The sequence below is a fragment of the Natronobacterium haloterrestre genome (genome assembly GCF_900112205.1).
In the GTDB taxonomy this organism is placed as follows: Archaea; Halobacteriota; Halobacteria; order Halobacteriales; family Natrialbaceae; genus Natronobacterium; species Natronobacterium haloterrestre.
The window spans coordinates 55,560-110,811 of the sequence record NZ_FOKW01000007.1 but is presented as its reverse complement, the minus strand read 5'-3'; the positions used below and the strand labels follow the sequence as shown (position 1 = coordinate 110,811).

Genomic DNA, 55,252 nt, shown 5'->3' with positions numbered 1-55,252 from the left:
CTTCCTCGATATCCTCGAACTCGGCGTCAGCGTCCGCCGGGATCATCGATTCGCCGCTCGGTGCCGGAAGCCGCGTCATCTCCTGTTCGGGGTACTCGCCCGTCAGGCTCGTGAGGAAGGCGGTAATGTCTTCGACCTCCTCGTCGGACGGCTCCTCGTCGAGCTGGCAGGTTGCCATCACGCGGACGGCCTCTTCGAGGGTCGGTACTTCGCCCGTGTGCATGTACGGTGCGGTGTGTTCGACGTTTCGCAACGTCGGCACCTTGTACATGTACTCGTCGGCCTCGTCGTCAGTGACGCCCGCACGACCCGGATTCTCCATCAGGTCGTACTCCTCGACGTACTCCTCACATTGCGGGTTGTCCTCGAAGGTCGGGTGGCGCTGGTAGACGCCCTCACCGGACTCGGGGTCGTCCCACTGACCGCTGAACATTGGCCCGGAGTGACAGCTCTGACAGCCGAGTTCCTGGAACGACTCCATGCCGTCGAGTTGTTGTTCGGTCAGCGCGTCCGCGTCACCCTCGACGTACTGGTCGTAGGAACTGTTCGGCGTCACGAGCGTTCGCTCGTAGGCCGCGATCGCGTCGACGGTGTGCTCGAGCGTGACGAGATCCTCGGGATCGTCGCTCTCGACTTCGTCACCGTACACTTCCTCGTACTGTTCGACGTACCCGTCGACGGCACGAACGCGGTCGAGTGCGGCCTCGTGGTCGGGCATGCCCATCTCGACGTCGGCGACGATCGGACCTTCGGCCTGGTCGGCCAGGGTGTCGGCGCGACCGTCCCAGAACTGGGTGTGGTGGAACCCGGAGTTCCAGACCGTCGGCGAGTTCACCGGACCGGTCTGTCCGTGAACTCCCATCGCCGTCGGCCGACTGTCGTCCCCGCCTTCCATCACATTGTGGCAGGTGTTACACGAGATCGTCCCCGTTTCGGAGATCCGCGGATCGAAGTACAACTGTTCGCCGAGCTCGATCTTCGCTTCGGTGTCACCCTCCTGCTGGATGTATTCGTAGCCCGGGTGTGATTCTTCCGTCGGAGGCTCTACCGGCAACTCCTCCGTTTCATCGTCTTCTTCGTCGTCGTCTTCCTGAACCTGTGGGGCGACATCGCCCTCGACCACCGGTTCAGCGCTATGCGCCTCAGTAGCGTCCGCCCCAGCCACAGCTCCCGCACCAGCGACGGTCAGGAGACTGATGGCTACGAGCAGTAGCAGCTGTCGACTATACCCCATGCGGGTTCGAGTTTCGCCGGGCATCGTATAAATATTCGGGGGGTTCCCACCGGCGTAGAACCCCGTCTCGTTGAGTTTTGAAGCTCATTTCGACGGTTTCGGACATATGGCGGGTTTTTAAATGAGAGTGTGGGTCGTCGGTGAACGAGTCGAGGCCACAAGCGGAAGGGCTGTCGGACCGTCCGGACTGCAGGGGCGACTCGCCAGAGCCCGGGGAAAGAAAGGTTTAGGAATCGGTCACCCGAATCGTGGGCCACTGTGGCGTCAGCGATTCGTCCCATCGGAGCGGTGCTCGTCGTCTGTAGTCTCCTCCTCGTCGCCGGCTGTACGGGGAGCATCGGCTTTCTCGAGGACGACCCTCAGGAGAGCGATGTCGACGTCGACGCCGGCGCGCTCGAGACCAACGTCGAGGCTACCGAGAGCTATCACGTCGAAGTAGAGCGGACGCTCCGGGCGGCGATGGTCAACGAGACGACGACTATCGACGGGGCCATCGACGTGACTAGCCGACGGGCCCACCTGACGATGACGACCGAAACACACGTCGGGACCGATCCACGGACGACCGAAACCGAACAATACGTCCTCGAAGACACCCGGTACACGAACGACGACGGCGAGTGGGTGCGAACGGAGAACGGTAACTGGACGGAGACCCATCGGCTCGAGTCGGCGACCGGGAGTTTCGAGAACGCGACGTTCGAACCGATCCGGACCGAGACCGTCGACGGCGTCGAGACGACGATGTACGAACTCAACGTCTCCGAGGAACGCGAGACGGAACTCGCGGGGATCGACGGTTCGGGCCACGTTACAACCAGTCTCGAGGAGTTCGCCTACTACGTCCTGATCGATACGGAGACGGACACCCTCTACGGAACCGACATGCGAATGCAGGTGAGCCAGGGCGGCGAGCCCGCGATCGTCACCGTCGAGACGACGTTTACCGACCACGACGAGGTCGACGTTACGGTTCCCGATGAGATACCGGCTGAAGCCACCGCCGGTGAGACCGACGACGAAGAAAGCGCGGACTGACTCGAGAGAGACGGGGGATACTCGGTTGCGGCAGTACGACGCTATCCTTCGTCTTCGTCTCCGTGTTTCTTCTCGGCCTCCGTCGTCGCCTTCCTCACCGTTCTAGTCGTCGCTACTCTGGGATTCGGATTCGGACACCGACTCGTTCGTCGCTGGGTCGTCCGGCTCGATCCCGTCGGTCGGACGTTCACCAGCCTCTTCCCGACGCTGTGCCCGTTCGAACCGGCTTTCCGACAGGATCGCAGAGATCGACGGCGTCTCCAGCAAATCGACCATCGCGAGCGGTTCACCCTCGACGAGCAGCGTGCCCTCGCGCTCGACCGTATCGAGTACCGTCGCACCGACTTCGTCGATGCGGCTACTCGCGTCCTCGATCGCCGCTTCGATCAGCTCCTGTTCCCGCTGTGCGAGTTCTCGTTCCGCCTCCTCTCGATCCAGTTCGCCGTCCTCGAGAGCGCTCGAGATCTCTCGCTGAGCTTCCCAGAGCCCGTCGGGATCCGGTTGCACGATTATCGTCACGGTTCGGGTTTCGCCGCTCGAGGTGGCCGCTTGCGGATCGCCATCCAGCGAGTCGGGACCCGCGCCGTCGTCGGTCTCGCCGCCGAGGTCCATACAGCCTGCAAGTCCCGAAGCGCCGAGGCTGCTCAACGCGAGAAAGCGACGGCGGTTCGGGGTCGCACCGGAGCCGCCAGTCGACGCTCCGTCGAAGTCGCTATCCGAGGTCATCGGCTCGCAGTTCGGGCGTCACGGAAAAAACGTTCGTGGTTCTTCTACCGCCGCGGTAATCCCGTCCGACGCACATCCCTGTCACTCGTTCCGCTGCGACTCGACGGTCGTCACGGCCGCCGCTGCGCGGTCACAACCGTGCAGAATCGCGCCCGCGACGCCCCCGATCCCAGCCCCGGCTGCAGTCCCTCCTCCGACGACCCGTCCGACAGCGACCGAACCCGGATCGATCGATCCCGGCCCCGGCGCGACGAACCCGACGATGAACACGACGGTCAAATACACCAGTGCGATGCCGGCCCCTGTACCAGCGGTCCAGCCGACGGCCCGCAACGGGCCGCGAGACGAGCCATCGGCCGGCTCGTGCCGCGTAATCTCGAGATCAGCGGCCGCCACCAGCGTCAACAGCCACAGGTAGCCGAACAGGATGCCCGCCGTCGGAGTGTCGATCTCGAGCAAGACGTCCGTCAGTCCGCCATTGACGTGACCGGCGAGGACAGCAGAGACGACGACCATCGCGAGCGCCGCCGTGGCGGTCGCGACGACCTCGAGTGCGCGCCACCTAGAGACCACGCGCGAGCACCCCCGCGAGGACGATGATCGCAGCGAGGCCCCAGCCGGTGGCGGCGTATAGCTGCCGGAGCCAGTCGTCGTCCTCGTTGACGGCCTGGACGTCCGCACGACCGTAGCGAGCGACGGCGAACGTCCGGACGAGCGAGCCGACGACGAGAGCGAATATCACGCCGAGTTTGATCGACAGGGCCGCCCCTCGAGTGGTTCCCGGGCCCGGAACGCCGAACGCGACGAGATTCCCCAATCCGGTGAACACGATCAGCCCCGCCCCAGCCCAGAAGAATCCTTCGAACCACGTCAGGAGCGCTACTGCGACGTCGTCGACGCGAAATGCGAGCCACAGGAGGGCTGTGCCACCGGTCAACAGGGACGCGGTGAGAACGTGAAGCGTCCGCACCAGGAGATACTCCGAGACGGCCATTCGACCGTGACGTTCGTGGTCCGGCGACAAGTACGTGCGGTTCCCGGATTCCCGCTCCAGAGCACACTCGAGAACGACACGAAGTGCCGCCCTCGAGTGACGGCTGACGCGGGCCGACCGTGCCGGCGGGAATCGTAAAACGATTCGGCTGGTTACACACCTGATGACCGATCGTGTACTCCTATATGGGTTCAAGCGACCCCAAGAACATGATATCCGTTCCGTTATAAAGTCAAAATACATTTGTCTGTAACCCATCCAAATAAATTGCTGTTTTATATTCGCATTGCAAACTGTATCGGACTACGTTCGACAAATACTACATCATCCAACTAGAAGAGGGATAAGAGACCGAGTATCGAATTACAGGGTAATCGGCTCTCGGGTCGTCAGGACGTGTGCTGGTCGAACGAGAAGACGAGATGAGGCGAGGCGAGACGAGACGAGACGAAATCGACTCGAGAGTGCTGAAGACCTCAGTAAAATTCGCGGACGAGGTCCATCGCGTCTTCGGGTGCGCCGTCCGGAATCTCGGACATGTCCTCGGTGACGCCGTGTTTCTCGTGGTACGGGACGGAGTTCTCGTCCTGGTACATCACGCCCTGATATTCCTTGTCGCTGTCGAGGATGACTTCCTTGGCGGCCTCGTAGTCGGTCGGGTCGTGGCCCTCTTCCTCGAGGTCGACGAGGTTGTCCCGGAAGTAGTCGTAGGTGTCGACGTCGTTGAACGTGACACAGGGGCTGAAGACGTTGACGAAGCCGAAGCCGTCGTGCTCGATCGCTTTCTGGACGATCTCCTGGTGGCGCAGGGCGTCGGAGGCGAACGACTGGGCGATGAAGGAGGCACCCGAAGCGAGCGCCAGCGCGAGCGGGTTGACCGGCGGCTGTTTCGGTCCTTCGGGGGTCGTCGAGGTCTCGAAGTCCGACCGCGAGGTCGGCGAGGCCTGGCCCTTCGTCAGCCCGTAGATGCGGTTGTCCATGACGACGTAGGACATGTCGACGTTGCGTCGGACGGCGTGGACGAAGTGACCGGCACCGATCGAGTAGCCGTCACCGTCGCCGCCGGCGACCATGACCTCGATGTCGGGGCGGGCCATCTTGACGCCGGTCCCGACCGGCAGGGCGCGACCGTGGACCCCGTGCAGCGCGTAGCTGTGCATGTAGGTCCCGATCTTGCCCGAACAGCCGATCCCGGCCACCACGAAGGTGTTGTCGGGATCGTTGCCGGTTTCGGCGAGGGCTTTCATCATGCCGTTCATCGTCCCGAAGTCGCCGCATCCGGGACACCAGGTCGGCTGCTTGTCGGATTTGAAGTCTGTGAATCGGACGTCGGAGCTCATTATGCTGGCACCTCCGCGGAGAGTTGTTCGGAAATCTCTTCGGCGAGTTCGTCCGCCTTGAAGCGGACGCCGGTGTACTTGTTAATGCGTTTCACACGTGTAAGTGCGTCGTGTTCGAGGAGGTCGGCGAACTGCCCGGTCGCGTTCGCCTCGACGACGATCACCTCGTCGGCGGCCTCTATCTCCTCGGTCAGGTCCGGCCGCGGGAAGATGTACGGCACGGAGATGACGTGAACGTCCTCCTCGAGGTAGTCGAGCGCCTCGGCGAGCGCGCCCTCGTTGGAGCCCCACGAGATGACGAGGTTGTCGGCGTCTTCGTCGCCGAACTCGCGGTAGTCCCAGTCCTCCCGTTCCTGGGCGGTCTCGACTTTCCGGTAGCGCTTGTCGACCTGCTGGACGCGTTCGTCCTGGTCCTCGGTCCGACGGCCGAGTTCGTCGTGCTCGAGGCCGGTGCTCATGTGAGCGCCCTCCTCGGTGCCGGGGATGGAACGCGGGCTGATGCCGTCCTCGGTGACGGCGTGGGCGCGGAACCGGCCCTGGGCGTCGAGCCACTCGTCGACCTCGTCGTCGTCGACGAGTTTGCCCCGATCGATCTCGACTTCGTCCATATCGAAGGCCTCCGGCGGGAACGTCTGTTCGGTGACCGACATCGCGAGATCCGAGACGAGGAACACCGGCGTCTGGTACTTCTCGGCGAGGTTGAACGCCTCGACCGTCTTCCAGAAGCACTCGGTGATCGAGGTCGGCGCGACGACGAACCGCGGGATCTCACCGTGACCGCCGTACAGCGCCATGTTGAGGTCTCCCTGTTCCTGTTTCGTCGGCATCCCGGTCGAGGGACCGGAGCGCTGGACGTCGGCGATGACCAGCGGCGTCTCGCTCTGGGCGACGAGCCCGAACGTCTCGGTCATGAGGTCGATCCCGGCACCCGATGTCGCGGTCATCGATCGGGCACCGCCACGGGCGGCACCCAGCGCCATGTTGATCGCGGAGAGTTCGTCCTCGGCCTGGACGACGTGGCCGCCGTAGTCCTCGATACGCCCGGTCAGGTACTCCATGATCGACGTCGCGGGCGTGATCGGGTAGCCGGCGTAGAACCGACAGCCGGCGGCGAGCGCGCCCATCCCGATCGCTTCGTTGCCGTTCAGGAGGACGTAGTCGTTGTCCGTCGTCTCGAGGTCGTAGCCGAGGTCGACGTCGTAGTTCTCGCGGACGTACTCCTGGCCCTTGCGGGCGGCTTCCTTGTTGTTCTCGACGATCTTGGAGCCTTTGCCGCCGAAGCGCTTCTCGAGGGCTTCGTCGAGGTACTCGACGTCGAAGCCGGTGATCTCGCAGGCTGCACCGAGCGCGACGGTGTTGCGCATGATCGCGCCGCCGGCCTCCTCCGCGATGGATTTCAGCGGAACGTCGACGCCGGTGACTTCCTCGGGAATCTCGGCCTCCCAGGAGCGTTCGCCGTCGTAGATGACGGCGCTGCCCTCGTGTAGTTCGTCGACGTTTTCGTCGATCGTGCGCTGGGTGAGCGCGACGAGAATGTCGAGGCGGTCAACGACGCTTTGAACCTGATCGACCGACGTCCGAATCTTGTAGGCCGTGTACCCGCCACGGATTCGAGACGCGAAGTCTTTCGAGGTGAACACGTGCCGTCCAGCGCGGGAAAGCGCCTGGGCGAAGATCTTGCCAGTGGAGTCGATACCGTCCCCGGCCTCGCCTCCGATCGCCCAGTTGAGGTCCTCAACCATGTTATCGAGAGGCTTGCCTCCAGCCGCTAAAAAGGCTTCTGAAAGCCTATCCCCCCAGTACCGGGTACTCGTGGCCGAGTCAAACTTCACGTCCCGAAGCGGATTCAACGCAGAACGGAACGCCTTTTCAGTTCCCCGGCCAACCGATCGACATGGAGATAGCCGGAACGCCAGTTGCCGTCGAATCCGTACGCGAGGTCGGATCGGATACCGTCGCCCTCGAACTCGAGACGCCCGACGAGTTCGACGCCCTCCCCGGACAGTTCGTGCTGCTGCGGGCCGCCCCCGAGGGTGACGACGAAGACGACGTCCTGGAGCGCCACTACACGCTCTCGTCGCCGTCGGTCGGGGAGACGTTCGAACTCACCGTCGGCGTCGACCCCGAGGGCGACCTCTCGCCCTGGCTCGCCGACCTCGAGGGCGGCGAGACGGTCCACGTCGACGGCCCCTACGGGACGATCACCTACGAGCGCGATCAGGACGTCGTCGCCGTCGCCGGCGGTCCGGGCGTCGGTCCCGCGGTCTCCATCGCGGAGGCGGCCCACGAGGCGGGCCACGATGCGGTCGTCATCTACCAGGACGACGAACCCGCCCACCGGGAGCGACTCGAGGCCCTCGAGGCGGACGGCGCAACGGTCCGCGTCGTCGACGGGGACGCGGACGACGAACTGGCCGAGGCGATCGAACGCCACCACGAGGCCGGACAGCTCTACGCCTTCGGCTTCGAGGGGTTCGTCACGTTCGTCGCGGACGCGATCGATGACGCGGGCGGCGATCCGGACGAGGCGCTGATCGAGAACTTCGGGTAGCTTACTCGCCGTCGAAGACGACGGCCTCCGCGCCGCAGTTCGGGCACGCCTCCCGTTCGTCGCGGAACTCGGCGTCGCACTCGAGACAGCGGTACTCCGAGTCGGAGTCGGCCTCCCTCATGCTCTCGCTCTCGCTCTCACCTTCGTCCCCACTCCCGGTCGCCTCGTCCCGCGCTGCCTCGGCTTCCTGTTTGAACCGTTCGACTTTCTCGCCGAGGCTCTCGAACAGACTCATACTGCCCCGTGGGCGCGAAGCGCCAAAGGGTTTGGTACCCGCTCCACCGGACTCGTCGGGGATGCGGCTCGAGCGAGGGAGCGGCCGACGCGTCGAGCCTCGTGTGCACTCGACTCACGGAACCCTTATCCGCGGGTGTCCCCTCCCTTTAGAAGCAATGGCGAAAGGTAACGTTGATTTCTTCAACGACACAGGCGGTTACGGTTTCATTTCGACGGACGACGCGGACGACGACGTATTCTTCCACATGGAAGACGTTGGCGGCCCGGACCTCGAAGAGGGAACGGACGTCGAGTTTAGCATCGAACAGGCCCCCAAGGGCCCCCGGGCGACCAACGTCACCCGACTGTAACTCGGACTCGAGTAGTTTCGGTTTCGAGCAGTTTTCTTGTGTGATACTGCGACGGGGAGCGAGGACTCCCGACGGCGACGAGTACACGTACCCCAGCAGTGACGACACTCACCGGGTCAGTGTTCGACCAGCTCCAGCAGGATTCCGCCCGTATCCTTCGGATGGAGGAAGGCCACCGTGTGCCCCCACGCGCCAGAACGCGGTTCCTCGTCGATGAGCGACACGTCGTGTTCCCGGGCCGTTTCGAGTCCCGCTTCGATGTCGTCGGTCGCGAGCGCGAGGTGGTGGATCCCCGGCCCGTTCTCCTCGAGGTACCGCGAGATCGTCCCTTCGGTGATCGGCTCGAGCAGTTCGAAGTAGCCGTCGCCACACTCGAGGAAGACGACGCGCATCCCGTCGAATACCTCCTCGTGGACCGTCTCGAGGCCGAACAGGTCGCCGTACAGCTCCGCGAGCGTGGCGGCGTCGTCGGTCGCGATGCCCGCGTGATCGAAGTGCATGGTCGATCATTCGAAGATGGGTCCTAAATACGATGGGGTCGTTCGCGACGCGACGGGTCACTCGAGGGTTCCGTGTGCGTACTCGCTCGCGCGCGTTCTCCAGCCGAGAAACCGCGCGGAACGTATATCGGTTTTCCTCCCGAAAAACCGGCCAATGTACATCACCAACACCGAAACCGTCCCCGATGGGGAAATCGTCGAAGTGCTCGGTATCGCTCGGGGGAATACGGTCGAGGCGAGAAACGTCGGCCGGGACATCACCCAGGGGCTGCGCAATGTCCTCGGGGGAGAACTCAAGGGATACTCCGAACTCCTCTCGAAGGCCCGCGACGAGGCGATCGTCCGCATGGAGGACGACGCCGAGCGGATGGACGCCGACGCCGTGGTCAACGTCCGCCTCGAGACCTCACAGATCACCGAGGGCGGTTCCGAAGTGATGGCCTACGGGACTGCGGTGCGGCTTCGGTAGCCGGTAGCCGATAGCCGGTAGCCGGTAGTCGATACCCGATAGCCGGTAGCCGGTAGCCGGTAGCGGCGGCCCCGTCGGGAGTCACCGCAGGCCGAGCGTCGCGGCCAGCCGCTCCCAGGCGTCGTCCTCGAGGTCGGCGACGGCCGCCATCTCGTCCGCGGTGAGTTCGAAGTCGAACACCTCGGCGTTGGCCTCGATGTGTGCGGGGCTTGCGGCCTTCGGAATCGCCGTGACTGGGGATTGCTGAATCAGCCAGCGCAACGCGACCTGGGCCGCGGACTTGTCGTACCGATCGCCGATCTCCGCGAGCCGATCGTCGCCCGGCACGGCACCCTCCGCGAGCGGGCTGTAAGCCGTCAGGCAGACGTCGTGCTCGGCGCAGTACTCGAGCAGGTCCGCTTGGCCGTGATAGGGGTGGTACTTCACCTGGTTGGTCACGATCGGCGTCTCCGAGAGCTCGCGGGCGCGGTCCAGGCCGCCGACGGTGAAGTTACTGACGCCGATGTGATCGACGACGCCCTCCGACTGGAGGTCGTTCATCGCGCCCAGGGTCTCCGTGAGCGGGACGCGGTCGCTCGGTGCGTGCAACAGGAGGAGATCGACGGTCGCCAGCCCGAGCCGATCGAGGCTCGCTCGAGTCGTGGCGAGGGCGTCCTCGCGGGCCGCGTTGTCCGGGTGGACCTTGGTGACGACGAAGACCTCCTCGCGATCGACGTCGCTGGCGGCGATGGCGTCGCCGACGGCCGCCTCGTTGTCGTACATCTGGGCGGTGTCGACGTGACGGTAGCCGACCTCGAGGGCGGTCTCGACGGCCCGACGACACTCCTCGCCCGTCATCCGCGCAGTGCCGAATCCCAGTGCCGGAACCTCGGCCCCGCCGGCCGAGACGGTCGCAGTCGAGAGGGGCATGTCCATACGCCTCGAGAGCACGGCTCGCGTATTCAAAGCTCGGCCGCGAGGGATCGAAAACCGAACCGGATCGACGGAACGGAACCCGCCGTTCAGAGCGCGCTGCCCGGCTGGTACTCGCCGAACTCGTCGCGCATGACGTTACAGATCTCGCCGACCGTCGCGTACGCCTTCACCGCGTCGATAATATAGGGCATCAGGTTGTCGTCGCCCCGCGCCGCGTCCCGCAGTGCCTCGAGGGTCGCGTCGACCGCTTCGGTGTCCCGCTCCGCGCGGACGGATTCGAGATGGTCGATCTGTCGCTGCTCGTCTTCCTCGGTGACCTCTTCGACGTCCATCTCGGGCTCTTCGTCTTCGATCTCGAACTCGTTGACACCGACGATAACCCGCTCTTTCTCCTCGATCTCCTTCTGGCGGTCGAAGGCGGTGTCCTGGATCTGGCGCTGGACCCACTGTTGCTCGACGGCCTCGAGCATGCCGCCGCGGTCCTCGACTTCGTCCAGGATCTCGTAGGCCTCCGCCTCGACCTCGTCGGTCAGCGACTCGACGTAGTAACTCCCCGCGAGCGGGTCGATGGTGTCTGCAGCGCCGGACTCGTGGGCGAGGATCTGCTGGGTCCGGAGAGCCGTTCGCACGGACTCCTCGGTCGGCAGCGAGAGGGCCTCGTCCTTGCCGTTGGTGTGCAGGCTCTGGGTGCCCCCGAGGACGGCCGCGAGCGCCTGGTAGGCGACGCGCACGACGTTGTTCTCGATCTGCTGGGCGGTCAGCATCGAGCCGGCGGTCTGGGTGTGGAACTTGAGTTGCTTGGACTTGGGATCGTCCGCGTCGAACCGCTCGTCCATGATGTCGTGCCACATCCGGCGTGCGGCGCGGAACTTGGCGACTTCCTCGAAGATGTTGTTGTGGCCGTTGAAGAAGAAAGACAGTTGTGGGGCGAACTCGTCGACGTCCAGTCCCGCCTCCAGGGCGGCTTCGACGTACTCGATGCCGTTGCCGAGCGTGAAGGCCAGTTCCTGGGCCGCTGTCGAGCCGGCTTCACGGATGTGATACCCCGAGATGGAGATGGTGTTGAACTTCGGCGTCTCCGCCGCGCAGAACTCGAAGATGTCCGTGATGATCCGCATCGAGGGTTCGGGCGGGTAGATGTAGGTGTTCCGGGCGATGTACTCCTTGAGGAGATCGTTCTGGATCGTCCCGCGCAGTTCCTCGCGGTCGACGCCCTGCTTGTCGCCCACGGCGATGTACATCGCCAGCAGGACGGAGGCGGGCGCGTTGATCGTCATCGACGTCGAGACCTCGTCCAGCGGGATGCCGTCGAAGACGGTCTCCATGTCGGAAAGCGAGTCGATCGCCACGCCGGCTTTCCCCACCTCGCCCGCGGCCATCTCGTCGTCGGAGTCGTACCCCATCTGGGTCGGCAGGTCGAAGGCCATCGAGAGCCCCGTCTGGCCCTGATCGAGGAGGTAGTGGTACCGCTCGTTGGTGTCCTCGGGCGTCGAGAAGCCGGCGTACTGGCGCATCGTCCACAGCCGACCGCGATACCCCGTCGAGTACACCCCGCGCGTGTACGGCGGCTCGCCCGGGTTCCCCAGGTCCTCCTCGTAGTCGAGGTCGGCGACGTCGTCGGGCGTGTACAGCCGATCGACCTCCTGCCCGCCCGTATCCGTCGTGAACGTTTCCTTGCGCTCCCCGAAGCGCTCGAGGACCGGCTCGACTTCCTCCTCGTGCCACTCCTCCTTGCTGGCACGGATCTCCTCGAGTTCGTCGGAATCGAACATTATGATTACCGAAGAGGCGAGGTGGCTTCAAGGTTGATGTACGTACCAGGTTTGCCCGGCCTCGAGCGCCCGCGGCCGCAAGTCCGTCGGATGCCGCAGTCTGCGAGCCGAGAGGCGGCCGCTGATCGGGGCGGACGAGCGAGGACACGGTAGCAAAGAGGAGAGATCGGATCCGATCCCATCCGACGCTACGGTTGCCGCCGGCGCGACTACCGACCCGTATCGTACTTGTAGGTCGCCGAATCGGCGTCGATTCCGAAGTCCTCGGCCGATTCCTCGTTCGAGACTTCGTCGCGGCCCTCGGGCGCGTGCTTGAACGCCTCCCGGAGTCGCTCGGGCATCCGGAACCGATCGACGTCGATCGCGTGTGGCACCGCGTCCGGATCCACGCCGTCGCGTTTGTCCGACAGTCGATCCTGCAGCGGGGCCGGCAGGGACGACTCCTCGATCCGGCGGAAGCCGAACTGCGCGAGGTATCCCCCCTCGCTCGTGAGCGCGTAGACGGTGTCGAACCCGTCGTCACCGGCGTACTCGATCAGCCGTTCGACGATGTGGGCGCCGACGCCCTGGCCGCGCCAGTTCTCGAGGACGCCGATGCTCGTGAGTTCGCAGACTTCGTCCCGGTCGTCATCGTCGTCCTCGACCTTGTGGATGCGGATCCGGCCGAAGCCGGCCTTCTCGCCGGACTCCTCGTCGATGGCGATGACGTAGTCCCGGGACCGGAACGCCGTCTCGTCGAGCCCCATCTCCTCGATGTGATCGAGCAGCCAGACTTCCTCCCTGTTTTTCGCGTCCCGGACGTACATGGTTCGACATAGGAGCCGTGCGGTCAAAAGGATTTGTGGGATCTCGGCGTCGTCGCGGGGTTTCCGGGCCCCGTTCTCGAGCGCGGGCGGGCAGTGGTCGGCCGCGGTCGCGGCGTGATCACCGGACGGCAGTACCGCCCTGGAACCCCGGTTTCGCCGCCGGATCGTCGTTCGCCGGTGCTCGAAACTTTACGTGCGTTCGGTGAGAGCCGACGGTATGGTCGATTCAGTCGACGATCCGCTCGAGGAACTCGCGAACCTCCCGACCGTCGCCCACCCGGTCGTCTCGCCGGACGGCGACGAGGTCGCCGTTTACTACGATATCACGGGACGCAACGAACTCCACGTCATCGACGCCGAGACCGGCGATCTCGAGCAGTGGTCGGACGGCGAGGTCCCTCGGAACGCCCGCTGGTATCTGAAGTGGGACCCGGACGGCGACCGCGTCTACTTCCACCGCGACGAGGGCGGCGACGAGCAGAACGACATCTTCGCCATATCGCGGGACGGCGACGTCGAAACCGTCCTCGAGATGGACGGACAGGTGACGCTCCACGACGTCAGCGAGGACGGCGAAGCACTGCTGGTCGGGTCGAACCGCGACGGCCAGATGAACGTCTACCGGCACGACCTCGCGGACGGCGAGACGACGAAGCTTACCGACTACGAGCGGGCAGTCTGGGGCTCGTCGTTCTCGCCGTCGGGGGACCGGATCGCGTACTCGACGAACGAGACCGACGACTTCGACAACCGGGACGTCTACGTCGCGAACGCCGACGGCTCCGATCCCGGAAACCTCGAGATCGGCGACGTCGGCGCCGAATCGATGCCGGTCGACTGGGGCCCCGACGGCGACCGGTTACTGGTCTCCGACAACACGCCGGATCTCGGCCGGGTCGGAGTGTACGACCTCGCCGACGACGAAGCCGTCTGGTTCGGCGGCGACGAGTACGAGGAGACGCCGATCACGTTCCTGCCCGACGGTGAGCGCGTCCTCGCGTTGCGCACCCGGGACGCCGTCACGGTCCCGGTCGTCTACGACCTCGAGAGCGGCGAGGGTCGCGAACTCGACGTTCCGGAGGGCGTGACGTCGTTCGGTCGCATCGGTCCGAACGACGTCTGTCTGGACGACGACCGACTGTTGCTCGTCCACACGACGCCGACGAAACGGCCCGAGTTGCTGGTCTACGATCTGGCTGACGACGGGTACGAGACGCTGCTCGAGGCGGAGTACGGCCCCTTCGACCGCGACGACTTCGCCGACGCCGAGTACTTCACCGTCGATTCGGACGGCGTTCCGGAGACGCCCGCGGAGGCGGTCGATCACGACCCCTCCGAGGAACTCGAGATCGGCTGTCTGCTGTACGATTCGGGCGAGCGGCCGTCGCCGCCGTCGGAGCGCAGTTCCGACGAGGATCGCGACCGGTCCGGTCGCTCACCGCTGGTGGTCATGCCCCACGGCGGACCCCGGGGCCGCGACGACAAATCGTTCAACCTCTACGTGCAGGTGCTGGCCGCGCAGGGCTTCTCGGTCCTGCAGGTCAACTATCGGGGCTCGACCGGCCGCGGCCGCGAGTTCGTCGAACGACTCATCGAGGACTGGGGGGGCGCCGAGCAGGGCGACGTCGCCACCGCGGTCGAACACGTCCTCGAGACACGCGACTGGGTCGACGAGGACCGCGTCGCCGTCTTCGGCGGCTCCTACGGCGGCTACTCCGCGTACTGGCAGCTCGTCCAGTATCCCGAACTCTACGACGCCGGCATCGCCTGGATCGGGCTGACGGACCTCGAGGAACAGTACGAGACGACGATGCCTCACTACCGCGTCGAACTGATGGAGAAGTACCTCGGGACGCCCGAGGAGAACCCCGACCTCTACGAGGAGCGCTCGCCCATCACCCACGCCGAGAACCTCTCGGCCCCGCTGCTTTTGGTCCACGGGGTCAACGACAGCCGCGTTCCCGTCTCCCAGGCGCGGCTGTTCCGCGACCGACTCGAGGAACTGGGCTACGAGGGCGGCGAGGACGGCGACTTCGAGTACGAGGAACTCGGCGAGGAGGGCCACGCCTCCACCGACCAGGAGCAGAAACTGCGCACCTTCCGGCTGCTCTCGGACTTCCTCGAGCGCAGGGTCGGCGGCGAGGTCGTCGCGGTGGACGCCGACGACGACTGATACGCTCGATCACCGACGCACTCGGGCTGGCCCGCGTTGCGTCGGAACCGACCGGCCGCTTCGCCGACAGCCGATGTATTAAGGGATCGTACGTCCCACCCACCCAGTATGCTTCACGCCGCTGGGCCACTGCTCACCGTCGACGTCGGTGAGCGGACCGCGACCGAGACCGAGATCGAGGACCTGCTCGAGAACTACGTGGGGGGCCGCGCGCTCGCGACCGCGCTCGCCCACGATCGCATCCCGTTCGACGCGGACCCGTTCGGCCCGGAGAACCGGGCGTACCTCTCGACGGGACCGCTCCAGCAGTCGGCGATGTCGTTTACCGGGCGGATGAACATGACCGGCCTCTCGCCGCTGACCGACGGGCTGGTCTCGACGAACGCCGGCGGCTACCTCTCGCGGAACTTCGTGGACGCGGGCATCAGCGTCCTCGAGGTCGTCGGCGAGAGCGACGAGTTGCTCGCGGTCCACGTCACGGACTCGGGCGTCGAGTTCGAGGAGGTGCCCGAACTCGAGGGGGCGACGGTACCGGAGACCTCGGACTACATGGAGGCCGAACACGACCTCGGACCCGAGCACTGCATCGCCATCGGCCCCGCGGGCGAGAACCTGGTCCGGTTCGCGTCCGTGATGACCTTCGACTCGCGGGCGTTCGGCCGCGGGGGTCTCGGCGCGGTGCTGGGCGCGAAGAACGTCAAGTGCGTCACCTTCGAGGGCGACGCCGCGCCCGAACTCGAGGTCGAGATCCCGGACCCGCCGGAGTCGGAGATCCACCGGGAAGCGGCGACCTCTGACGACCGGATGCGCCGCCAGGGGACGACAGGCGGCACGGAGTTCATCAACGACAACTTCTCGCTGCCGACGCGGTACTTCCGGGACTACGAGTTCGAGGACGTCGAGGGGATCGGCGGCAACGCCGTCGAGGAGAAGAAGTACAAGAAAGGCGCGTGCTCGGCCTGCGCCTACGCCTGTAAACTCCCGACCCGCGACGAGGAGACCGGCCTCGAGACCGAGGGGCCGGAGTTCGAGACCGTCTACTCCTTCGGCTCGCTGCAGGGGGTCGGCGACGTCGTCGACGTGATGAAGTCGAACGAACTCTGCGATCGGCTGGGGATGGACACCATCTCCGCGGGCGTCGCGGTCGCCGCGTACCTCGACAGCGAGGACGAGTTCGGCAACGCCGACCTCGCCCACGAGATCACCGAGAAGATCGCCTACCGCGAGGGGATCGGCGATCTGCTCGCGGAGGGGGTCGACCGCTGTCACGACGACCTCGGCGTCGACAACTACACCGTCAAGGGCATGGAGTTCGCCGCCCACGACGGCCGCGTGCTCCACGGGCAGGGACTGTCCTACGCCGTCGCGAACCGCGGCGCGGACCACATGTACGCGAGCATGCTCTCCCTCGAGTACAGCGGCGAACTCGATCCGGAGGGGACGCTCGGCAAGGCCGAGACGCTCGTCGAGCAGGAGAACTACGCCGCGTTCCGCGACTCGGGGGTCGTCTGTGCCTTCGGGAGCGACTACGTCACCGACGAGCGCCTCGAGACGCTGTTCGACGCCGACTACGACGAGTTGCTCGAGGTCGGCGCGAGGACGGTCACGCTCGAACGCCACTTCAACAACCAGCGCGGCTTCGACCGTGCGGACGACGATCTTCCTTACGAGATCCCGGACCTCGAGGAGGCCGTCGCGGAGTACTACGACGCCCGCGGCTGGACGGCCGACGGGACCGTCCCCGACTCGCGGGCCCCGGAGTCCGCTCCCGCAGACGACTGACCCTCGCCGTCAGCCGCCGTAGACCGACGGGATCATCCGGACGACCGACGACGGGTCCAGTTCGGTCTCGAGCCCATCGAGGTGGGTGACGTTGCGCTCGTCGACGGTGACGACGGTGTCGCCGGCGGTCGCGGTTCCGTCGTCCGCGAGCAGTTCCCCCTCGAGGTCGGGGTAGGTCGCCTCGAGGTCCGCGAGGAGGGTTCCGACGGTGACCCGATCGGCGTCCGGTTCGGCCTCACCCTCGACCTCGTGGTGAACCGTCTTCTCGCCGACGGCGTCGCGGAACGGCCCGAAGAAGACGCACTCGAGTTGCACGGCCCGCGATTCGACGCGGTCGGTCTTGTAGCCGACGGTTCCGAGTCGGGATCCGAAACCCGTCGGCGACTACCGGCCGCCGTCCGCCTCGAGTGCCGGATCTTCCCCCTCCCGAGCGGCCGGCGTCCCGTCGAGAAACGACCGAACACGGGAGTCGAACGCCGCCTTCCGCTCGTGGAAGGCCCCGTGTTTCGCGCCGGGCCGGAGCTCGAGGTCAGCCCGTGGGACGCGTTCGACCGTCTCGCGGAGGATTGCCGGCGTAAAATAGGGATCCCGCTCGCCGCCGAAGACCAGCGTCGGCTGCTCGAGATCGGAGAGGTCCCCGCGCGAGTCGAACCCGAGGACGAACTCGAGCGAGCGCCATACGTCCGCGGGCTCGGCGGGTCGCGGGAGGAGGAACCGCCCGATCGTCCGGATCGTCGGTGGATACGTTACGGCCCGCCCGTCGGAGTACATATCGGCCGCGAGCTTCGAGCGGATCGACGCCCAGTCGCCCTCGCGGGCGTCTCGTTCGAACTCGCGGGTTCTCCCGCGCGCGCTCTCCGCGAGTCGGCAGCCGCTGTTGGCGAGTACGAGCCGGTCGACCACTTCGGGGTGGCGGCGGGCGAGCGCCTGGCCGATCAGCCCGCCCATCGAGATGCCGACGACGTCGACGCGCTCGTGCGAGTCGGCGATCGCCTCGAGGGAGCGGGCGTGGGCCTCGGCCGCGTCGGCGGCGTCGTAGCCGGCCGGCAGCCCGCGCGGGCGGCTGACCTGATACGCTGTGTACTCGTCGAGGTAGCGGGCGAAGTAGGGGGCGAGCGCCCAGCCGGCGACGGGCGGGTAGACTCCCTGGAACATCGAGTCCTCGAAGCCGGGCAGGACGACCAGCGCCCGCGGCCCGTCGCCGACGCGGGCGTAGGGGTGGCCGCCCGGCAGGGTCCCGCTGTCGGTTCGGAGCACCCGTTCAGGACCCCGGCGTCAGCCGGTCCCACAGCGACTTCATGTCGGAGGCGGTCTTCATCGCGTCGAGTTCGCGGTAGGCGGATTTCTCCTCGTCGTAGTTCGACTCGAGGGGCGTGCGGACCTCGTCGCTGTAATCGAGTCGGCCCGCCATCGTCGACAACCCCTCGTAGGCCGTCATCTCGATGCGTTCGGTCATCATCCCCGCGTTCAGGTAGACCATGTTCAGCAGGTCGTCGTCCTCGATGGCGTCCTCGTACTCGCGGCGTTCCTCCTCGAGGGCGTCGAGGACCGGCATGGCGCGGCTCTCGGCGGGCCGGTCGAGCGCGGCGAAGACGTCCTCGAGCCGTTCGACCTGCGTTCGGGTCTCGTCACGGTGGTCGGCGAACCCGGCGCTAAGCTTGTCGTTGGTCGCGTTGATCGCCATCTCGTCGAGCGCCTCGACGAGTTCCTGTTCGGCGTAGTACTGCTGGGCGAGTTTGTGGACGAACAGCTCGTCCAGGCTGTCGACGTTCGCGTTCATGATTGAATTGCCGGCGGACGGACCGGTAACCCTGTGGCCCGAATACGCAGGCTCCGCGTTCGGCCTCGAGCGCCTTGCAGGCCCGCGTCTTTTGTCGCCGAGCGTGGAAGGGGGTAGCCGTCCTTCATGTCAGACGCCAGCACGCCAGACGACCGGCGACCCGAATCCCTCTGGCTCGCCACGACGCCGACGACCGACTACGACCCGTTCGACGGGGGCCTCGAGGTCGACGTCGCGGTCGTCGGCGGCGGCATCACGGGCCTCACCGCCGCGATCGAACTGAAAGAGGCCGGCCGCGACGTGGCCGTCCTCGAGTCGGACCGGATCGTCGAGAGCACGACCGGCCACACGACGGCGAAACTCACCTCCCAGCACGGCCTGATCTACGACACGCTCACCTCCCAGTTCGGCGACGAACGGGCGAAGGGGTACGCCGACGCCAACGAGGCCGCGATCGACGCGGTCGAACGCCGGATCGAGGAACACGGCATCGACTGCGACTTCCGGCGGACGGAGGCGTACACCTACGCGGCCTCGAGCGACGACCTCGAGGCGGTCCGCGACGAGGTGGCCGCGGCCCAGGGGGTCGGACTGCCGGCCTCGTACGTCGAGGAGACGCCGTTGCCCTACGAGGTCCCGGGCGCGGTCCGGTTCGACGACCAGGCGGAGTTTCACCCCCGGAAGTACCTGCTTGCGATCGCCGAGCGGGTCGACGGCGACGGCAGCCACGTCTTCGAGGAGACGCGCGCGCTGGACCTCGAGCCGGGCGCTCCTCCCCGCGTCGAGACGAACCGCGGGGAGGTCGTCGCGGACGACGTCGTCGTCGCCACGCACTTCCCGTTCTTCGATCGGGCCGGCTACTTCTCGCGGATGCATCCCAAGCGAGCCTACCTGCTGGCCGTCCGGATCGCGGGGACCCCGCCCGAGGGCATGTTCTACAGTACCTCGTCGCCGCCCGCGACGATACGGACCCAGCCGGTCGACGACGGGAACGGCGACGAGGAACTCCTCATCGTCGGCGGCCAGAGCCACAAACCGGGACTCGACGGCCCGCCGACCTCCGAGCGGTACCGCCGCTGCGAGGCGTTCGCCCGCGAGCACTTCGACGTCGAGTCCGTCGAGTACCGCTGGTCGACGATGGACTACTCGCCGGTCGACGAGGTGCCGTTTATCGGGCCCATCGACCCCGTCAGCGAGGGCGTCTACGTCGGCACCGGGTTCAACGGCTGGGGAATGACCGGCGGCACCGCCGCCGGGATGATCCTCTCTGACCTGATCGTCGACGGCACGAACCCGTGGGCCGACGTCTTCGACCCCCAGCGGCTCCCCACCTCGACCGCCGCGAAGAACTTCCTCGAGGAGAACGCGACAGTGGGCGGGAGCTTCGTCGGCGACCGGATCAAGTCGCTGCTGGCGTCGCTCGAGACGGACGTCGACGGGCTGTCGCCGGGCGAGGCGAGCGTCGTGCGACGTGCGGGCCGGCCGATGGGCGTCTACCGCGACGACGACGGGACGGTCCACGCCGTCTCGGCGATCTGTCCGCACATGGACTGTCTCGTCCGCTGGAACGACGCCGAACGAACCTGGGACTGTCCGTGTCACGGCTCGCGGTTCACCCACGAGGGCGACGTCCTGTCGGGGCCGGCCCTCGAGGGGTTGCTCTACCGGGAGCTGTAGCCCCGGCTCAGAAGGAGACGTCTTCTGGGGCGATACGGTCGGACTCGGGGACCGAGCCGGTGGAGACGGCGTACTCGCCGCGACCGTCCGTTCCGTCGTCGGCCGCGTCCGAATCGAGGACGATCACTCCCTCCGCGAGCAGCGGCGCGAGCACGCCGGCGGCCACGACGCGGAGATCGGCGAAGGGCTCGCGGACGACCACCCGGTCGCCGCGCTCGAGCCCGTACTCCTCGACGACGGCTCGGGCCGTCTCGAGGGCGGTCGCGTGCGTGACCGTGCGGTCGCCGTCGGTCAGCAGGTCGGTGGCCGGTTCGATCGACAGCGGCGGGAACGACGGGTTCTCGTTCCAGAGGCCGGCGTCGAAGTTGTGGACGTCGGGTTCCTCGGGCTTGTCGCCGTAGCCCACCCGCTGGGCACCCCGCGGCAGGTCGTACCGGCCGCTCTCGAGGTCGTCGACCGGTGCGACGAGCGCCTGAAAGCGGTCGTCGTCGGCGAGGTCCGTCGGCGGATCGAACCGGGTCCGGCCCTCGAGCAGCGTCGTTCCGAAGAACGCGAGCAGCGCCAGCGGGCCGTCGCCGACGACGCCGACGGTAACGCCCTCCCGGACGCCGGCGTGCCGGAGGAAGTTCCCCGCCTTCCAGGAGGAGGTACACAGCCAGTGGTAGTCGAACGGTTTCCCCGTGGCGTCGACCAGCGCGGTGCGGTCGTCGCGGAGGTCTCGCGTGAGGAGGTCGTCGACGGTCGCGGCGGTCATACCCGTAGCTCGGTACCGATCCGAAAAAAGGCCGCCGATCGGTCCGTCGCGGGGACCGTCAGCGCCCGTCGTATAGCGGGTTCGGCCGCTCTCCTACGGGTTACTGTCCGTGAGTTCCGGCACGACCGTGACCCGACGGCGGTTGCGCCGGGACATCGGGACAGCACCCCGTATCAGTCGTCGGCCGCGGCCGGCTCGGCGTGGTCGACGTCCGTCCCCATACAGTCGAGGAACTCGGCGAGCCACTCGGGGTGGTCCGGCCAGGCCTGCCCCGTCACGAGGTTGCCGTCGCGGGTCACGCTGTCCTCCCAGTCGGCCCCGGCGGTCTTCACCTCCGACTCGAGCGCCGGGTACGCGGTACAGGTCCGGCCCTCGAGCACGTCCGCGGCCGCGAGGATCTGGAGGCCGTGACACAGCGCCGCCACGGGTTTGTCCGCCTCGAAGAAGTGCTGGACGATCTCGAGGACCTCGTCGTAGGTCCGGAGGTATTCGGGCGCGCGCCCGCCGGGTACGACCAGCGCGTCGTACTCGCTCGGGTCGACGGCGTCGAAGTCGTGGTTCAGTTCGAAGTCGTGTCCTGGCTTCTCGGTGTAGGTCTGGTCGCCCTCGAAGTCGTGGACTGCGGTCGGGCAGGCGTCCCCGGCTTCCTTCTCGGGACAGACCGCGTGTACCTCGAAGCCGATCATCTGGAGCGCCTGGAACGGGACCATGACCTCGTAGTCCTCGACGAAGTCACCGGCCAGCAGCAGTACTGTCGTTTGTGTCATCGAATCACCACCTAGGGGTTCGACGGGAAGGGTCATGAACCTAGTTCTCGTGTACCAGACCGGTTCCCGGGCGGTCGACGGCCAGCGACGACCGTCCGGAGGCGTCAGTCCTCCAGAACGCGCTCCTCGGGCGACGGCGCACCCGGATGGACCCCGTAACTCGCCATCGCTGAGAGCGTCGTGATCGCTACCGCACAGAGGACCGCCGTCCCGGCGATCGCCTCGAGCGCGAGGAGGACCGCGGGGTCGGCGAGCGCTTCGCCGACTGCCGCGGCACCCTCGTTCGCGGGGGCCGTCGCGAGGCCGTAGGGGAGGAAAGAAACGAAGGCAACCGCCCACCACCGTCGCGCGGCGGCCCACAGCGCGTCGACCGGCCTGTCGCGGACGGCGCGGGTCGTCCCGAAGACGCCGACGGTGACGAGCGCCAGCGCCAGCAGGGTCCGGACCGACGGGGTAAATCCCTCGGTACTCGCGACCCCGGCGGCGACGAGCGGAACGGAGATGGCCGTGAGAAGCATCGAGCGGTCGGGTTCCGTGAGTCGCATGGGGCGTCCGTTTCGCCCCTCGGTACATAGGTCTCTTGACTCGGGACCCGTCGGACCCGGAGACAGTCCGGGTCACTGACGGGCGCGGCGCACAACAAAGGACGTATTACCCGCGCCGCGAAGTCGATCCTGAGCACGAATGGCGCAGCGACAGACCGACGCCGCCGACGGGAGCGCCGCCGATCGCCCCGGCGACCGGTCGTACCGGCCCGCGGCCGGGGGGAACCGATGAACTGGCTACGAACGATCTGGAGGCGTCGCGTGACGGGTCGACCGGATCAGTACCAGGCCTACGTCTCGTTCCCCGGGGGGACGGACGGGCCGTCCGTCGGCGCGGTCCACGACCGGATCGAGGACCTGGAGTACCTCTTCGAGGGGCGACTCGACGTCGTGCCACAACTGCGCGGGATCGCCGTCACCACCGACCGCGTTCCGGCAGCCGACTTCGACGCGGACGCCTTCGACGCGATCCTCGACCGAATCGAGGAGGCGTACGCCGACACCCACCGCCTCGCGCGACTCGAGAAGTGGCGATCGATCGACGGACGGGTCGTTCGCTCCTCCGTGGTCGTGCCGGTCCGTCCGCTGTTTCGGACGGGCGGGACGAAAGCCGAAACCGAGGCGTCGCCGGCGGAGTGAGCGGGCGAGCGGGTTCGCCCGTCACCCGACAGCGGCCGCGTCAGGTCGGATCGACTCATACGGATCCCGGTCCCGATGTCCCGGGGCAACCGCGACCCGGGCGGCGGTTGCGCCGGGAATGACTTACAGTGAACCGTATCAGTCCTCCTCGGTACCCGGCCCGGGACCGGGTTCGCGGTCGGGTCCGGGGGACTCGCTCGTACTCTGCCGTCCGCCGGTTCCGGTCCCGCCTTCGGCGGGTCCGGCCGAACTCGCGCGGCCCATCCAGCGGTCGATGTTCTCGGCGACGTAGTCCTTGCCGCCCCACCCGAAGGCGACGCCGGCACCGATCGCGACGGCGGCCGCCAGGCCCCAGGCCAGCGCCCGCGCGAAGACGTACAGGATGCCAACGTCGATCCCCATCGTGTCGAGGCCGATGACGATCGCCGTGAAGTAGAGGAACATCCGTGCGCCGTCCGCGAACCAACTGGTGTAGGCCGTCTCCGTCGCCGCCCGGGTCCGCTCGATCACGTCGCCGATGAAATCGGCCACGATGAACCCGAGGACGATGACGAGCAGGCCCGCGATGAGGGCGGGCAGGTAAGCGACGGCCGTCGAGATCCACTCGGAGAGCGTCGGGATCGCGAGGGCGTTCGCGGCCGCGAGGACGGCGAGGCCGTAGACCAGCCACTTTCCGAGCTTTCCGAACGCTCTCGAGACGGCCCCTTCCGTGCCGCCTAATATCCGCCCGAGCGGCGTCTCGAGGACCATCCGGTCGAGTTCGACGCCGTCGGCGATCCCGCGGACGACTCGCGCGACGAGTCGACCCACGATCCAGCCGACGAAGAGGATGACCAGCGCTCCGAGGATCCGGGGCAGGAACGTGAGCAGTTCCGCAACCGGCTCCTGCAACCATTCGGGCACCTGTACCTGTTGTGCGGGTTGAATTCGTACCATGCGACCGGTACTATCTCCAGGCCACGGTTCACTATTTTGCATGAGAAACAATGTGTGGAAAGAAACCGTCGAGCCCGACCGGCGACATAATCCGGAAATCACCTGTTACGGCGAATGTTCAGGCTAGCACACTCTGGAGAACGTAAACGGATACCGAATTTCAGGTTGCGAACCGGCAGTATTTATTCGACGACTGACCGGGTGACCGGGCGCGGGTAACACCGAATTGGGTCGGCCCGTTGCCGGTCGGCCGGTAGCCCACGCTCGAGGGGAGACAGCCCAGTGATCACCGATTCGACCCGAAATCCCACCCTGCGGATATTATCACCGAGAATAGACGTGAGGGCGGAAGGGAGCGAGAGGCCACCACCGGATCCCGGTATGAATGGACGGCCAGCGGCAGCAAGCGACCGTCTCGCGGTTGCTAAACGCCTCAGAACGCTCGCTTGATCTTCTCGAAGAACCCTTCGTTGACCTCGATCTCGTCCCCGCCGGCCTCGGCGAACGCCTCGAGCGCCTCGCGCTGTTCCTCGTTCAGGCTCTCGGGGGTGACGACCTGGACCTGCACGTAGAGGTCTCCCTGGCCGCGCCCGCGCAGGCGGGGCATCCCCTTGCCCTCGAGGCGGAACGTCTCGCCGCTCTGGGTGCCCGCGGGGATCTCGAACTCGGCCGCGCCGTCGAGCGTCGGGACCTCGACCGTGTCGCCGAACGTCGCCTGCGGGAACGAGATGGGGAGGCGGTAGCGCAGGTCGTCGCCCTCGCGTTCGAACTGCTCGTGTTCGCGGATCGAGACGTCGATCAGCAGGTCGCCTTTCGGACCGCCGTCGGGGCTGGGCGCGCCCTCGCGTTCCATCCGCAGCGTCTGGCCGTCCTGGATGCCGGCCGGGACCTCGACGGTCAGGGTCGTCTCGTTGCGGACGTACCCCTCGCCGCGACACTCGCTGCAGGTCTCGGAGTAGATCGTCCCCTCGCCCTCACAGCGGCGACAGGTGGTCGTCTGCTGGACCCGGCCGAGCGGCGTCTGCTGAACCTGCCGTTTCTGGCCGCGACCCTGACACTCCGGACAGGTTCGGGAGTCGGCGTCCGGCGGATGGCCCTCGCCGTTACACGCGTCACAGGCCTCGGGACGTTCGATCGTGAACTGCTTCTCGACGCCCTCGAAGGCCTCCTCCAGGTCGATCTCGAGTTCCGTTCGGAGGTCCTGGCCCTTGCGCTGGCGGCGTCGGCCGCGGCCCGCGCCGCCGCCGAAGACCTGTTCGAAGATGTCGCCGAGGCCGCCGCCCATGCCGCCACCGCCCATGCCGCCGAAGGGGTCGCCGCCCATGCCACCTGCGCCGCCTTCGCCGGCGTCGAAACCGTGTTTCTCGGCCTGTTCGTAGCGGTCGTGGCCCATCCGGTCGTAGGCCTTGCGCTTTTGCTCGTCGGTCAGGACCTTCTTGGCCTTCTGTATCTTCTTGAACTTCTCCTCGGCGTCGGGATCGTCGCTGACGTCCGGGTGGTATTCCGTGGCCTTCTCCCGGTAGGCCTTCTTGATCTCCTCGGTGGAGGCGTCGGGGCTCACACCGAGCACGTCGTAGAAATCCTCGCTCATTCGTTGTCCACCGATAGTCGGTTGAGCCACTTCAAACGAACGAAGGCTGTGAACGGGACGCGAGTGGCGAGCGACGGCACACTCGAGAGGGGGATCGGCGAATCCTCGAGTCCGATCCGACTACGGTGACGCGCTTCGCGTTCGTACAGTTAGCGACCACGACGGCACCCCGAACGGCGAACGGGGTCGCCGTCGCGGGCGTCGTTTACTCCTCGTCGTCCTCGTCGAAGTCGACGTCCTCGAAGTCGGCGTCGACGTACTCCTCGTCGTCCTCGGCACCGGCGGCGCCCGCACCGGCACCGGCGCCCGGACCGGGGTTCGGGCCGCCGCCCATACCGCCCATGCCGCCGGGGCCGGCACCCGCAGCGCCGCCCGCGGCACCGCCAGCAGCGCCGCCGGCGCCCGCTGCGCCCTCGGCCTGCTGCTGGTAGACCTGCTTGCCGATTTCCTGGAGTTCCTGGCTCAGTTCCTCGGTCGCCGTCTCGATCTCCTCGGCGTCGGCCTCGCCGTCGTCGATCGTCTCCTCGAGGTCCTCGATGGCCGCCTCGATCGTCTCTCGGAGGTCGTCGTCGACCTGCTCGTCGTTCTCCTCTAAGAGTTTCTCGGCGCGCTGGATCGTCGCCTCGGCCGTGTTGCGGGCCTCGATGCGCTCGCGGCGCTTCTGGTCCTCCTCGGCGTGCTCTTCGGCCTCCTGCTGCAGGCGCTCGATCTCGTCGTCCGAGAGGCCGGCGCCGCCCTCGATGGTGATCTCCTCGCTCTCGCCGGAGCCTTTGTCCTCGGCGGAGACGTTGACGATCCCGTTCTCGTCGATGGAGAACGTGACCTCGATCTGGGGCGTTCCGGCGGGTGCCGGCGGGATGCCGGTCAGGTGGAACTCGCCGAGCAGTTCGTTCTCCTCGGCGATCTCGCGTTCACCCTGGAAGACCCGGACCTGGACGGTGGTCTGGTTGTCCGCCGCCGTGGTGAAGATTTTGGATTCTTCGGTGGGAATCGTCGTGTTCTTCTCGATCAGGCGCTCGAAGAGCCCGCCCTTGACCTCGATACCGAGCGAGAGCGGGGTGACGTCCAGCAGGACGATGTCGTCGACCTCGCCGCCGAGGACGCCGCCCTGGATCGCCGCGCCCAGCGCGACGGCCTCGTCGGGATTGACGTTCTTCTGGGGCTCCTGTCCGGTGAGTTGCTCTACCTTCGCCTCGACCTGGGGCATCCGGGTCGAACCGCCGACGAGCAGCACTTCGTCGATGTCGCTTTTCTCGTAATCGGCGTCCTCGAGGGCCTGCTCGGTCGGTTCGACGGTCCGCTCGATGAGGTCCTCGGTCAGCGACTCGAACTTCGCGCGGGTGAGCGACTTCTCGAGGTGGATGGGTCCGTCGTCCGTCGCGGTAATGAACGGCAGGTTGATCTCGGTCTCTTTGCGCGAGGAGAGTTCGATCTTGGCCTCCTCGGCGGCGTCTTTCAGCCGCTGGAGGGCCTGGCGGTCCTCGCGGAGGTCGATGCCGTGTTCGTCCTCGAACTCCTCGGCGAGCCAGTCGATGATCGCCTGGTCCCAGTCGTCGCCGCCGAGGTCGTTGTCACCGTTGGTGGCGACGACCTCGTAGACGCCCCCGCCGAGATCGAGGATGGAGACGTCGAAGGTGCCACCACCGAGGTCGTAGACGAGCACGGTCTGGTCGGACTCGTCGTCGAGCCCGTAGGCCATCGACGCGGCGGTGGGCTCGTTGACGATGCGCTCGACCTCGAAGCCGGCGATCTCGCCGGCGTCCTTGGTCGCCTGGCGCTGGCGGTCCGAGAAGTACGCGGGGACCGTGATGACGGCCTTCTCGACCTCGTCGCCGAGGTACTCCTCGGCGTCGCGCTTGATCTTCTGGAGGATCATCGCCGAGATCTCTTCGGGCGTGTACTCCTCGTCGTCGTCGCCGGACTCCGTCCGGCTGCTCGAGGGATCTTCCGATCCCTCGCTGATCTCGACGGTGTAGTCGTCCTCGCCCATGTGGCGCTTGATCGACTGGATCGTGCGCTCGGGGTTCTGGACGGCCTGGTTCTTCGCCGGTTTCCCGACGAGTCGTTCGTCGTCCTCGGTGAAGGCGACGACGGAGGGCGTCGTTCGTTCGCCTTCCGCGTTGGCGATGATCTCCGGATCGCCGCCTTCCATCACCGCGAACGCGCTGTTCGTCGTCCCGAGGTCGATTCCGAGAATCTTGTTGCTCGCCATTATGGAGTGGATTGTGCGCACTTTGGTTTAAACGTTACTAGCTCGAGTCAGGTCGCGAATAAAAGCGCAGCGGGCGGTACGATCGGGGGCGACCGTGATCGGGACGAATCGAGTCGCCTCGAGATGGGTTGCTCGAGCGAAACCAAAACGCGATTCGGCCGGAGAAGGAAGCGTCTTACTCGTCGGCCTCGGCGTCTCCGGCGACCTCGCCGCCGAGTTCGATCGCTTCGTCGCCCTCGTTCTCGCCGTCGTTTTCGTCGCTGGCCTCGTCCGACTCCGCCTCTCTCTCACTGTCGTCGGAGTCGTCGGGGGTCCCGTCCGCGTCCTCGCCGCTGTCGGCTTCGTCGGCGGCAGACTGGGCCTCCGCGTCCTCGTCCGCGTCCTCGTCCGCGTCCTCGTCGGCTTCGGCCTCCGCATCGCCTTCGTCCTCGGCGAGTTCACCGTTCGAAACCGTCACCTGCGCGTGCTGGATGACCTTGTCGCCCATCTCGTAGCCCGGCGTGTAGACGTCGGCGACCGTCCCCTCGGGCCGGTCGCTGTCGACTTTCATCATCACTTCGTGACGCTGCGGGTCGACCTCGTCGCCCGGTTCGGGGTCGACCTCCGTGACGTTCTCGTCCTCGAGGATGCGGTCGAACTCCCGGAGGGTCATCTCGACGCCGTCGCGCAGGCTCTCGGCGTCGCCGCTTTCCTCCTCGAGGGCGCGCTTGAGGTTGTCCCGAACGTCGACGAGTCGTTCGACCAGGTCCTCTGTCGCGCGGTCCTTGATCTGCTGTTGACGCTTCTTGGCCCGCTTCTTGTAGTTCTGGAAGTCGGCCTGCTTGCGCTTGAGGCGGCTCTTCAGGTCCTCGATCTCCTCCTCGTACTCCTCGAGTTGCTCGTCGCGCTCCTCGATCGCCCGTTCGCGGGCCTCGAGTTCCTCCTGGAGCTGGCCGATCGTCTCGGCCTGGGACTCGACGCGCTCGGAGAGGTCCTCGAGTTCCTCGCGCTGGTGGGAAACGGTGCCCGAGAGGTCCCGCGCCTGGTCGACGATGGAGTTGACCTTGTGGGCGAGTTCGTCGTCGTACTCGGTGACGCGGTCGAGGATGCGCTGGACGTCGGCGCTGGTTTCCGGGACGTGGTCGTCTTCGGGTTCGGATTTGGAGTCCGACTCGGAGTTCGACTCGGGGTCGGACCCCACCTCCGCGTCGGCCGACGCCGCCGGGGTCGAATCGTCGCTTGCAGCCTCCGTTTCGTCGCCCGCGTCGTCGCCGCGCGCCGAGTCGCCGTCGGACGCGTCCGGTTCGGTTTCTGGTTCCGTTTCGGCTCCGGCAGCCGACCGTTCGTCGGCAGTCGTCTCGCCGTCGTCGGATTCCTCCTCTGACGGGACACCCTGGGCCGAATGGTTCGTGCCCTCGTCTTCGCTCATGTTCGGGTCAACGAACAGCGGTAATAAAAGGGTTGAGGTCACCGCTCACGCGGGGGCAAATCACCTCCCGTAGTATCCGAGCAGTATCGGTTCCCGGAACACGTCCGCCGGCCGGCAATGGGGAGACTGCGCTCGGAACCCCCTCATTCCCGACCGAAGTCGTGGCTCGAGTACTCGCGCCGGTCCAGAAACCAGAAACCGCGGCTACCGACCGGGTACTTCGACCACGACGTCGCCGCGAGCCGAGACCGTAACGGGACAGTCCATGTAGGAAAACGTCACCTCGAGGCTGGTCTCCCGGTTCCGGGGGGACGAACGCACGAGCGTTTCCAGGGCTTCGGTGTCGACGCTTTCGAACAGCGGCGGCAACTCGAGGGGGTCGCGGTCGACGACGGTCGCGACGGTTTCGACGACGGCGACGACGACCGAATCGTCGCTCGCGTCGAATCGGGCGTGGACGACTTCGGTGAGGTCGCTCTCGGCGGGCGTATGATCGGGGGACTGGGACGGACCGGAATCGGACCGGGTCAGGTGGTCGCTCATTGCACGTCCGTACGGGAACCCTCGACGTAAGCGCGGACGCTGACTAGTCAGCGTGCCCTCTCCCCCGACTTTTCGTACAGCTGTCGGAAGACGGTCCGCTGGGCCTTGCGGAGGTGCTGGTTGAACGTCTGTCTGGTCACGCCGAACCGCTCCGAGAGCTCGTCGCCGGTGCTGGTCCGGGGGGTATCGAAGTAGCCGCTGAAGTACGCCGCCTCGAGCGCAGCGAACTGCCGGTCGGTGAGTTCGTCGACGACGACGTCGTACAGCAGATGCGGCGAGTAGACGAGTTCCTCGGCCACCAGTTCGACCTCGGGGTGGAACGCCCGGATGCCCTCCGCGGCCAGCCGGTGATCGACGTCGCCCGGCAGGTCACCGAGAAAGCGGACCTCGTCGTGGGCGATGACGACGGCGATTGGGTGGCCGCCGAGTTCCTGGAACACCTCCGAGACCGTCGCGGACTCGGCGCGGGCCTCGACTCGGCTGTAGCCGTCGGCCGTACTGAGCAGGCGGACGTCGACGTAGTGGGGGACCTCCTCGACGGCGGTGACGAACGCGCCCGCGGTGAGGTCCGTCGTCCCCATGTACTGGACGGTCGCCCCGTCGGGCATCGAGACGACCGATTCGACCTCGATCCGCCACTCGCCGCGATCGACCCGGAGGGAGGGCGGCACCGCCGATCCGTCGGTTCGGAACTCGAGTCGGCGCATGTGGTCGCTCGTCAACCGCTCCTCGCGGCGTTTCAGGGCGGTCACGTCCTCGAAGGAGACGACGACGGACTCGACCGTGCCGTCCTCGTCTTTCACCGGCGCGGAGTTGGACGTCAGCCACCGTTCCGAGCCGTCCGGTCGCTCGATCCAGTGTTCGAATCCGAAGACGGACTCGCCGGTCTCGAGGACGGACGTCACCGGATGCTCCTCCCTGGGGATGCACGCGCCGTCGTCGTCGTGGATCTTCCAGTCCGCCGCTCCGTACCGTCGGCTGGTGATCTCCTCACGGGAGAGCCCGAGCGTTTCGGCGGCCCGAGCGTTCGCGAAGACGATACAGCCGTCCGAGTCGACGATCACCGTGCTGATGGGCCCGACGTCGAACGCGCGGCGCGCGAGGTCGGCGGGGAGGGTTCGATCGTCGTCGCAGTCGGATCCGGACTCGTCGGTCGCCGTCTCCGGTCCGGAGTCGGGCGTCGCTCCGTCGAATCCGTCCTCGTCAGTCATCGCCCCGTGTCGGGTCCGCGCCTCCGATCGGCCGGAACGCGAGCGCTCGGTGTCGATCCATGCCTCTCGTATGCGCCCGATCGACAAATGTGTTCCACCGACGCCGAACGGCCCGTCTTCGAATCGCCATCAGTCGGGAAAGACGCTCTCCGGGAGGTACGCGGAGACGGTCGAGGTCGGCTCGTTGACCAACTGGTTGATCTTCAGGTCGACGGCCGCCGAACAGAGGACGTACGACTGCTCCCGGGAGAGACCCCGCTCCGCGTGGAGGTGGTCTATCATCCCGCAGACGGCGTCTCTCGCCGCCTCGCGTACGCCGTCCCCGAGCCCGATCGTCCCGACCATCGGCTCGTCGCTGCCGGTCGGCGTGAACGGCCCGTCGGTCTCGAACCGCGGGCGATCGATCTCGAGGTCCGACCGGACGGTGAGCCGACAGGTGACCGACATCGGCGCTTCGATCCCCGAGACACAGACCTCCCCGTCGCCCTGGGCGGCGTGGCAGTCGCCGATGCTGAACAGCGCGCCCTCGACCTCGACCGGGAGGGACAGCGTCGATCCCGCCCCGAGGTGTTTGACGTCGAGGTTGCCGCCGACCGCCCGCGGCGGGTTCGTGTCGTGCTCGCCGTCCGCGGCGGGGGCGACGCCGACGATACCGGGGAACGGAGTCAGCGGTACCTCGATCCCGTCGACGAAGCGAGCGACGCCGTCCGCGAGGTCCCAGACGTGGATCGCCGGCTCCGGGAACTCCTCGGGGAGCAACCCCATCCCCGACTCTCCCGGGAGGACGAGGGTGTACCCCCAGCCGCGGTGCTCGAGGCCGAGCACCTCCACCTGGAGAACGTCCCCGGGTTCGGCCCCCTCGACGGCGATCGGCCCCGTCAGCGCGTGCACCTGGTCGACGTCCAGCGTAGCCAGGTCCGCGACCGTCGCGTCCGGACCGAGTTGCCCGTTGGTCGCGTCCCGGCACTCGATCTCGAGGACGTCGCCGGACGCGACGGTCAGGACGGGCTCGAGGCCGTTGTTCCAGGCGCCGTGAACGGCGTCGTCGGTTGCGTCTACCCGATGGTCGACGGCGGGGGCGTCGACCGCGGAATCGCTCGCCATCGACGTCCTACAGGGCTCGGACGAGCATAAAGGTCTCTGGGGGCGCAACGGCTCTCGAGCGTCGCCAGCCACGGATTCCGGGTCGGCTCCCGGTTCCGGCCCCGATCGATCCCGACAGTATTTGACCATCGATCCCCCAGTTCGAGCCGTGAGGCGGTCCGCCACGCCCGAGTCGCCGATCGAACTCCGCTACGAGGACGGGACGGTCCGCATCGACGGCCTCGAGGAGGCCACGGTCCGCCGATTGTGGGAACGGCAACCGGAACTCGAACTCGAACTCGAGGACGATCCCCGAACGGGCGGCCATCGCGTCCCCGCCCTGCGGTACGCTCCGCTCCGTCACGCGCTGGCGGCGGCGTTCGACCCCACGGCGATCGACGACCGGGTCCTCTCCCTGCCGTCCGTTCCCGACCTGGACTCGACGTACGAACTCCGCGAGTACCAGCACGAGGCGCTCGCGGACTGGCTCGAGACCGACCGCTGGACGGGGTCCGGAGGCGACTTCGCCTCCGACGCTCCGCAGCGCGCACCCGCCGGCGTCCTCGAACTCCCCACCGGCAGCGGAAAGACCGTCATCGCGCTGGCCGCGATCGAACGGCTCGGCGTCCCGACGCTCGTCGTCGTCCCGACGATCGACCTCCAGGAGCAGTGGCTCGACGAACTCGAGGCGGAGTTCGGGGCCTCGGCCTCGAACGTGGGCCTCGGGGGATCGGACGGCGTCGCGATCGGCCGTTTCGGCGGCGGCGAGCAACGCCGCGAACCGATCACCGTCTCCACCTACGACTCCGCCTACCGCAAGGCCGACGCCGTCGGCGACCGGTTCGGCCTCGTCGTCTTCGACGAGGTCCACCACCTCGGCGGCGAGGGCTACCGCGAGATCGCCCGCCTGCTGGCCGCACCCGCGCGACTCGGCCTGACCGCGACCTTCGAACGACCGGACGGGGCCCACGAGGTCGTCGAGCGGATCGTCGGGCCGCTGGTCCACCGGATCGACGCGGACGAACTCGCCGGCGACCACCTCGCTTCCTACGACGTCAAGCGCCTCGAGGTGTCGCTGACCCCCGAGGAGCGCGAGGAATACGAGCACAATCAGGAGACGTTCACCGACTACCTCGCGCGGTCGAACATTCAAATGCGAAGCGGCTCCGACTACCAGGAACTCGTCAAACGCTCCGGTTCCGATCCCGCCGCGCGGGAGGCCCTGCTCGCCCGCCAGCGCGCCCGCGAGATCGCCCGCGGCAGTGAGGCGAAACTCGACGCCCTCGAGTCGATCCTCGATCGACACCGCGACGCCCGCACGATCGTCTTCACGGCGCACAACGACCTCGCGTACGACGTCAGCGAGCGGTTCCTGATCCCGACGATCACCCACCGGACCGCCACCCCGGAACGGCGAGAGATCCTGGAGCGGTTCCGCGAGGGGACCTACAGCCGGATCGCGACCTCGAACGTCCTCGACGAGGGGGTCGACGTCCCCGACGCCTCGGTCGCGGTCGTGCTCTCGGGTAGCGGCAGCGAACGGGAGTTCACCCAGCGGCTCGGCCGGATCCTGCGCCCGAAAGCGGACGGACGGCGGGCGCTGCTGTACGAGGTCGTCACCGAAAACACGTCCGAAGAGCGTGTCTCACGCCGCCGACGGAGCGGTTCGTCGTAGAGACCGCACTCGAGGATCGCCCCGTCGTATCCAAACCGATTGGCGAACCGTCGCGATGGACTCCCCGGCGTGGGCGTGGACGGTCCGCTGTTCGACCCGATTAGGCTGGTCATCTGGGCGGGTTCACTACGTGCTTCTTCTCGGCCGACGCCCGTGGGAGAGCGAGAGTGACAACGCTACCGCGGGGATCGGCGTCGTCGAAATGGAGCACCCCGCCGGATTTCGCGACGATCTGGTCGACTAGCCACAGCCCCATGCCGCTGCTGTGGAGGAGCGCGCTGATGTCCGCGTCTTCCGAGATTACCCGCTGTTCCGCGGCGGGGATTCCCGGTCCGTCGTCTTCGACACGGACCTCGACCCGCCCGTCGACGGACCACACAGCGATCGTGACCGCCGGGTGCTCTCGATCGGAGTGGACGATCGCGTTCTCGACGACCTCCGTGAGGGCCTGCTCGATTTCGGGGAGTGTACGCACTTGCACGTCCTCGAACTCCTCGACGGCGATCGCTGCCTCGGGGTGTCGACGCTGCAACTCCTCGGAGACCGATTCGATCACCTCCGCCAGGGAAAGCGGCCGCCTGTTCGAGGGCTCGAGGAGGAGTTCGACGATTTCCCGTTGCTTCTCGGCGTGCTCGAGGACTCGGTTGCCCTCGTCGGCGATCACTGATGCCCGCTGGGCGACGTCGTCGGAGGCGTCCTCCGCGATCGTCTCCGCGTTCCCTATGATCACGCTCATCTCGTTGCGGATGTTGTGCCGGAGTACGCGACCCAGGACCTGCAACTGCGTGACGCTCCGTTGCAGGTCGCTCTCCAGTTCCGCTTCGTAGGCTTTCTGCTCAGTGATATCGTCGTTAACTGCAACGAAGTGCTGGATCTCCTCGTCGTCACCCACGATCGGCGCGGCCGTCTGAGAGATGACGAACCGCTCGCCGTTCTTGCGTTCGTTGATGATTTCGCCTTCCCAGACCTCGCCGTTCTGGATGGTCCCCCAGAACTCCTCGTAGAATCGATCGTCGTGTTCGCCAGAGCTGAGAATGTGGGGGTTGCGCCCGGTCGCCTCCGCCGCCGAGTAGCCCGTCATCTCTTCCCACGACTGGTTCACGTACTGGATCGTTCCCTCGGCGTCGGTGATCATAATCGCGTGGCCGGAGTAGTCGGCCGCCTTCTTGAACTTGCGAGTTTCCGCTTCTCGCCGAGCGATCTCCCGGTAGAGCGTCTTCTGGGGGTCCCGAATTCCTGTCTTCACTACGGCGAGGTAGACCAGGTAAAACGAGCCCATCTTGAAGAAGTGGCCGACGGCGTTCGAGATCCCGTACACGTCGACGTAGAACGTGAAGGCGAGTTCCGCCCCCATCGTCAGCACGATCGACGCGGCAAGCAGTTGGTACACCCGCGTCGCGAACCGTTCCCGGAAGCCGTACAGCAGGGCAAGAGTGATCGCGAGAAGTCCGACAATGCCGTACTCGCTGCTGATCTTGAACGAGGTGAGGCCGCTCCCTTCCACGTACGTCGTCGGAAAGACATCGAACACGAAGACGGTGCTCAGACCGATCCCGACGACGAGCGCGTAGGCCGCGGCGAGGAACGATAGCGTCCGCTCGTCCCACTGGACGTCCACGGAGGTTCGCCGGGCAGCCACAAACCCGAGGAGCGCCGCGCCCAGCAACGACCAGGCTTCGACGTACCGTCCGAATATCCAGAGCTGCGTCGGAAGATCCGCGCCCGCCTCCGGAAACACTCCCATGCCTTTGTACGCGAGCGTATGAAGAAGATCGACTCCACCGATAAACAGGTAACTGACGCCCATGACGGCGATGAATGGGCTCTCGATGTCCTCGATCGCATGCCAGGAGAGGATGAACACGGAGAAGGCGACGAGGATGCTGAAAACTTCCACGAGACCGTGAAAGAGCAGGTAGTTCCGGAATTGGACCACGTAGAGCGCGCTCACGCCACCGATCAAGACCAGGGCGGACGTCATCGATACCGTCGGACGATCTGGCCCGATCACCACGTTTTCACATCCGCTGTTATTATCGGATCGATGAAAAAATCTTCCGGCTCGAGCGGTGGGAAGTTCACCGATCCACAGGTGGGAAACGGTACTCACGGCCTCTCTCGGGACGAGAGGTTGCTAGATATACCGATGTAGACGCTCAAACGGTCGGCCGTTCTGCGACGGTTCGCACAGGGCGACGGCGGACGAGGACGGCCCTGTGACTGACAGGGACGAGACTCCCTCTCCGTACGCGACCGTCGAGAGCAACGCGTTCTCGGCCTGTCACGAGTCCAACCGCGTATGTTGGCAGACCACTGGGATGTCCGACTCGATCACGCTCGCGAACGGCTCGCCTTTCGGGACGGGCTCAGGGTCCTCGAACTCGTTGAACCGAAAGTGTCTGGTCCGGTTCGCGGGGACCTCCGTCTCGTAAGGCCCGATCGGGTCGCTGTCGGTGAAGTAGACCGTTATCTCGAGCGTCGCGTCCTCGTCCGTGGTGTTGAGGACACAGAGAGACTCGTGGCTAATTAGCTCCGGTTCGGGGCCGGTGCTTTCCCGTGGGATGTAGCCCTCCGGGATCGCCCACGTGTGCTTGCCAGTCATCGGAATCATCGTATCGTCCACGACCGCGTGGATAACCTGCTGGCTTGTACGCTCAGGTGGTCCCGCGGTCGCTTCCCGATACTGGGACCGACCCAAAGTGTTTTTGATAACCCGTGGTTATTGTACCGTATGGAACTCCCGACCCCGGCGGACCTCCGCCAACGGCGTACCGAACTCGGGCTGACCCAGAGCGAACTCGCCGATAAAGCCGAGGTCTCCCAGCCGCTGATCGCCCGGATCGAGGGCGGCGACGTCGACCCGCGCCTCTCGACGCTCCGGCGGATCGTCAACGCCCTCGAGAAAGCCGAAAGCGACGTCATCCGCGCGGAAGACCTGATGAACGAGGCGGTCGTCAGCGTCTCGCCGGACGACTCCGTGGGCGAGGCCGCCCGCAAGATGGAGGAGGAGGCCTACTCCCAGCTCGCGGTGATTCAGGACGGGATCCCCGTCGGCTCGATCAGCCAGAGCGACCTCGTTCACCTCGACTCGGAGGCACGCGACGAGCCCGTCGAAGAACACATGAGCGAGAGCTTCCCGACGGTCTCGAAGGACGCCACGCTCGACGAGATCAGCAACCTGCTCGAGCACTACAAGGCCGTGATGATCACCGAAGCCGGCGAGACGGTCGGGATCATTACCGAGGCCGACATCGCAGCGCGGCTGTCCTGATCGGACCATTCGGCCGCGCTCGAGTCCGTCGTCAGCCTTCGGAGCCCTCGGCGTGCTCGTCGACGAACGCCTCGATCCGCCCCAGCGCCTCACGTAAGTCGGCCAGCCCCGTCGCGTACGAGACGCGGAGGTGACCCTCCCCGCCGGTCCCGAAGACGTCACCCGGGACGACGGCGACGCCCTGTTCGCGGAGCAGTTCCTCGGCGAACTCCTCGCTCGTCCAGCCCTCGGGCACCTCGGGGAAACAGTAGAACGCCCCCCTGGCCTCGAAGACGTCCATACCGATCTCGCGGAACCGCGAGAGGACGAACTGCCGCCGTCGGTCGTACTGATCGACCATGTCCCGGACCTCGTCCCCGCAGGAGTCGAGCGCCTCGAGGGCGGCGTGCTGGGCCGTCGTCGGCGCCGACAGCATCGCGTACTGGTGGATCTTGTTCATCGCGCCCACCGCGTCCGCGGGGGCCAGCGCGTATCCCAGCCGGAGCCCGGTCATCGCGTGAGCCTTCGAGAAGCCGTTGAAGACGACCGTTCGCTCGCGCATCCCCTCGAGGGTTGCGATAGAGGTGTGCTCGCCGTCGCCGTCGTAGGTCAACTCCGCGTAGATCTCGTCGGAGAGGACCAGCAGATCGTGCTCGCGGGCGAACTCGGCGATGGGCTCGAGGTCCGTCTCGCGCATGATCGCCCCCGTCGGGTTGTTCGGGTAACAGAGCACGAGCAGGTCGGCCTCGTCCGCACCGGCCGCCTCGAGGGCGTCGACGGTGAGCCGGAAGTCGTCCTCGCGGTAGGTCGGGACGGGCAGCACCTCCCCGCCGGCGAAGATCACGCCGGGTTCGTAGGAGATGTACGACGGCTGGGCGACGGCGACGGTGTCGCCGGGATCGACGAACGCCCGGAAGGCGAGGTCGACGGCCTCGCTCGCGCCGGCGGTGACGATGATCTCCTCGCCCGGATCGTAGTCCAGGTCGAACCGGTCGTCGGCGTAGTCGGCGATGGCCTCCCGGAGTTCGCGCATCCCCCGGTTGGCCGTATAGGAGGTCTTGCCCTGCTCGAGGGAGGTGATCGCCGCGTCGCGGGCCGCCCAGGGGGCCGCGAAGTCGGGCTCGCCGACCCCGAGCGAGATGACCTCGTCGCGCTCCTCGGCGATTTCGAAGAACCGCCGGATGCCCGAGGGCGGCACCGCCTGCACGCGTTCCGAGGGCTCGAAGTCGAACTCGACCTCGGACTCGGACTCGGACTCGGACTCGAAACCGGCGTCGGACTCGCGGGTCATGGCGAGAACGAGAGACGATCGTCCTCCTCGCCGTCGCCGAGTTCGATCCCTTGCTCCTTGTAGGAAGTCATCACGTAGTGGGTGACCGTCTGGGTGATCTCGGGGACCGGCGCGACCTTCTCGCTGATGAACTGCGACACCTCCCGGATGGAATCGCCCTCGATCTCCATGTCGAAGTCGTAGTCGCCGCTGACCAGCCGGAGCGCCGTCACCTCGGGGAACCGTACGAGGCGCTGGGCGATGTCGTCGTATCCCGTCTCGCGGTCGAGTTCGACGTTGAGTTCGACCTCGGCGCGGACGGTCTCTTCCTCGAGGGCGTCCCAGTCGACGACCGCCCGATAGCCGCGGATTACGCCTGCGGCCTCGAGTTCTTCGATCGCTGCTTCGACCTCGCTCTCCTCGAGGTCGGTCATTCGCGCGATGTCTTCCGCGGAGTATCGCGCGTTCTCTCGAAGCAACTCGAGCACCTCGCGTTCGCTCATACCACCTCGAAGCGCGAGCGCGACCAAAAGTATTGTTCTCGGTCAAAGAATTGTCGGTTCCACACGGACGCGATCGAGCGGGCTGGGAGTCCCATCCATGGCCCGGGCGGGAATCAGCCGGTCGCGGACCTGGCCGCGTCGTACCACGCGGGTGGCTCGACGACGGTCTCGCCGACGTCCTGATACCGGAATTCGATCCGGACGTCCGCCCCGGTCGGGTAGTGGTGGTAGGTGACCTCGAGTTCGAGGACGACCCCGGTCTGTGCGACGAACGCGGTGGCCCGGTAGCCGTCGGTCGCGTTCGCGAGCGGGGCCGGCGGCTCCGTCGCGTTCACGCGGTACCCGACGATCCCGTCGACCAGCGCGGTCGAGACGTCGGCGTCCGGGTCGATCAGGTGCGTTTCGGCGAGGTCGGCCCCGATCCGTGCGCTGTGTCTCGCCGGGTTCGCGTCCGGTGCGAGCGGACGGCGTTCGTACGAGCGGCCACCGTCGCCTTCGACGACGACGTACTCGTAGTCGCCGTCGCCGTACCGTTCCGCGGCGGTCTCCCGGTCGTTACCCCCGAAGTCCGGTCCTGCCTCGAACCGGTAAGCGTCGTCCTCGATCCGGACGCGGAACTCCCCGGGCGGCGTCGCCGCGGGGGTCGCTTCTCGAGGCCCGGCGACCGTGACCTGCAGCGTCAGAGCGTCGATCCCCTCGAGCGCCTCGAGGTGCTCGGCGGCGACGCGGTCGGGATCGTCCACGCCGGTGAGGAAGATCTCCGGCGGCGGCCCCTGGGTACTGCCGGGGGTCCCCTCGAGTCCCGCTCCCTCCTCGGCCGTCAGTGCCGCCGAACCCGCGTTTTCGGCCGTCGACTCCGGGCCGTCCAATCGCGGGTCGGAATCCGGCTCCGCGTCGCCCCGGTCGTCCGGGTCCGTTGCCGCCGGTTCGGCCTCCGACCCCTGTTCGACGGTGGGACCGCCGAGCACGGCCGGGCCGAAGGACAGCGACGCAACGACGATCCCCAATACGGCGCAAACGAGCAGCAGCCTCGCGATCGGGGGTTTTCGGTCGCGGGTTTCGTTCCCCGGGTCGGTCACCAACTCGTCGTCATCGGTCCGAGTCGCGTCCTCGAGGGCCGTCCCGAAGTACTCGCGGAACAGCCGTTCCCCTTCCTCGCGGTCGATCGCGTAGAGCAATCGATCCCGCAGGCTCGCGGGGTCGACGGCGTCGTCGGTCGGAGGAACCTCGACTCTCAGCCGGCGAGTTCGGCCGTCGCGGACGGCGACGACGACGCCTCCCTCCACCGTCGTGTCCCAGCCGCAGGCGTCCCAGAGGGCGGCGACGAACGCCCGCCGTTCGTCCCGCTCGAGGGCCTCGTACAGCGCGGCGAATCGGTCCCTCGAGGGGACGGCCATGTGGCTCCGTTCGAACCGACGGTACAAAAAGCCGGATTTCGTCGGATTTGACGGTCTAAGTAGCTGATTTATCGGTCGAGGGGGAGAAAGAGACACGACGGCTACGGTCGGCGTCCTCGGGGGATCCCGGGACTCGAGCACTGCGGTTATCGGTAGTTCTTGAACAGCAGCGCCCGCACGTCGTCTTTCGTCTGGACCTCTTCGGTCGATCCGTCGGGGAGTTCGACGCTGTAGCGATAGTCCGAGGACGAGGATTCCTCCCACTTGTCGTCGTGGGTCTCGAGGAGGCTCATCATCTCGTCGAGCATGTCGTCGTCGTCGGCTTCGCCGTCTCCGTCACCGTTCGTCCCGGCACCGGCATCGTCGTCGGTCGCGTCCTCGGCGTCGGCATCGTCCGTCCCCTCACTCCCGTCCTCGAGTTCCTCCTCTGTGGCCCCGTCGTCTCCTTCCCCGGAAGCGTCGTCCGCACCGTCTTCGACCGGCTCCTCGTCGTAGGTGAGTTCGTTCGGGTCCGGCTGGCCGTCGATCGCTGCGTCGACGGAGTCCGCGACGTCGTCGGTCGCCGAGGCGTCGAACTCGGCGTCCAGTTCGACGTCTACCTCGTCGCCGAGGTTGTCGATCAGGAACTGGATCGCGTCCTGTTCGCGGACGAACCCGTACCTGCCGACGACGTCCTCGGAGATCTCCGCGCGGAGTCGCTGGATGAACGCGTACTGTTCGTCGGTGACCTCGAGCGTTTGCATACTCCATCGATGTTGCGGGGGGTACAAATATGTGGGCCGTCGGTTTCGGCCGACAGGCGAGGCCGCCGCGCGGACCGCGGTATTAAGACCCGAGCGGTGACACGTTCACGTATGGTCCAACGGGAGTCAGACACCGACCTCGAGGCCGGCGACCACGCCCCGGCGTTCGAACTCGAGGGCGTCGACGGCGAAACGTACCGGCTCGAGTCGTTCGCGGACGACGAGGCGCTGCTGGTGGTGTTCACCTGCAACCACTGTCCGTACGCGCAGGCGAAGTTCGACCTCCTGAACGAACTCGCTGCCGAGTACGACGACGTCTCGGTCGTCGGGATCAACCCCAACGACGCCGAGGAGTACCCGGAGGATTCCCTCGAGAAGATGCGCGAGTACGTCGCGGACGGACGGATCCGGTACGACGCTTACCTCCGGGACGAGAGCCAGGAAGTCGCCGAGGCCTACGGCGCGGAATGCACGCCCGATCCGTTCCTCTTCGAGCGGGCCGACGGCAAGTTCCGCCTCGTCTACCAGGGCCGACTCGACGACGCCCTGAATCCCGACGACGAGCCGACGCGGTATCACATCCGCGAGGCCATCGACGCGGTCCTTGCCGGCGAGGAGGTCGACCTCGAGTGGCAGCCGTCACGTGGCTGTTCGATCAAGTGGCGCGACGGGTAGGCCGCACCGTCGCCCCTCGCCCGCTCGCGTTCGACGGAAATCAGCCCGCCAGCGACTCCGGGCCGAGGTTGAAACTGCCGGGTCTGCATACAAACGGAGTGGACCGCTATCCATCCGTCCGGGATGGTCGGTCGTCATTTTCGCCTTCACGTCTTGCAGTCTTCGCTCCGTCCCGAGCCGGTCCCGCGCATCCAGGACGCGTATCTCGGCTCCCTCCAGAGCCAGTTGCTCGCGACGGTAGCCATCGTCGCCCTCGCGACCGGTGCGGTCCTCGGAATCTCGCGACTGCGGCCCACAGTCGAGCGGCGGTTCGGCTCACAGACGGGCGAGATCGCGTCGATCCTCGCGCTTGCGACGGTCGTCGGCGGAACCGTGTACGCGCTCAGCGTCGTCTGGCGCGTGACGTTCGTGCTCTGGATCACGTTTCGGACGATGACGTTCGGCCGGTGGGTCGCCGCCCAGCAACTCGTCACCGTCGCGCTTCTCGCAACGGCGTATCTCGCCATCAGGGCCGTCAACAGGTCGATCGACAAGGCGGCCGAGACGAAGGCGATCACGAAACACCAGAGCGAGGTCGCCCACCACGTCGCCGACGTGGCGATCGTCTCCTTCGTCGGCGTGGTGATCCTCACGCTGTGGGGGATCGACCTGACGAACGTCTTCATCGGCGCCGGCGCGCTCACGGCCCTCGTCGCGCTTACCGCCCGGGAGACCCTCGCCGCGATGCTGGCCGGGTTCATCCTGCTCTTCTCGAGGCCGTTCCGCGTCGGCGACTGGATCGAGGTCAACGAGACGGACGGGATCGTCACCGACGTCACCATCTTCACGACCAAGATTCAGACGTTCGACGACACCCACGTCCTCGTCCCGAACGACGAGGTGACCGACAGCCAACTCGTCAACTTCTCGCGCAACGACCAGCTCCGGATCGACCTCGAGGTCGGCGTCGACTACGATGCGGACCTCGGGCACGCGCGATCGGTGGCCGTCGACGCCGTTCGGGAGGTCGAGGAGATCAAGAATACGCCGGCCCCGAAGGCGGTGGCAAAGCGGTTCGGCGATTCCGCGATCGCCCTCGAAGTACAGATCTGGATCGCCGACCCGACGAAGCGTCGGGAACACGACGCCCGAACGGCGGCGATCGAGGCGATCCATTCGGCGTTCGACCGGGAGGGCATCGACATCCCGTACCCCCAGCGGACCCACGCGGTTCGGGACGATTCGCTCCGGGTTGCGACTTCCGGTAGCGAGAACGACCATCCGGCATCGACGCTGGGAGAGTAACTGCTGAAGGATGAAGGGTGATGATGGATGACACCGACGGTCGGGTGGTCGACCGCCGGCGGAGACAACGCGATTCGCGACGTTCGATTCCGTCGGGCGATTCCGGTCGGGCGCGCTACTCGACGACGATATCCCCGATCATCGTGGTCTCGTGGGGGTTGCAGACGTAACTGGCCATCTCGCTGCTGGCCGTGAACTCGAGCCACTGGTCTTCGGGTTCGGCGACCTGCTCCGTCGAGAGGTCGTCGACGACGTCGCCGCCATCGTCGCGGATCTCGATGTTGTGCTGGGATCCGTCGCCCTGGGTCCAGCCGATCTCGTAGTCTTCGCCCTCCTGCAGGATCAGCGTCGGGTTCTGCTCGCCTTCGATGTCGCCGGGGGCGAGTCCTTCCCAGCCGGCGGTCTGGCCGTCGAGTTCGATCTGTGTGCCGGGATCGATTTCGAACCCGTCGGAACCGCCATCGTCTTCGTTACCGTTCTCCGTCTCGTCCTCGCCGTCGCCGTCCCCGTCGTTACCCGAACAGCCGGCCACGAGCACGGTCGCACCCGCCGCGCCGGCCGCTTTCAGGAACGTTCGACGGCTCCCTTCGTCAACGGTCATGCGTCGTTCGAACGATAGCCCACCGTCTCATTGAAGCGTCCGACTGCTCCCATCGGCTGGGACGAGGGGAGAAGATGTTCGCCGAACCCTTTACTACTACCGGACCGCTCGCCGGTACTGGATCGGCCACTCCTCGGGAGCGTCCGTCTCGAGGTCCTCGGCTGCCCGGAGCCCGAAGTACGGATCCCGGAGGAACTCGCGACCGACCAGCACGAGGTCCGCGCGGTCGTTTCGCACGAGCGCGTCGGCCTGTTCGGGTTCGGTGATCCCGCCGACGGCCCCGACGGCCACGTCGGATCCCTGGCGAACCGCTTCGGCCAGCGGCACCTGGAAGTTCGGCCCGCCCGGCGCGTCCTGCTCGGGGTGGAGCCCGCCGGAACTGACGTCGACCAGGTCGACGCCCAGTTCGGCGAGGTCGTCCGCCAGCCGGACCGACTGGTCGACGTCCCAGGAGTCGCGGTCCTCGAGCCAGTCCGTTCCGGAGATGCGGACGAAAACGGGCTTTTCCTCGGGCCAGACGTCCCGGACGGCCCGGACGACCTCCCGGAGAAGTCGCGTCCGGTCCTCGAAGCTCCCCCCGTAGTCGTCCTCGCGGCGGTTCGTGACCGGCGAGAGGAATTCGTGGAGCAGGTAGCCGTGGGCGGCGTGAACCTCCGCAATCTCGAAGCCGGCCTCGAGCGAACGCTCGGCGGCGTCGCGGTACGCCTCGATCACGCCCTCGATGTCGTCCTGGGTCGCCTTCCGCATGGCGGGTCGATCGCCCGAGAACGGCGGGTACGCGTCGGGCGAGGTGGAGATGACTTCCCAGCCGTCCGCGCCGTCGGGATCGGTCTCGTCCGGGGCGATGGGAACGTTGCCGTCCCACGGACGGGTCTTGCTGGCCTTGTGGCCCGCGTGGGCGAGCTGGATCGCCGGTACGCTCCCCTGGTCGCGGACGAACTCGGTGATCGGCCGCAGGGCTTCGGCGTGCTCGTCGCTCCAGATCCCCAGGTCGTGGGGCGTGATCCGTCCCTCGGGCGAGACGGCGGTCGCCTCGGTCATCACGATCCCCGCGCCGCCGACGGCCCGGCTGCCGAGGTGGACGCGGTGCCACTCGGTCGGCAGCCCGTCGGGGTCACAGGAGTACTGACACATCGGCGAGACCGCGATCCGGTTGGGTATCTCACAGTCCCGCAGCGATAGCGGAGAGAAGAGGTCACTCATGTACGCGGGCGTAGCCACGCCGCGGGAAAAACGCACTCGGACGGGGACGGCTTTGCCGCCTTGCGGTTCGCTCCCGAACCCGTTCGGAGGCCGTGGCGGGGTCCGGCGCGGTCCAGCGAACGGTATTTCTCCCTCGAGGCGTCACGGTCTCACATGGCCACAGCATCGCAGCCGCCGTTCCTCGAGCGGTTCGACGCCGCTCGTCCGGTGATCGGCATGATACACCTGCCGCCGCTGCCCGGCGCACCCGGGTTCGACGGCGACCGTGGACTCGTCCGGGAGCGGGCGCTTGCCGACGCACGTCGACTCGTCGCCGGCGGCGTCGACGGGATCGTTCTCGAGAACTTCGGCGACGCGCCGTTCCACCCCGATTCCGTGCCGAAACACGTCGTCGCGGAGATGACCGCCGTCGCCGCTGCGGTTCGACGCGAGGTCGACGTCCCGCTCGGCGTCAACGTCCTCCGGAACGACGCCGAGGCGGCGCTGTCGATCGCGGCGGCGGTCGACGCCGCGTTCGTCCGGGTCAACGTCCACGTCGGGACGGCCGCGACCGACCAGGGCGTCCTCGAGGGGCAGGCACACGAAACGATGCGACTGCGGGAGCGACTCGAGGCCGACGTGGCCGTGCTCGCGGACGTCCACGTCAAGCACGCGACGCCGATCGGCGACGCTGGCGTCGAACGCGCCGCGCGCGAGACGGTCGGACGCGGGCGGGCCGACGGCGTCCTCGTCTCTGGGTCGGGAACCGGACGGGAAGCGGCGCTCGAGGACGTGCGCCGAGTCGCTGCGGCCGTGCCGGAGACGCCGGTACTGGTCGGCAGCGGCGTCACCGCAGAGACCGTCGGCGACTGTCTCGAGGCGGGCGCGGACGGGGTCGTCGTCGGGACGGCGCTGAAAGACGGCGGCGAGACGACGAACGCGGTCGACCCGGAGCGCGTGGGGAGGGTCATGACGGCGGCGCGGGAGGCGAGCGCGGCCGAATAGCCGGGTTTCGGTCTCGACGGCCCGGCGCCACGGCTCGAGACGACTCGAGTTACGCTCCGAACAGCAGCGGGCCGATCAACACCCCCATCAGGTGGACCCGCCGCGCTCGCAACCGTACGGGGACCATGCCCACGACGGCCGCGGCAGCGAAGACGGCAACCCCCATCGGGCCGGTAAACAGGAACGAGAGGAGGACCAGAAGCCCGAGGACGGCCGCCGAGACCTTCCAGTAGGGCAGCCGCCCCACCAACTCGAGGTAGGCGTCCCCGACGGCGATCACGAGGACGAAGCCGATCAGGCCGGCGAGCACCACGACCCCGACCAGGACGGGCAGCGCCAGCGGCGCGTTCGTCCGCTCGAAGGCGACCATCACGCCGGTCCGGGGACGGTCGATGGCGGCGAGCGCGAACAGCGCGAAGATCGCGTTGGCCGTGTCGACGCCGCTGGTCGCGACGATATAGCCCCGGTCGCCCGCACCGCCCGGCACGAGCGCGAGCACCGCGACGCCCGCGATCGCGGCCGACACCCCAGGGACGTAGCCCACGACGGCTCCCGCGAGCGCCCCGGCGACGGCCGTCGTCCCAACCAGCGGACGGGACATCGCGATCGCGTCGTCCCGCTGGGGCGGGATGCCGCTCCCGAACGCGGCGTCGATCAACACCGGCGCGCCGAACAGGCCCGCGAACAGCGGCGCGAGGGTGCCGCCGGCCTCGAGGGGCGCGTCGGGGGAGAGATCCAGGGTCAGCATACCCAGACCCGCCGCCAGCGCGAACGAGAGCAGGGCGACGGCACGGCTCCGCCACGTCCGTTCGGAGGCGAGCAGCGCGACGACGACCGCCGCAAGCACGAGCGGGAGGTTCGCCCGGAGGGTCGGGTAGACCGCCGTGACGGCTCGCGTAACGGGGACGGCGAGCGGCACGGCGGCAAGCACCGCGAGCACGCTCCCGAGCGCGGAGAGCCGGATCGCCTCGTATCCCCTGCCCTCGAGTACCATCCGGTGGCCCGGCAGGGCGGTGACGGCCATCTCGGCGTCGGGCACGCCCAGCGCCATCGCGGGCACGGCGTTGAGGAAGGTGTGGACGACGCCGGCCGCGAGCATCGCGGAGCCGACGAAAAGCGGCGGCCCCGGGACCGACGGCGCGACGCCGGCGAGCAGGAACGCGAAGTTGTTCGCGTGCAGGCCCGGAACGAGGCCGCTACAACACCCCAGCGCCGCGCCGGCGAGCGACCAGGCGAGCAGCCGGAACGACAGCGCGGGATCGGTGACTACCTCGACCGGACCGACAGCCATCGCCCCCTCTGGCCGCCCGCTCGTACTTAAACCCGCGCCTGCCCGCTCACGGTCACGGGGTCGACCACACCCGCTGCTCGAGATCAAGCAGCGAGACCACGACCACGTGGGGCAGGGTCAGCACGGCGATACAGACGAGATAGAGGGCGGCGACGTCGGGGACGGTCGCAGGCGTCCGGGGTACCAGCAGTCCAAGCCCGCCGAGCACCCCGAGGGCGGCGACCGTCAGCGGCGCGGCGTCGCGGGCGAACCGGCCCAGGGCCGCGAGGTCGTTCCCGTCGGCGAGGGCTGCGACCGCGGGGTCGTCGACGAGCAGCGTCCGGAGGACGTGTCGAACGGAGTGCCACAGCGCGAAGTAGAGCCCGATCGCCAGGATCGGGGGCACGAGGGCGAAGAAGGCGACGAGACCGAGGGTCTCGGCGACGTCGATCAGCCAGGGCTCGAGCGCGTCACCGGCGCTGCGACGGTAGCCGAGGACGAGCGAGGCGACGACGAGCGCGCCGAACCCGAGGCCGACCGCCGCCCGGACCGCAGGCTCGAAGACCGGCTCGAGCGCGGCCGCCGCCGCGGGATCGAACAGGCCGATCAGCGTTCCGGCGACGAACGCGTACTGCTCGGGGAACGCGACCAGCGGGACGAGCATCGGCAGCCCGCCGCGAACGACCAGCGAGAGCGCGCGAGCAGCACGGCTCTCGAGGTAGGTGCCGTCGCGGGTGAACGCGAGCAGCGCGTAGACGTCACCCTGTCCCCAGTGGAAAAGCGTCACGAGAACGAACAGGGCGAACGCGAGCGCCGGTGCGAGAAACCAGACGGCCGCGTAACTCGTCCCCACGACGAGATAGAGCACTCCCACGGCGGCCATCGATCGGGACGTGACCGGGTCGTTCCGCGCGCGCGGGAGCACGAGATGATCGACCGCGCCGTGGGGGAGGCCGAAGACGACGACGGTCGCCACGAGCGGGAGGTACTGGTAGACAAGCGGGAGCGAGTCGACGGCGGCGACGAGTGCCAACCCGGCAACGATCGTGGCAGCACCGAACCCGAGACTGAGCCGTCCCGCCCGCCGTCGCGCACCGCTCGCGTCCGAACGCCCGAGCGACCCCTCGGACCGGGACGGTGTGGCGGTCACGGGAGATCACTCGGGGTTCGAAGCCGCTCGAGTGCGGGGAGTTCGTGGACGCGGTCGACCAGCCAGACGTAGAGGACGATTCCCTGGACGACGAAGACGTTCGTCAGCAGGAAGAACAGTCCCTCCTCGATCGGGAGCCCCCCGATCGTGTAGCCGGTGGTGTGGCTCCCGGAGATGATCCAGATGCCCCACTCGATGGCGATCCGATCGACGACACAGAGATACAGCGTCGGCACGGCGATCGCGAGCGCGACCGGCCGACGGACCCGCCACAGGTACGTGAGCCCGAACGCCCACTGGATCGCCAGTACCGGGCCCGCCCACAGCAGCAACGAGCCGAGGTAGTACGTCGAGGTCGGACCCGCGAACAGCGTCCAGCCGACGACGGTGATCGCGAGCCCCCCGAGGGCACCGGCGAGCCTGTGACTGCGGGGGATCCGAAGCGGCAGGTCGGCCCTCGCGGGGAACTGGAACAGTACGAGCGCGGTCAGGATAGGCTGCAGGACGAAAAAGAGGTACTCCTCGAGCGGCGTGTACCAGATTCGACCCAGCACTGCACCGTCGCCGTACCACCAGACCCCCTCCGGGATCATGTGGTTGGTCCACGGGGTGGTGTACGCCACCGCGAGGAAGAGAACGATCACGAGACCGGTGACGGCACGTCGGTCCCGCCAGGCCGTCGGGCGTCGGACCGCGAGCCACCCGAGGACGAGGATCGGTGGCAGAACGAACGCCGCGTGAAATCCCAGGTAAGTAAGCGGCGGCGTCATCGACCCGTCCCTCGAGCGAGCGACGGCCGCGGTCGGCCCCCGGGGAGGACGGCAGCGGGGGAAGTATCCCACGTGAACTGGCGGAGGTTCATTCGTCATTCGAAAACTCACGGCCGCACACACGTAAAGAACACGGCAACACTGTTCGACTGGCGGGGAACGGCGGCCCGATTCCTCGAGACGCTCCCGAACACTCTCTTAAAATCCCGCCCGATGTCGGTCAGCGCCCAAGTGCGAGCCGTCCTAACCTCCAGTATGGCGACACACCACCGATTTCGGGGCTCGGGTTCTCCGCCGGCACTCGAGACGGTCGCTGTGCAGGGCTCTCGTGTCATGCTGCTGGGACTTGCCGTCGCGTTCGTCGCGGCGAAGGCGCTCGGACAGATGCCGTCGCTCGAGGCGCAACTGGTCGTCTACCTCGTCGGGATGATCGCGCTGAACCTCCCTCACGGCGGCTACGAACACTTCTCGAACCTCAGGCGGCGCGGGCTGCCGTTCGGAGCCCGGTACGTGGGGGCGTACGCCCTCTGTATCGCCGCGTTCGTCGCGCTGTTTTTCGTCGCGCCGATCCCGGCGCTGGGCCTCGCGTTCGCCGTCGCGGTCGCGAAGGCCGGCCACGGCGACCTCCACGTCATGGACGCACTGGTCGGGAGCGACCACCTCGAGACCCGACTCCAGCGAGCGCTCGCCGCGGTCGCCCGCGGCGGTGCGGTCATGATCGTCCCGCTCGTCGCCTGGCCCGACACGTTCAACGGGTTCTCGACGTACATGCTCCTCCTGTTCGATCCGGGGGCAGTCGGTGCGCTCGGGCCCGCCCTCGAGTCGGCGCGGACCGTTCTCGGCGTCGGCTACGCGCTCGCGGTCGTCGGCCACCTCACGCTCGGGTACGCGGTCGGGGGCGGCGCGTCCTGGCTCCGCGACGTCGCCGAGACGGGGCTGCTCGTGGGTTACTTCGCGGCCGTCCCCGTCGTCGTCGCCGTCGGGCTGTACTTCCCGCTGTGGTACTCGCTGCGACAGGCCGGCCGGGAGCGGTACGCGCGTCGGATCGAACCCGCGACCGGCCTCTCCGTCAAGCACACCTGCGGTGCGATGCTCGCCGGCGGCGCGGCGACGGCCGCGGTCGCCGGGGCGTTCTGGGTCGTCGTCCCCAACCCGCTCGGCGGACTCGGTCTCCTGACCGGGCTCGTGGCGTTTTACACGATCTTCGTCTGCGTCATCGCCCTGCCACACGTCGTGATCGGCGAGTGGCTCGACGCGGGTCGCGGAATCTGGTACGTCCCCTGACCCGGCCCGTTCGAGTCGCGGACGCCGCCCGACCGCGGCGAACCTAAATACCCCGAGAATAGCGGCTGACAGACTTCCGTGACCGATACGAAACGTGTACTATGAGCGACCTGACCGACGAATCGATCGCGGTCGCAGGCGCGGGCTTCGGCGGCCTCGCCGCGGCCGCCTACCTCGCGGCCGCGGGGGCGGACGTCACGGTGTACGAACGACGAACCGACGTCGGCGGCGTCGCGGGCCGGTTGACCGGCGAGGGGTTCCGGTTCGACACCGGCCCCTCCTGGTACCTCATGCCCGAACTGTTCGACCGCTTCTTCGCCGATTTCGACCGCGAACCCTCCGACTACTACGACCTCGAGCGGCTGGACCCGAACTACCGTGTCTTCTGGGAGGACGGCGATCGGGCGAACGTCCCCGCCGATCCCGCCGAGGCACAGGCCCTGTTCGAATCTTACAACTCCGGCGCGGGGGAGGCCCTCGAGCGGTACCTCGCGGACGCCCGCGAGGCCTACGAGATCGGGATGAACCGGTTCGTCCTGCCCAACCGGACGCGGTTCCGGGACTACCTCTCGACCGACGTGCTCCGGTCGGCCCGCGGGCTCTCCCTGCTGGGCACGATGGACGACCACGTCGCCGACTACTTCGACCATCCGAAACTGCGCCAACTCGTCCAGTACACGCTGGTCTTCCTGGGCGGCGCCCCCCACAACACGCCCGCGCTCTATATGCTCATGAGTCACGTCGACTACGGGCTGGGCGTCTACTACCCACAGGGCGGCATCCGCGAGGTGGTCGACGCCGTCGCTGCGGTCGCCCGTGAACAGGGTGCGACGATCGAAACCGGGACGCCGGTCGACGCCCTCGAGCCGACCCCCGACGGGTTCGCCGTCACGACTGACGCGGGGCGAACCCGCTACGACCGCGTCGTCTGCAACGCGCCGCCGGCCCACGTCGAGCGAGACCTCCTCCCCGCGGGCGTTCCGGACCGGTCCGACGACTACTGGGACGACCGAACCTACGCCCCGTCGGCGTTCATGCTGTACCTCGGGGTCGACGGCGAACTCCCCGAGTTCGAACATCACACGCTCGTCCTCCCGACCGACTGGACTCCACATTTCGAATCCATCTTCGACGACCCCGCGTGGCCCGACGATCCGGCCTACTACGTCAACGTTCCCTCCCGGACGGACCCGTCGGTCGCCCCCGACGGCTGCGAGACGGTCGTGATCCTCGTTCCGATCGCACCCGGACTCGAGGACGACGACGCGACGCGCGAACGGTTCCGGGACGCCGTGCTCGCGGACCTCGCGGAGACGACGGGGGTCGACCTTCGCGAGCGGATCCGCTTCGAGGAACGGGCCTGCGTCTCCGAGTTCGCCGGGGGGTTCAACAAACCCCAGGGCACGGCGCTCGGACTGGCCCACACGCTCCGCCAGACGGGCCCGCTCCGACCCCGGCACCGCGTGCCCGGCCTCGAGGGGCTGTACTACGTCGGCGGCGACACGAATCCGGGGATCGGCGTCCCGATGTGTCTGCTGAGCGGCGAACACGTCACGGAGGCGGTCCTGGCGGATGCCCGGGACGGCCCCGTGGACCGGGATCGGAGCGAAAACGGGCTTCGCCGGCTCATCCGACAGGGGCTGTATCGGGTCCAGTCCACCGTCTAACTGCGTTCTCGACCCCGCTCCGGTCGCTTTGCTGCTCGCTACGGGAGGCGTCGCCACTGGCCGACGTGACGCACGCAAAAAATGTCGATCGTTGAGACTGCGAACTCGTCGCGTCCGACTTAGCCGAAGAGCTCGCCGAGACCTTCGCCGTCGGCCTCGTCGTCTTCGTCCTCGTCTTCGTCCGTCGTGTCCGGGACGTCGCTGGTCTCTTCTTCCTCTTCGGCTTCCTCGTCACCTTCCTCGGCAGCGGCGGCACCGCCAGCGGCGCCGGCGGCCGCGGCAGGTGCGGCAGCAGCCTCGGAGACGGCCTCGTCGATGTCGACGTCCTCGAGCGCGGCGACGAGCGCCTTGACGCGGGACTCCTCGACGTCGACGCCGGCGGCGTCGAGCACGTCGGTGAGGTTGTCTTCGTTGATCTCTTCGCCCGATTCGTTCAGGATGAGTGCAGCGTAAACGTATTCCATTGTTGAATCCTCCGTTAGTCGTTATCCGAACATTTCGCCGAGGCCGGCCGCGCCGTCTTCGTCGTCATCGTCGTCTTCCTCGTCGGCGTCGGCCTCGTCTTCGGTCTGGTCGTCTACCGATTCGTCTTCGTCCTCGCTCTCGCCCTCGTCAGCCGCCGGCTGTGCAGGCGCGTCGACGTCCTGCAGTTCCTCCGGCAGCGCTTCCTCGTCGTCGATCTGGGCGGCGAGCGCGCGAAGCTGCGCGTCGGCCTTGGTGACGAGGTCGGGCATGAGCTCTTCGTCCTCGATGGCGGCCTGCAGGCCGAGGCTCTTTGCCTCTCCCGTGGCCTTGGCGACCAGCGTCGGGACCGTCGTCTCGGTCGGGTACTCCGCGTTGACCGCGAGGTTCCGCGCCCGAGCGGCGGCCGTCCCCACGTCGCTCTCGTAGGCCTCGACGTCGATGTCGAGGTCTTCGGGGTCGAAGAGGACGCCCTCGGCGACGACGGCACGAAGGTCGAGCCCGACTTCCTTGGGCTCGATACCGAGTTCGTTGAGGACGTTCGCCAGGTCCGCAGAGACCTCCTCGCCGGCCTCGAGGACCGTCGAGTCCTCCATGACCTGAATCGAACCGTCCTCGATGCGTGCGTTCGCGCCGATACCCTGAAGTTCGCCGACGAACGGCCCCGGATCGACGCCCGTGTCCCCTTCCGGGATCACGATGTCGTTCGGGGCAACCTCGCCCTCGTTGATCGGAGCCGGCGTCTTCGACGCCTCGAGCTCCTTGTAGAGCGCGAAGGGGTTGTCGTTCGTCGCGATCAGACCGACGTGGCCTTCGACGTGGTCGACCAGGTCGTCGTAGCCGGCTTCCTCGAGAGCGCGGATCTGCAGGGTGTTGCGGCTGACACGCAGCTCCGCGGTGCCGTACAGATCGCGGCGCATGTCCTGGAGCTGCTTCGAGGGGATGCCGGTGAGGCCGACGATGCCGACGCTCTCGTACTCGCCGAGCAGCTCGGAGAGCTCCTCGACTTCCTCTTGCTTCCACTGGGGAAGGTTCTCGGTTTTGCGTTCAGCCTGGGCGCTCATGTTAGGCCACCTCCACGGACGGGCCCATCGTCGTCTTCACGTAGACGGCGTCGATGTTCTGGGGCCCCTTCTCGAGGTCCGCGTGCAGGCGACGCAGGATGACGTCGATGTTGTCGGCGATGTTCTCGGCATCCATGTCTTCGGCGCCGACGAGCGTGTGGAAGGTTCGTCGGTCGCCGGAGCGAAGCTGCACGGTGTTTTTGAGCCGGTTGACGGTCTCGACGACGTCGTCGTCGGGACTGAGCGGGTCCGGCATCTTCCCCCGGGGACCGAGGATGGTACCCAGGTGCCGGGCGATGTCTTGCATCATCGCCTCTTCGGCGATGAAGAAGTCCGTCTCGTCGGCCATGTCTTTGGCCTCGTCGTCGTCGAGGTCTGCGACCTCGTCCTCCGAGAGAACCTCGTCCGCGACCTCTTCGGCGCGGACTGCAGTTTCGCCCTCGGCAATGACGACGATTCGCGTGTCCTGTCCGGTTCCGGACGGGAGCACGACGGACTCGTCAACTCGATTCGACGGTTCGTTCAGGTCAAGGTCGCGCAGATTGATCGCGAGGTCCACCGTCTCGGTAAAGTTCCGATCAGGTGACTCCTCGAGTGCGCGAGCCACTGCGGTTTCGATATCCGAATCTGCCATCGTTCACCTCCGTAGTACGCAGGAGTGCTCCTACGGGTCAGTGAAACAGGCGATGCCTGTCTCTGTTGAAGGGAGTAGCATGGAAAACTTAAACCCGTCGAACTGGACCGCTCGGGCGGTCGTTACGCCGCCCGTTTTCGGGTTTCGTGAACGGACGCCAAGGAGCCATCGATCGGGTTTCCGTCCGTGTGTACGAAATTGTTTTGTTCTGATTGTTTTCCAACCAAAAGTACTATTTGGAGAGACAGTGTATCGTTCTCCTATGTGGCCATCAGATTTATACACCAGTAGCCGCGCGCCGAGTCTCGTCACTGTCGGTGAGCCGGCACCCGGAGGGGCCGTCGACCTCGTCGACCTCTTTCACGCGGTCGACCCGCTGGTCCGTGTTGTGGGAGGGGCCGTCGGAACGCTCCTGGTCGCACTGGTCGTGCTCGGACTCCTCCAGGAGTACGGCCAGCAATCCGTCCGGAAAGCGCGTCACAGTCCCGTCATTTCGATCTGTATCGGACTCCCGGCGACGCTCGTGATCACCGCTCTGGCCTCGACCGGCGCCCTCATGGTCGGCTCGAGCCTCGGGACGTTCTTCGGCATACCGCTCGTGATCTTCGGCTCGTTCGTGCTCCCGGCACTGACGGCGTTTGGTTTCGTCGCGGTCGGGACCGCCATCGCCGCCCGCCTGGGCCGGGATCAGCTGTGTGCTGGGAGCGTCGCGGGGAGCTTGCTGGCCGGGTTCGGTGCGCTCTCGCTTCCTGTGGCAATCGTCCTGACAGGACTGGCAGCGTCGCTCGGCGTCGGGGCGGGCATCCGCGTGCTGATCGGTGCCGGCGGGGCGAGCCAGCCCGACGACCGAACGGTTCCGCCCGCGAACAAGATCTGAACGGCGTGCTCGAACGCCCACAAGGCGTTTTTCGATCGTCGTGGATCGTCCCCTATGGCCACGCCACATCGGACGCGACGCCGCGCCCGCCGTTGAGGGCCCTCCACCGGACGGCGATCGGTCTGGCCGTCGTCTCGGCACTCGTCCATCTGGTGCTCGGCGTCGGCTTTCTCCCCCACTGGATGGAGTTGCCTTCCTCGTCGCGACGACCGGCTTTTTGGCGGGGATCGGACTCGTGATCGTCGGCTACCGCCGTCCGCTGGTCTATCTCCTGGGGATTCCGTTTACCGCCGGACAGATCGTCCTCTGGTACGTCGTCAACGAACCGACGGCCGGCGGCGATCTCTCGAGCGCGGAGGTCGTCGACAAGGTGGCACAGATGCTGTTGATCGGCGCACTCGTCGTTCTCTACCGCCGTGAACGGTGAACTGTGAATCGTGGGTCGTAAGTCGTGAG

At 67.1% G+C, this 55,252-nt stretch carries 54 protein-coding genes and 1 pseudogene (1 of these 55 running past the window's edge); 17 read left to right on the top strand and 38 right to left on the bottom strand.

Annotated features, from left to right (window positions below):
* A protein-coding gene (locus BM113_RS14140; protein WP_007141839.1) for a cytochrome-c peroxidase crosses the window boundary here: on the bottom strand, positions 1–1,123 show its 5' portion. 140 nt of this gene lie to the left of the window's left edge; only the first 1,123 of its 1,263 coding nucleotides appear in the window; it begins with the start codon at positions 1,121–1,123; the stop codon falls past the left edge of the window.
* Positions 1,124–1,492: 369 nt separating this feature from the next.
* On the opposite strand from BM113_RS14140, the gene BM113_RS14135 reads away from it, so the two are divergent.
* On the top strand, positions 1,493–2,272 hold the full coding sequence (locus BM113_RS14135; RefSeq protein ID WP_238593282.1) for a hypothetical protein: 780 nt from the start codon (positions 1,493–1,495) through the stop codon (positions 2,270–2,272).
* A 102-nt stretch (positions 2,273–2,374) separates the two neighbouring features.
* On the opposite strand, the gene BM113_RS14130 is transcribed toward BM113_RS14135, so the two are convergent.
* The 5 genes from BM113_RS14130 to BM113_RS14110 all read right to left on the bottom strand — a co-directional run bounded on the left by BM113_RS14130 (position 2,375) and on the right by BM113_RS14110 (position 7,074).
* A complete protein-coding gene (locus BM113_RS14130) occupies positions 2,375–2,998 on the bottom strand; it encodes an ATP synthase subunit B family protein (protein ID WP_007141841.1) in 624 nt (207 codons plus the stop codon).
* 81 nt (positions 2,999–3,079) lie between these two features.
* Entirely contained in the window at positions 3,080–3,571 is a 492-nt protein-coding gene (locus BM113_RS14125) for a DUF7965 family protein (protein ID WP_089788709.1), read from the bottom strand.
* The gene (locus BM113_RS14120) at positions 3,561–3,992 is read right to left on the bottom strand and encodes a DUF2214 family protein (RefSeq protein ID WP_007141843.1); all 432 of its coding nucleotides are present in this window, start codon (positions 3,990–3,992) and stop codon (positions 3,561–3,563) included. Before BM113_RS14120 ends, BM113_RS14125 begins: the two co-directional genes overlap by 11 nt.
* A gap of 476 nt (positions 3,993–4,468) precedes the next feature.
* The gene (locus tag BM113_RS14115; protein WP_089788708.1) at positions 4,469–5,332 is read right to left on the bottom strand and encodes a 2-oxoacid:ferredoxin oxidoreductase subunit beta; all 864 of its coding nucleotides are present in this window, start codon (positions 5,330–5,332) and stop codon (positions 4,469–4,471) included.
* Complete coding sequence (locus tag BM113_RS14110; protein WP_089788707.1) at positions 5,332–7,074, bottom strand: 2-oxoacid:acceptor oxidoreductase subunit alpha; 1,743 nt, start codon at positions 7,072–7,074, stop codon at positions 5,332–5,334. The genes BM113_RS14115 and BM113_RS14110 overlap by 1 nt, the downstream gene beginning before the upstream one ends.
* 152 nt (positions 7,075–7,226) lie before the next feature.
* Between BM113_RS14110 and BM113_RS14105 the strand changes: the two genes are divergently transcribed.
* Complete coding sequence (locus BM113_RS14105) at positions 7,227–7,883, top strand: FAD-dependent oxidoreductase (RefSeq protein ID WP_089788706.1); 657 nt, start codon at positions 7,227–7,229, stop codon at positions 7,881–7,883.
* Between the two features lies 1 nt (position 7,884).
* Here the strand turns inward: BM113_RS14105 and BM113_RS14100 are convergent, their stop codons facing one another.
* Positions 7,885–8,118, bottom strand: coding sequence for an FmdB family zinc ribbon protein (locus BM113_RS14100; RefSeq protein WP_089788705.1), 234 nt, complete (start codon positions 8,116–8,118; stop codon positions 7,885–7,887).
* A 157-nt stretch (positions 8,119–8,275) separates the two neighbouring features.
* Here BM113_RS14100 and BM113_RS14095 point away from each other — a divergent pair, with 157 nt between their 5' ends.
* A complete protein-coding gene (locus BM113_RS14095; protein WP_007141848.1) occupies positions 8,276–8,470 on the top strand; it encodes a cold-shock protein in 195 nt (64 codons plus the stop codon).
* Positions 8,471–8,586: 116 nt separating this feature from the next.
* On the opposite strand, the gene mce is transcribed toward BM113_RS14095, so the two are convergent.
* Positions 8,587–8,970: a methylmalonyl-CoA epimerase gene (gene mce / locus BM113_RS14090; RefSeq protein WP_089788704.1), complete on the bottom strand. Its 384-nt coding sequence runs from the start codon at positions 8,968–8,970 to the stop codon at positions 8,587–8,589.
* Positions 8,971–9,124: 154 nt separating this feature from the next.
* Here mce and BM113_RS14085 point away from each other — a divergent pair, with 154 nt between their 5' ends.
* Positions 9,125–9,439 (top strand): YbjQ family protein, encoded by a 315-nt coding sequence (locus tag BM113_RS14085; protein ID WP_089788703.1) that lies wholly within the window; start codon positions 9,125–9,127, stop codon positions 9,437–9,439.
* Positions 9,440–9,520: 81 nt separating this feature from the next.
* Here the strand turns inward: BM113_RS14085 and BM113_RS14080 are convergent, their stop codons facing one another.
* From BM113_RS14080 to BM113_RS14070, 3 genes are all read right to left on the bottom strand, one after another.
* On the bottom strand, positions 9,521–10,354 hold the full coding sequence (locus tag BM113_RS14080; protein ID WP_089788702.1) for an aldo/keto reductase: 834 nt from the start codon (positions 10,352–10,354) through the stop codon (positions 9,521–9,523).
* Positions 10,355–10,440: 86 nt separating this feature from the next.
* Complete coding sequence (locus tag BM113_RS14075) at positions 10,441–12,126, bottom strand: acyl-CoA mutase large subunit family protein (protein WP_089788701.1); 1,686 nt, start codon at positions 12,124–12,126, stop codon at positions 10,441–10,443.
* Positions 12,127–12,335: 209 nt separating this feature from the next.
* Positions 12,336–12,932 (bottom strand): GNAT family N-acetyltransferase, encoded by a 597-nt coding sequence (locus BM113_RS14070; protein WP_089788700.1) that lies wholly within the window; start codon positions 12,930–12,932, stop codon positions 12,336–12,338.
* A 217-nt stretch (positions 12,933–13,149) separates the two neighbouring features.
* Here BM113_RS14070 and BM113_RS14065 point away from each other — a divergent pair, with 217 nt between their 5' ends.
* Positions 13,150–15,105 (top strand): S9 family peptidase, encoded by a 1,956-nt coding sequence (locus BM113_RS14065; protein ID WP_089788699.1) that lies wholly within the window; start codon positions 13,150–13,152, stop codon positions 15,103–15,105.
* A gap of 108 nt (positions 15,106–15,213) precedes the next feature.
* A complete protein-coding gene (locus BM113_RS14060; protein ID WP_089788698.1) occupies positions 15,214–16,887 on the top strand; it encodes an aldehyde ferredoxin oxidoreductase family protein in 1,674 nt (557 codons plus the stop codon).
* A 9-nt stretch (positions 16,888–16,896) separates the two neighbouring features.
* Here BM113_RS14060 and BM113_RS14055 read toward each other — a convergent pair whose 3' ends face one another.
* The 3 genes from BM113_RS14055 to BM113_RS14045 all read right to left on the bottom strand — a co-directional run bounded on the left by BM113_RS14055 (position 16,897) and on the right by BM113_RS14045 (position 18,667).
* Complete coding sequence (locus tag BM113_RS14055; RefSeq protein WP_089788697.1) at positions 16,897–17,202, bottom strand: MoaD/ThiS family protein; 306 nt, start codon at positions 17,200–17,202, stop codon at positions 16,897–16,899.
* A gap of 69 nt (positions 17,203–17,271) precedes the next feature.
* Positions 17,272–18,144, bottom strand: coding sequence for an alpha/beta fold hydrolase (locus BM113_RS14050; RefSeq protein ID WP_089788696.1), 873 nt, complete (start codon positions 18,142–18,144; stop codon positions 17,272–17,274).
* 4 nt (positions 18,145–18,148) lie between these two features.
* Positions 18,149–18,667 (bottom strand): YciE/YciF ferroxidase family protein, encoded by a 519-nt coding sequence (locus BM113_RS14045; protein ID WP_007141858.1) that lies wholly within the window; start codon positions 18,665–18,667, stop codon positions 18,149–18,151.
* Positions 18,668–18,793: 126 nt separating this feature from the next.
* Between BM113_RS14045 and BM113_RS14040 the strand changes: the two genes are divergently transcribed.
* Positions 18,794–20,344, top strand: coding sequence for an FAD-dependent oxidoreductase (locus BM113_RS14040; RefSeq protein ID WP_089788695.1), 1,551 nt, complete (start codon positions 18,794–18,796; stop codon positions 20,342–20,344).
* Between the two features lie 7 nt (positions 20,345–20,351).
* Here BM113_RS14040 and BM113_RS14035 read toward each other — a convergent pair whose 3' ends face one another.
* The 3 genes from BM113_RS14035 to BM113_RS14025 all read right to left on the bottom strand — a co-directional run bounded on the left by BM113_RS14035 (position 20,352) and on the right by BM113_RS14025 (position 22,410).
* Positions 20,352–21,098 carry a hypothetical protein gene (locus BM113_RS14035; protein WP_089788694.1) on the bottom strand — a complete coding sequence of 249 codons (747 nt, stop codon included), beginning with the start codon at positions 21,096–21,098 and terminating at the stop codon, positions 20,352–20,354.
* Positions 21,099–21,271: 173 nt separating this feature from the next.
* Positions 21,272–21,865 (bottom strand): DJ-1/PfpI family protein, encoded by a 594-nt coding sequence (locus BM113_RS14030; protein ID WP_089788693.1) that lies wholly within the window; start codon positions 21,863–21,865, stop codon positions 21,272–21,274.
* Between the two features lie 104 nt (positions 21,866–21,969).
* Positions 21,970–22,410: a DUF1467 domain-containing protein gene (locus BM113_RS14025; protein ID WP_089788692.1), complete on the bottom strand. Its 441-nt coding sequence runs from the start codon at positions 22,408–22,410 to the stop codon at positions 21,970–21,972.
* A gap of 228 nt (positions 22,411–22,638) precedes the next feature.
* On the opposite strand from BM113_RS14025, the gene BM113_RS14020 reads away from it, so the two are divergent.
* The gene (locus tag BM113_RS14020; RefSeq protein WP_177209177.1) at positions 22,639–23,049 is read left to right on the top strand and encodes a hypothetical protein; all 411 of its coding nucleotides are present in this window, start codon (positions 22,639–22,641) and stop codon (positions 23,047–23,049) included.
* Positions 23,050–23,187: 138 nt separating this feature from the next.
* On the opposite strand, the gene BM113_RS14015 is transcribed toward BM113_RS14020, so the two are convergent.
* The 7 genes from BM113_RS14015 to BM113_RS13985 all read right to left on the bottom strand — a co-directional run bounded on the left by BM113_RS14015 (position 23,188) and on the right by BM113_RS13985 (position 32,054).
* The gene (locus BM113_RS14015) at positions 23,188–23,985 is read right to left on the bottom strand and encodes a mechanosensitive ion channel family protein (RefSeq protein WP_089788690.1); all 798 of its coding nucleotides are present in this window, start codon (positions 23,983–23,985) and stop codon (positions 23,188–23,190) included.
* A 433-nt stretch (positions 23,986–24,418) separates the two neighbouring features.
* Positions 24,419–25,576: a molecular chaperone DnaJ gene (gene dnaJ, locus BM113_RS14010; RefSeq protein WP_089788689.1), complete on the bottom strand. Its 1,158-nt coding sequence runs from the start codon at positions 25,574–25,576 to the stop codon at positions 24,419–24,421.
* Between the two features lie 205 nt (positions 25,577–25,781).
* Positions 25,782–27,788 (bottom strand): molecular chaperone DnaK, encoded by a 2,007-nt coding sequence (gene dnaK, locus BM113_RS14005; protein ID WP_089788688.1) that lies wholly within the window; start codon positions 27,786–27,788, stop codon positions 25,782–25,784.
* Between the two features lie 175 nt (positions 27,789–27,963).
* Entirely contained in the window at positions 27,964–29,196 is a 1,233-nt protein-coding gene (grpE, locus tag BM113_RS14000) for a nucleotide exchange factor GrpE (RefSeq protein WP_089788687.1), read from the bottom strand.
* 204 nt (positions 29,197–29,400) lie between these two features.
* Positions 29,401–29,739, bottom strand: coding sequence for a HalOD1 output domain-containing protein (locus tag BM113_RS13995; protein ID WP_089788686.1), 339 nt, complete (start codon positions 29,737–29,739; stop codon positions 29,401–29,403).
* A gap of 47 nt (positions 29,740–29,786) precedes the next feature.
* Positions 29,787–30,950 carry a helix-turn-helix domain-containing protein gene (locus BM113_RS13990; protein ID WP_089788856.1) on the bottom strand — a complete coding sequence of 388 codons (1,164 nt, stop codon included), beginning with the start codon at positions 30,948–30,950 and terminating at the stop codon, positions 29,787–29,789.
* A 129-nt stretch (positions 30,951–31,079) separates the two neighbouring features.
* Positions 31,080–32,054 carry an acetamidase/formamidase family protein gene (locus BM113_RS13985; protein WP_089788685.1) on the bottom strand — a complete coding sequence of 325 codons (975 nt, stop codon included), beginning with the start codon at positions 32,052–32,054 and terminating at the stop codon, positions 31,080–31,082.
* A gap of 148 nt (positions 32,055–32,202) precedes the next feature.
* Here BM113_RS13985 and BM113_RS13980 point away from each other — a divergent pair, with 148 nt between their 5' ends.
* Entirely contained in the window at positions 32,203–33,708 is a 1,506-nt protein-coding gene (locus BM113_RS13980; RefSeq protein WP_089788684.1) for a DEAD/DEAH box helicase, read from the top strand.
* A gap of 109 nt (positions 33,709–33,817) precedes the next feature.
* Here the strand turns inward: BM113_RS13980 and BM113_RS13975 are convergent, their stop codons facing one another.
* Positions 33,818–35,689: an MASE3 domain-containing protein gene (locus BM113_RS13975; protein WP_089788855.1), complete on the bottom strand. Its 1,872-nt coding sequence runs from the start codon at positions 35,687–35,689 to the stop codon at positions 33,818–33,820.
* 300 nt (positions 35,690–35,989) lie between these two features.
* The gene (locus BM113_RS13970) at positions 35,990–36,310 is read right to left on the bottom strand and encodes a sensory rhodopsin transducer (RefSeq protein WP_177209176.1); all 321 of its coding nucleotides are present in this window, start codon (positions 36,308–36,310) and stop codon (positions 35,990–35,992) included.
* Between the two features lie 129 nt (positions 36,311–36,439).
* Between BM113_RS13970 and BM113_RS13965 the strand changes: the two genes are divergently transcribed.
* Positions 36,440–36,979: a CBS domain-containing protein gene (locus BM113_RS13965; RefSeq protein WP_089788682.1), complete on the top strand. Its 540-nt coding sequence runs from the start codon at positions 36,440–36,442 to the stop codon at positions 36,977–36,979.
* 31 nt (positions 36,980–37,010) lie between these two features.
* Here the strand turns inward: BM113_RS13965 and BM113_RS13960 are convergent, their stop codons facing one another.
* The 4 genes from BM113_RS13960 to BM113_RS13945 all read right to left on the bottom strand — a co-directional run bounded on the left by BM113_RS13960 (position 37,011) and on the right by BM113_RS13945 (position 40,871).
* The gene (locus BM113_RS13960) at positions 37,011–38,249 is read right to left on the bottom strand and encodes a pyridoxal phosphate-dependent aminotransferase (protein ID WP_089788681.1); all 1,239 of its coding nucleotides are present in this window, start codon (positions 38,247–38,249) and stop codon (positions 37,011–37,013) included.
* Complete coding sequence (locus tag BM113_RS13955) at positions 38,246–38,731, bottom strand: Lrp/AsnC family transcriptional regulator (protein WP_007141880.1); 486 nt, start codon at positions 38,729–38,731, stop codon at positions 38,246–38,248. The genes BM113_RS13960 and BM113_RS13955 overlap by 4 nt, the downstream gene beginning before the upstream one ends.
* Positions 38,732–38,844: 113 nt before the next feature.
* Complete coding sequence (locus BM113_RS13950) at positions 38,845–40,128, bottom strand: hypothetical protein (protein WP_089788680.1); 1,284 nt, start codon at positions 40,126–40,128, stop codon at positions 38,845–38,847.
* A 146-nt stretch (positions 40,129–40,274) separates the two neighbouring features.
* Positions 40,275–40,871 carry a hypothetical protein gene (locus BM113_RS13945; protein WP_089788679.1) on the bottom strand — a complete coding sequence of 199 codons (597 nt, stop codon included), beginning with the start codon at positions 40,869–40,871 and terminating at the stop codon, positions 40,275–40,277.
* A 111-nt stretch (positions 40,872–40,982) separates the two neighbouring features.
* On the opposite strand from BM113_RS13945, the gene BM113_RS13940 reads away from it, so the two are divergent.
* Positions 40,983–41,546, top strand: coding sequence for a thioredoxin family protein (locus BM113_RS13940; RefSeq protein ID WP_089788678.1), 564 nt, complete (start codon positions 40,983–40,985; stop codon positions 41,544–41,546).
* A 123-nt stretch (positions 41,547–41,669) separates the two neighbouring features.
* The gene (locus BM113_RS13935) at positions 41,670–42,830 is read left to right on the top strand and encodes a mechanosensitive ion channel family protein (protein ID WP_089788677.1); all 1,161 of its coding nucleotides are present in this window, start codon (positions 41,670–41,672) and stop codon (positions 42,828–42,830) included.
* A 115-nt stretch (positions 42,831–42,945) separates the two neighbouring features.
* Here the strand turns inward: BM113_RS13935 and BM113_RS13930 are convergent, their stop codons facing one another.
* Entirely contained in the window at positions 42,946–43,431 is a 486-nt protein-coding gene (locus tag BM113_RS13930) for a twin-arginine translocation signal domain-containing protein (RefSeq protein ID WP_089788676.1), read from the bottom strand.
* A gap of 96 nt (positions 43,432–43,527) precedes the next feature.
* Positions 43,528–44,634 (bottom strand): NADH:flavin oxidoreductase/NADH oxidase, encoded by a 1,107-nt coding sequence (locus tag BM113_RS13925; RefSeq protein ID WP_089788675.1) that lies wholly within the window; start codon positions 44,632–44,634, stop codon positions 43,528–43,530.
* Positions 44,635–44,787: 153 nt separating this feature from the next.
* On the opposite strand from BM113_RS13925, the gene BM113_RS13920 reads away from it, so the two are divergent.
* Positions 44,788–45,618 (top strand): BtpA family protein, encoded by an 831-nt coding sequence (locus BM113_RS13920; RefSeq protein WP_089788674.1) that lies wholly within the window; start codon positions 44,788–44,790, stop codon positions 45,616–45,618.
* 49 nt (positions 45,619–45,667) lie between these two features.
* On the opposite strand, the gene BM113_RS13915 is transcribed toward BM113_RS13920, so the two are convergent.
* Genes BM113_RS13915 through BM113_RS13905 form a run of 3 tightly spaced genes read right to left on the bottom strand, consistent with a single transcriptional unit; the run spans position 45,668 to position 48,808 of the window.
* Positions 45,668–46,909, bottom strand: a complete 1,242-nt coding sequence (locus BM113_RS13915; protein WP_089788673.1) for a tripartite tricarboxylate transporter permease — start codon at positions 46,907–46,909, stop codon at positions 45,668–45,670.
* A gap of 52 nt (positions 46,910–46,961) precedes the next feature.
* Entirely contained in the window at positions 46,962–48,038 is a 1,077-nt protein-coding gene (locus BM113_RS13910; RefSeq protein ID WP_089788672.1) for a Brp/Blh family beta-carotene 15,15'-dioxygenase, read from the bottom strand.
* Positions 48,035–48,808, bottom strand: coding sequence for a lycopene cyclase domain-containing protein (locus BM113_RS13905; RefSeq protein WP_089788671.1), 774 nt, complete (start codon positions 48,806–48,808; stop codon positions 48,035–48,037). The genes BM113_RS13910 and BM113_RS13905 overlap by 4 nt, the downstream gene beginning before the upstream one ends.
* Positions 48,809–49,063: 255 nt before the next feature.
* Here BM113_RS13905 and BM113_RS13900 point away from each other — a divergent pair, with 255 nt between their 5' ends.
* Together BM113_RS13900 and BM113_RS13895 are read left to right on the top strand one after the other, a co-directional pair.
* A complete protein-coding gene (locus BM113_RS13900) occupies positions 49,064–50,092 on the top strand; it encodes a Brp/Blh family beta-carotene 15,15'-dioxygenase (protein WP_089788670.1) in 1,029 nt (342 codons plus the stop codon).
* A 101-nt stretch (positions 50,093–50,193) separates the two neighbouring features.
* The gene (locus BM113_RS13895) at positions 50,194–51,759 is read left to right on the top strand and encodes a phytoene desaturase family protein (RefSeq protein WP_089788669.1); all 1,566 of its coding nucleotides are present in this window, start codon (positions 50,194–50,196) and stop codon (positions 51,757–51,759) included.
* A 119-nt stretch (positions 51,760–51,878) separates the two neighbouring features.
* On the opposite strand, the gene rpl12p is transcribed toward BM113_RS13895, so the two are convergent.
* Genes rpl12p through BM113_RS13880 form a run of 3 tightly spaced genes read right to left on the bottom strand, consistent with a single transcriptional unit; the run spans position 51,879 to position 53,919 of the window.
* Positions 51,879–52,223 carry a 50S ribosomal protein P1 gene (rpl12p, locus tag BM113_RS13890; protein ID WP_089788668.1) on the bottom strand — a complete coding sequence of 115 codons (345 nt, stop codon included), beginning with the start codon at positions 52,221–52,223 and terminating at the stop codon, positions 51,879–51,881.
* Positions 52,224–52,244: 21 nt separating this feature from the next.
* On the bottom strand, positions 52,245–53,285 hold the full coding sequence (locus BM113_RS13885) for a 50S ribosomal protein L10 (RefSeq protein ID WP_089788667.1): 1,041 nt from the start codon (positions 53,283–53,285) through the stop codon (positions 52,245–52,247).
* 1 nt (position 53,286) lies between these two features.
* Entirely contained in the window at positions 53,287–53,919 is a 633-nt protein-coding gene (locus tag BM113_RS13880) for a 50S ribosomal protein L1 (protein ID WP_089788666.1), read from the bottom strand.
* Positions 53,920–54,181: 262 nt separating this feature from the next.
* Here BM113_RS13880 and BM113_RS13875 point away from each other — a divergent pair, with 262 nt between their 5' ends.
* Positions 54,182–54,796 (top strand): hypothetical protein, encoded by a 615-nt coding sequence (locus BM113_RS13875; RefSeq protein WP_177209175.1) that lies wholly within the window; start codon positions 54,182–54,184, stop codon positions 54,794–54,796.
* 92 nt (positions 54,797–54,888) lie between these two features.
* Positions 54,889–55,223: pseudogene (locus tag BM113_RS13870) on the top strand (DUF7475 family protein).
* The last annotated feature ends 29 nt before the right edge of the window (positions 55,224–55,252 follow it).

Excerpts from the sequence above, each read along its gene's own strand:
- BM113_RS14130 (WP_007141841.1), bottom strand. The coding sequence starts at position 2,998 with ATGACCTCGGATAGCGACTTCGACGGAGCGTCGACTGGCGGCTCCGGT.
- BM113_RS14120 (WP_007141843.1), bottom strand. The coding sequence starts at position 3,992 with ATGGCCGTCTCGGAGTATCTCCTGGTGCGGACGCTTCACGTTCTCACC.
- BM113_RS14115 (WP_089788708.1), bottom strand. The coding sequence starts at position 5,332 with ATGAGCTCCGACGTCCGATTCACAGACTTCAAATCCGACAAGCAGCCG.
- BM113_RS14110 (WP_089788707.1), bottom strand. The coding sequence starts at position 7,074 with ATGGTTGAGGACCTCAACTGGGCGATCGGAGGCGAGGCCGGGGACGGT.
- BM113_RS14105 (WP_089788706.1), top strand. The coding sequence starts at position 7,227 with ATGGAGATAGCCGGAACGCCAGTTGCCGTCGAATCCGTACGCGAGGTC.
- BM113_RS14100 (WP_089788705.1), bottom strand. The coding sequence starts at position 8,118 with ATGAGTCTGTTCGAGAGCCTCGGCGAGAAAGTCGAACGGTTCAAACAG.
- BM113_RS14095 (WP_007141848.1), top strand. The coding sequence starts at position 8,276 with ATGGCGAAAGGTAACGTTGATTTCTTCAACGACACAGGCGGTTACGGT.
- mce (WP_089788704.1), bottom strand. The coding sequence starts at position 8,970 with ATGCACTTCGATCACGCGGGCATCGCGACCGACGACGCCGCCACGCTC.
- BM113_RS14085 (WP_089788703.1), top strand. The coding sequence starts at position 9,125 with ATGTACATCACCAACACCGAAACCGTCCCCGATGGGGAAATCGTCGAA.
- BM113_RS14080 (WP_089788702.1), bottom strand. The coding sequence starts at position 10,354 with ATGGACATGCCCCTCTCGACTGCGACCGTCTCGGCCGGCGGGGCCGAG.
- BM113_RS14075 (WP_089788701.1), bottom strand. The coding sequence starts at position 12,126 with ATGTTCGATTCCGACGAACTCGAGGAGATCCGTGCCAGCAAGGAGGAG.
- BM113_RS14070 (WP_089788700.1), bottom strand. The coding sequence starts at position 12,932 with ATGTACGTCCGGGACGCGAAAAACAGGGAGGAAGTCTGGCTGCTCGAT.
- BM113_RS14065 (WP_089788699.1), top strand. The coding sequence starts at position 13,150 with ATGGTCGATTCAGTCGACGATCCGCTCGAGGAACTCGCGAACCTCCCG.
- BM113_RS14060 (WP_089788698.1), top strand. The coding sequence starts at position 15,214 with ATGCTTCACGCCGCTGGGCCACTGCTCACCGTCGACGTCGGTGAGCGG.
- BM113_RS14045 (WP_007141858.1), bottom strand. The coding sequence starts at position 18,667 with ATGAACGCGAACGTCGACAGCCTGGACGAGCTGTTCGTCCACAAACTC.
- BM113_RS14040 (WP_089788695.1), top strand. The coding sequence starts at position 18,794 with ATGTCAGACGCCAGCACGCCAGACGACCGGCGACCCGAATCCCTCTGG.
- BM113_RS14035 (WP_089788694.1), bottom strand. The coding sequence starts at position 21,098 with ATGACCGCCGCGACCGTCGACGACCTCCTCACGCGAGACCTCCGCGAC.
- BM113_RS14030 (WP_089788693.1), bottom strand. The coding sequence starts at position 21,865 with ATGACACAAACGACAGTACTGCTGCTGGCCGGTGACTTCGTCGAGGAC.
- BM113_RS14025 (WP_089788692.1), bottom strand. The coding sequence starts at position 22,410 with ATGCGACTCACGGAACCCGACCGCTCGATGCTTCTCACGGCCATCTCC.
- BM113_RS14020 (WP_177209177.1), top strand. The coding sequence starts at position 22,639 with ATGAACTGGCTACGAACGATCTGGAGGCGTCGCGTGACGGGTCGACCG.
- BM113_RS14015 (WP_089788690.1), bottom strand. The coding sequence starts at position 23,985 with ATGGTACGAATTCAACCCGCACAACAGGTACAGGTGCCCGAATGGTTG.
- dnaJ (WP_089788689.1), bottom strand. The coding sequence starts at position 25,576 with ATGAGCGAGGATTTCTACGACGTGCTCGGTGTGAGCCCCGACGCCTCC.
- dnaK (WP_089788688.1), bottom strand. The coding sequence starts at position 27,788 with ATGGCGAGCAACAAGATTCTCGGAATCGACCTCGGGACGACGAACAGC.
- grpE (WP_089788687.1), bottom strand. The coding sequence starts at position 29,196 with ATGAGCGAAGACGAGGGCACGAACCATTCGGCCCAGGGTGTCCCGTCA.
- BM113_RS13995 (WP_089788686.1), bottom strand. The coding sequence starts at position 29,739 with ATGAGCGACCACCTGACCCGGTCCGATTCCGGTCCGTCCCAGTCCCCC.
- BM113_RS13990 (WP_089788856.1), bottom strand. The coding sequence starts at position 30,950 with ATGACTGACGAGGACGGATTCGACGGAGCGACGCCCGACTCCGGACCG.
- BM113_RS13985 (WP_089788685.1), bottom strand. The coding sequence starts at position 32,054 with ATGGCGAGCGATTCCGCGGTCGACGCCCCCGCCGTCGACCATCGGGTA.
- BM113_RS13975 (WP_089788855.1), bottom strand. The coding sequence starts at position 35,689 with ATGACGTCCGCCCTGGTCTTGATCGGTGGCGTGAGCGCGCTCTACGTG.
- BM113_RS13970 (WP_177209176.1), bottom strand. The coding sequence starts at position 36,310 with ATGACTGGCAAGCACACGTGGGCGATCCCGGAGGGCTACATCCCACGG.
- BM113_RS13965 (WP_089788682.1), top strand. The coding sequence starts at position 36,440 with ATGGAACTCCCGACCCCGGCGGACCTCCGCCAACGGCGTACCGAACTC.
- BM113_RS13960 (WP_089788681.1), bottom strand. The coding sequence starts at position 38,249 with ATGACCCGCGAGTCCGACGCCGGTTTCGAGTCCGAGTCCGAGTCCGAG.
- BM113_RS13955 (WP_007141880.1), bottom strand. The coding sequence starts at position 38,731 with ATGAGCGAACGCGAGGTGCTCGAGTTGCTTCGAGAGAACGCGCGATAC.
- BM113_RS13950 (WP_089788680.1), bottom strand. The coding sequence starts at position 40,128 with ATGGCCGTCCCCTCGAGGGACCGATTCGCCGCGCTGTACGAGGCCCTC.
- BM113_RS13945 (WP_089788679.1), bottom strand. The coding sequence starts at position 40,871 with ATGCAAACGCTCGAGGTCACCGACGAACAGTACGCGTTCATCCAGCGA.
- BM113_RS13940 (WP_089788678.1), top strand. The coding sequence starts at position 40,983 with ATGGTCCAACGGGAGTCAGACACCGACCTCGAGGCCGGCGACCACGCC.
- BM113_RS13935 (WP_089788677.1), top strand. The coding sequence starts at position 41,670 with ATGGTCGGTCGTCATTTTCGCCTTCACGTCTTGCAGTCTTCGCTCCGT.
- BM113_RS13930 (WP_089788676.1), bottom strand. The coding sequence starts at position 43,431 with ATGACCGTTGACGAAGGGAGCCGTCGAACGTTCCTGAAAGCGGCCGGC.
- BM113_RS13925 (WP_089788675.1), bottom strand. The coding sequence starts at position 44,634 with ATGAGTGACCTCTTCTCTCCGCTATCGCTGCGGGACTGTGAGATACCC.
- BM113_RS13920 (WP_089788674.1), top strand. The coding sequence starts at position 44,788 with ATGGCCACAGCATCGCAGCCGCCGTTCCTCGAGCGGTTCGACGCCGCT.
- BM113_RS13915 (WP_089788673.1), bottom strand. The coding sequence starts at position 46,909 with ATGGCTGTCGGTCCGGTCGAGGTAGTCACCGATCCCGCGCTGTCGTTC.
- BM113_RS13905 (WP_089788671.1), bottom strand. The coding sequence starts at position 48,808 with ATGACGCCGCCGCTTACTTACCTGGGATTTCACGCGGCGTTCGTTCTG.
- BM113_RS13900 (WP_089788670.1), top strand. The coding sequence starts at position 49,064 with ATGGCGACACACCACCGATTTCGGGGCTCGGGTTCTCCGCCGGCACTC.
- BM113_RS13895 (WP_089788669.1), top strand. The coding sequence starts at position 50,194 with ATGAGCGACCTGACCGACGAATCGATCGCGGTCGCAGGCGCGGGCTTC.
- rpl12p (WP_089788668.1), bottom strand. The coding sequence starts at position 52,223 with ATGGAATACGTTTACGCTGCACTCATCCTGAACGAATCGGGCGAAGAG.
- BM113_RS13885 (WP_089788667.1), bottom strand. The coding sequence starts at position 53,285 with ATGAGCGCCCAGGCTGAACGCAAAACCGAGAACCTTCCCCAGTGGAAG.
- BM113_RS13880 (WP_089788666.1), bottom strand. The coding sequence starts at position 53,919 with ATGGCAGATTCGGATATCGAAACCGCAGTGGCTCGCGCACTCGAGGAG.
- BM113_RS13875 (WP_177209175.1), top strand. The coding sequence starts at position 54,182 with ATGTGGCCATCAGATTTATACACCAGTAGCCGCGCGCCGAGTCTCGTC.